The following is a 40,909-nucleotide window of genomic DNA, read 5'->3' as shown; positions in this document are numbered from 1 at the left end:
TCATAATGGGGAATTTCATTTCGTTGAAATTGGGGAAATTTGAATCGTTGTTGACAAACTAATCTTCAATTTTTTAAAACACTGTAAAAAGTTAAAGGTATGTTCATATACAGACGACTATTCTTCAAGTGTTGTAGATAAAAGACAAATAGAAAAAGAAGAAGAGAGAATTTATTCAAAAAAAGAATGGGTAGCAATCTGTACCCAGTTATGTGATATAGATTTTCATTTTGAAAAGGCAATATTAAGCAGAAGATATGCGGAAACATGGCTGTTAATGCTGTTACACCTTTCTTTAGCGTGGAGAAAATCTGATTATAAAAAAATACCTTCGCCTTCTCTTGAAATAATCGAGATTTATGGATTTGAGTGGTTTAATACTAATGAGTTTAGTCTGGAATTAGCACAAAAAGTTATAAATGATGTAAGGATTAAAAGTAAAGAAATTAGAACAGATAAGACAAAAGCAAAAGCGAAGTTCGTAATTGGATTAACTATTCCTACAGCACTTGCATTTGTTGTTTGTGAAATCCACAGAAGAAATTCAAAAGAGAATAGTGACCATCTCTTATCATCTAAATTGCGTTCTCACGATTATAAATTAGTATTGGGCGAAGATTTACCAGCTTTTTCAAGTTTGAAATGTAATCGGACTTTAATGACCTATCAATTTGAAACAGCGGTGAACCAAGAAGGAAAAGCACATATTGCTTATCAACTAAGTTCTTATTCAAGAGCACATAAGGATTACTTGGATAAACCAAATGATATTACGAGTGTCTATTTAGTTACGTCAAATACAGATGTAAGTGCAGACAATATCTCTTTTCACCTATTTGAAAGAGGTTTCTTTGGTTGGCAAATAGGAACGTTATTGAGTGTCATTTCAGATACAGAAAAAATCAGTTTGGGAAACAAAACAAATTTAATTAAACAAGTAAGTGACCAAGTTTCGCCATTGACAGTAGAATCTATCTCAGAGTATGTCAACACACGACATGAAGAAGCGGAGACTTTAATGAAAGAACTTATGGCAATGCCATCGGATAAAATTCGTGAAAAGTTGGAGGAAATAGCTCAATTTCAGTCCCCAGCATTAATTGATTACTCTCAATGTATTAAGGGAGTTAAAAATTGCTCTTATACAACGTCAACAGCTTGTTTAGGATGTAAGTATTTAATTCCGACAAATTATGTATTAGAAGTGGTAAATACTCAGTTATTTGACCTGTTAGAAAGATTAGACACTACTCCTATATCTAATTTGAATAAAAGGATAAAATATACACATATGATAAATCAGTTAATGTTCATTTTAATGGATTTTAGAAGGGCATATAAAAACTTTGATAACAATTATATCAGTAGTTTTATAGATTTAAAGGTGTTGAAGGAGAAGTACCAAAAAATGGAGATGGATAAATTTTTACAGATAACATAGGAGGTGAATTTAGTGGGGCAACTTAGAAATTCAGCAAGAATTGGTTTAAAAGATGAAGGTATTATGGTTCGTGAAATTGTTAAACAAGATAATACCTCAGTTATTTCAAGAAAAAGGTATATTCAATTTGATAAAGAAAATATAGATGAATTTAAAGTGAAGTTTGAAGAATTAAAGTATGAAAAAATTTTAAATGTAACTTGCAATTTTGACCATCATAAATGGCATGGTTTAACAACAGATTGGAATAGTCATTTAGATTTTACTGACTTTGAATACAATCAGACGCTATATAATGCTCTAAAGTGTTATGTTATTACAGAGCTGTATGATAGAAGAATATCACTCCAAGTTATAGGTTTAAGATTATCTGAAATTAAGAAAACAATTAAAATGACAAAATCTTATGATGAAGATTATCTGGATGATTTTGTTCGATATATTGAGAGTAGACCTGAAAAGTCCTTAAATGACTTTAAATATGGAAATACTTCGTTTCTATATTTTTATCCAGTAAATGACTATGAGGAATACTTAGTAGAGTTATCCTATATTCCTGGAAAAAAAGTTATTGGGGAAAATGTAAGAGAATTACCTCCGTATAAAAGCATTGTTTGGTTCGACCACTTGATAAATAATTTTATGTCATCGGCAGATGAAAATTTGAAAAAGAAATACTATCCTATTTATTTATGGTGGAGAATCACAACTGTTATTCCAATGAGACCAAACGAATTTCTAAAATTAAAAAAAGATTGTTGTTATTATAGTCCCAAAGACAATGAATACTTTATAAAAATTCCGAGGACAAAGCAAAGGCCAAATCCATTATCTAAAAGAAGGGTCATACCAGTTATAGATGAATTAAAGACCAACAAAGATATCTACAACTTAATCCATGACTATATTAACTTTACTGATACAGAGGAAGGTGATTATCTTTTTTCTTTAATGAGTTTTGACCATTTGAATAACAAATTTTTTAAAGTAAGAGTCATTAAAGAAAGAGTAACTAAGAAGGACTTTGATAATTTATTGGCAGAGTTCTATAAAGAAATAATTTGCGAAAAATATCAATTTGAGGTATTTGATAATAATGGTGATTTCAATAATCAAGACTTTAATTTTGGTTTAGTTAAGCTAAGACCAGGGGATACAAGACATTTGGCTTTTTGTTCCATGATGTTACAAGGGTTTAATCCTTTAACTATTGCTCAAATTGGGGGCCATGAAACACTATTTTCCCAAAATCATTATTTAGGTCATCTTGCTGAATTTACTGAAGCTCATACCCTTATGCTGTCTAAATATATTAAACAAAATATAAATAGCCAGAATAGTGAAGTGAATAATTTATTCACTTCTGCTGATAAGCGTCAATTAGCATTCAAAAGGTTTACAAATATAAAGCCCCGAAAAATTGATGGAGGTTTATGTTATAGTCAAAACTTTCCTAAAGATTGTGTAGATAAAGACTGCTTATTTTGTAGTCATTTTCAGTTTAATTTTGCTGAGACTAATTATTCCGATATTGAACTATTGAATAATAGTCTTTCGGTAGTAAGAGATGAAATAAAGGTAAAAGTAGGGTTTTTGAAAAGGTATTACGAAGAAATGACAAAAACAAGGAGAAATGAGTTAGACACTCTGCAAATAAATGATATGAATGAAAAGGAACTACAAAGAGAAAGTAAAGCATTAAATATTCTTGTAAATCGGGAAGCTCTATTGTTAGCACATATTGAAAAGTTAAACGAAATAGATTAGGAGGTGCTTTCCAATAAAGAAGAAAGTTGCGTACAAGTGTAATAATTGTGGATTTGAAACTATAAAATGGGCTGGTAAATGTCCAAACTGTGAAAAATGGAATACACTTGAGGAGACTATTGTAGAAGCCAAAAAAAATTCTCTATCAGTTAAAAGCTCACAAATTAATAGAAAGCCAGTGCAAAGATTAGTTGATGTACAGTCGAGTAAAAGCGATAGAATTGTAACTGATATTGGTGAATTTAATAGAGTAATGGGTGGAGGAATTGTAAGAGACTCAATTACAATAGTTACTGCTAAACCAGGGGCAGGAAAATCAACACTTTTGCTTCAGGTAGCTGAAAACGTAGCCTCAAAAGGTCTTAAAGTTCTTTATGCATCAGGTGAAGAGAGTGAGAGCCAAATAAAAAATAGAGCAGATAGAATATTAGGGAAATTGAATTCTAATATTTGGGCAGTTTCAGATACAAGTATGGATAATGTCTTAACTGCTATAAAGGAAGTAGATGCGGATTTAATCATTGTTGACAGTATCCAGACGTTCACATTAGATGAACATTTACCTTCAAGAGCTGGTTCTCCAACTCAAACAATGGAATGTGCTAATGAACTTCTTAGAATTGCCAAAGACAGTGTAAGACCAAGGGCAGTGCTATTAGTCGGGCAAATGAATAAAAATGAAGAAATAGCTGGTCTTAGAGCACTTGAGCACCTTGTTGATGCAGTTTTAATCATTGATGGCGAAAATGGAGAAGAGTTAAGGGGAATAACAGCAAGTAAGAATCGTTTTGGAAGCACAGGAGAGACCTCATTTTTCTCTATGACAGAGGATGGGATGAAACCAATAGAAAACCCTTCTGAATACTTTATGACGCAAAGAGAAGGTAATATGGAGGTTTCAGGCAGTGCCCTGACTGTAGTTCGAGAAGGGACAAGACCAATAATCGTAGAAATCGAAAGTTTAGTAGCTGTGTCCTTTACCCCATATCCTTCAAGAATAAGTGAAAATTTAAAAAGAGAACAATTAAGTACCTTAATTTCTATCCTGGAACAGCGTGGTGGGATAGACTTCTTCAATAAAAATGTTGTTGTAAAATCAACAGGTGGTTTGAAATTAAGGGAACAATCAGCAAATCTTGCAATAATCATGAGTATTGTATCTTCAGCTAAGGATAAAGGAATACCTAACGATACTCTGTTTATTGCAGATATAGGGCTAACAGGCGAGTTGAAAAGAGTACCTTCTCTTGAAGCGAGATTAAAAGAGGCAGATAGAATGGGATTCAAGAGGGCTTTTGTCCCCAAAAAAGCAATTCCAAAACAAATTCATTTTGAAAGTCTTAAGGTTATTCAAATGAATACTTTAAGTGAAGTTATAGATGCAGTTTTTAATAAATAAAACCACAGTAACATCAAAGGATGAAGCCACCCCTATTTTTAAAAAAAGGGGTGGTTTTTGTGAAATAATTGGAAAAACTGTTCCTCGTACCATATTTTCCAAACTAACATATTTTAAATTGCTCTAACTTACAGCATAAATTAAAATAGGTATAAATGCTAAAAATATCCAAGGAGGGGAACTTATGCTTTCAAGTAGATTACTTACCGAAATTTTAACCACTTTTCTTGAACCAAAAACTAACACAAAAATTACTACATACGCATTAAAATATAATTTACAAGATATTGCTATTGGAAATAGCAAATCAGAGAGAATTAATAACATTGTTTATTATTTTCTTAAAAACAAGGAAAATCCAGAAATCTCAGATATATCATTTGAACTAATAAAGGAATTAATAGACAAAGAAGTTTGTTACTTAAAAGAAAGTCAAATGTATGAGGTAGAAATTAAAAGTTTTGAAGATACATACCCTTTAATATTTAAACTTTTGAAACAAGATGGGTTAGCGATTATTGATAATGAGTTAAAATATCATGTGCCTCAAAGTGTTAATATACCTTTATCAAAAGAGGAAATTTTTGTATTATTGGACAAATATAAATTTACTACACCTTTAGGACACCTTCGACAAGCTATGAGTAATCACGAAAATGGAAAATGGGCATCTGCTAATTCACAGCTACGAACTTATGTAGAGAGTTTATTCCATGAAATGGCCGAGAGTATTTATGGGGAAGTACATATAAAGAGTATAAAAAGTGACCATTTAAAAAAAGCTGAATTATCAAAAACCAATCCGCCAATTTTTGATACATCTTTAAATGAATGGGATACAGGTAATAGCACAGGATTTATTAATGGATTTTGGAAGAGACTTCATCCCGAAGGGTCCCATCCAGGTCTATCAGATATTGATGATTCAACCTTTAGACTACATTTGGTTTTGATTGTTACAGCAAATATATTAAAGCGATTTGATGAATACATAAAAACAAAGACCTCGTAACAAGGTCTTTGTTTCTTTGGTATTATGTTGTACTTTTATAAACTAAGCTGTGTCTTTGTATAGAATCTTCTTTTTCTCCCAGGTTATATAAAGTAAAATCTCAAACTTAACCCAACAACACTTTTCCAAAGACATAATAACCTATATTTCTTTTTCCATTCTATGAAAAAGTTCTGAGGTCTTCATTTCTAAGCCTTCAGCTATTCTTACTATATTTATTAAAGAGACGTTCCTTGTACCTCGTTCCACCTCACTAATATAAGTTCTATGAAGGCCTACTATTTCTGCAAATTTCTCCTGAGAAATGTTTTTCAAAAGTCTTTGTTTTTTTACAGCAAGTCCAAATTTGATTTTGATATATTTATCTTCCATAGATACATTTTTAAAAATTGTAGACTATATATCTACAGACTATGAGTGACATTTTGTAAAAAGTTGACTATAATAGACAAGCATTATAAAAATATCTTTTCCTGAAGTAAGAGGTTGATAATATGAATACCTTAATACAGATTATTGTAAATGATATATATTTTAACAAAAAACACTTTATTTCCTTTGGGGAGTGAAGTGTTTTTTGTTATCCTATCTTGCTTGAAGGAATAGGTAAATTATTTTTTACAGGGTGATAAATTTGAAAATAGAAAAATGGGCAATAGGAAAAGAAAATAAAAACACAGCATATTTGTGTATTTCTATGAGTGGAGAAGGAAGAAATTTCAACTCACTTATGAAAAGTATTGAAGCAATGAAAATCCAGAGGAAAATAGGAGAACTTTGTTCTTATTATTCTGATGATGGGAAGTTACAATGGCACAGAAACAGAGTATATATTGATAGGAGACATCAAATCAATATCTTTATGATGAACGGTAATTTGCAGATTGTAATTGGTGAAGTTACCTTAAGTATTCATGGCTTTGAAGCTAAAAGTAAGGTTAAAGAATTTGCAAGATTAACAATAGCAATTACTTTTGAAGCAATAAGTCCTTTGTTGTGTGTTAAACCTTCAGAACTACTTAATTTTATCGTCATTAAAGACATAAGGAAATAACTATGTAACGGATATGAGACTGGATTTCTTATTTTGAACGATGATGTCATTAGAAGAGGGGGAAATCTTTTTGGACAGGATGGATGAATTACTTAATTCATGGCAATTAAATCGTGCCTACAATAAGTTTTGGGAAGACAAAGGTGACTCTATCCAAAGCATATATGAAACAATTGAGAATCAATTTAAAGATATTTTCTTTACTGGTTATGAGACAGGGCACGAAGATGGCTACTTTAGTGGTAAAACAGATGCTAAGGTTAAATTAATGGTTAAATTGGCGGTTCATACAAATTTAGACGATAACACAATACTAAAAGTCCTGGAAAAAGAAAATGAAGCACATTTCATAAATGGACTAAAAGAAATTAGAGAAAAACAGAAGAATGAAGGTTAAGGAGAGTTGAAAATGGAACTTATTCCTCGCAGAGAACCACAAAAAATAACTTATCAACAATACGAAGAAAATACCCCAGAAAAAACAGAAATGTACCAGAACGATATCTTTTTTGACGAAGCAGAAAGAATAAAAATGCTTAATCTCCTTATGACTAATGTTGGAATGGAAACAATGGTTAAAAACTTGTCCAGGGAAACCCAAAGGGAATTGATAGATATTTTGGAAGAGGTAGAAATGGAAAGAAAATGTGTGGAAATGGTTGAACAAGAAGTATTAAAATTTGGTCGTCAAATCAAAACAGACCATGAGTACAAATTTGATAAGCAAAATAACACTTTATATATCTTTTTTCGTGTGTTCGACACTAACTCCATTTGGTCTATTAAATACACTTTTAACAAAGAAAAAGATGAATTTATAGAAGAACAGCGTTTCCAGGCGTTTGCATGTGCGGATACTTTACTTAGATTATTAGAGAGAAAATAAAAAGAACAAATCATGGTATAAAACACCTGTTTTAGCAGTTTAATTGATTACGAAATCATATCGAAATGGGCACGAAAAAAGGTAGTGGATACTAATCTACTACCTTTAGTTTTTTATGACTTCTCTCTCGTATTACTCAACAATTATTATCTATCCCATTCATCTCCGCAATCAGGACATTTCCATTTAACCGTCTGGTCCTTCAAAAGGTCGTATATGCCAATTTTTCTTGTGAAATGAGTCGCTCCATAGGATTCCTGTTGCTCTTTTGGTATTAGTTCCCCTTGTAGATTAGTATTACAGTGTGGGCAATTTTCCATATTATCCTTCATATAAACTACTCCTTAACTGATACGGAATAAGCGACTTTTCTGCAACTATTTTATCCCAAAAACGCTATTCCTTTACTCTTAATAGTCTTAAACTATTTAAGGTAACAATTAATGTTGCACCCATATCTGCAAAGATGGCTAACCATAATGTCAACCAGCCAGGAACAATAAGTACCAAAGCAAGTAACTTAATGCCTAATGAAAACGTAATGTTTTGCTTGATGATTGCCAAGGCTTTTCGACTAAGTTTAATTGTATATGGAAGTTTACTTAAATCATCAGACATTAAAGCAATATCCGCTGTCTCTAATGCAGTATCCGTTCCAGCTCCACCCATTGCTATACCCACTGTTGCAGATGCAAGGGCAGGGGCATCATTTACTCCGTCTCCGACCATTGCTACTTTATCATATTTGTCACGAAGCTGTTTAATATAAGCTAACTTATCTTCTGGTAATAGTTCAGCCTGTATTTCCATAACACCAACTTCTTTACCGATTGCTTTGGCTGTTCCTTCATTATCTCCTGTAAGCATGACAGTCTTTTCAATACCGATTTGATGAAGTTTACGAATTGCCTCTATAGAACTCTCCCTTACTTCATCTGCCACTGCAATAAGAGACATAATTTCTTTAGAAGTTCCTAAGACCATTACTGTTTTTCCTTGTTCTTGCAGATTAGTTATTCGTTGTTTAATATTCTCTTCTACACTATATAATTCCTCGAACAAATTTGGGCTACCGACATAATAAGTTGTTCCATCGACATCTGCTTTTACACCTTTTCCTGTAATCGACTGGAAATTCTCAACATTTACATCTTTGTAAGGTAGATTATCGGCATCGGCTTTTCTGATTATGGCTGAAGCTAACGGATGCTGTGACCCTTTTTCAATTGCAGATGTAATCGTCATTATTTTTTGTTCTTCATCATTGAAAGGGACTATATCTGTAACAGAAGGAAGACCTTTTGTAAGTGTTCCAGTTTTATCAAATGCAATAACTTTTAATGCCCCTGTTTCTTCTAAGTGAATTCCGCCTTTAATCAAAACACCATTTTTTGCTCCATTTCCTATGGCTGTTACAATGGATACTGGTGTTGAAATGACCAACGCACATGGACAACCTACAACAAGAACTGCCAAACCTCTATATATCCACTCTTGCCAATCACCGTTTAAGAGTAGGGGAGGAACTACTGCCAGTAATAGGGCAATAATAATAATTCCTGGTGTATAATACTTTGCAAATTTGTCTACAAACGCCTGGGATGGGGCTTTTTCCGCTTGTGCTTCCTCCACCATATGAATGATTTTAGAAAGAGTGGTATCCTCAACACGTTTCGTGACTTTTACTTCTAATAATCCTTCTTCATTTAACGTACCAGCATATACCTCTTCATTGACTTTTTTTACGACTGGTACAGATTCACCCGTAATGGCCGCTTGATTGATAGTAGATGTTCCTTTAACAACAATCCCATCCATTGCAAGTTTCTGACCTGGTTTTACTATCATTATGTCGTCAATTTGAATGTCATCAACTTGAACCATAATCTCTTTATTTCCTCTGCGAATAAGAGCTTCTTTTGGTGCAATATCCATTAGGGATTGAATAGAATTACGAGCTTTATCCATTGAATATCTTTCTAATGCTTCACTTATTGCAAACAGGATAACTACAGTTGCTCCTTCGCCCCATTCTCCAATAGCTGATGCTCCTAATATGGCTACAGTCATCAAGGTATTCATATCAAACTTTAAACGTATTAGATTTTTAAGTCCTTTGATAAATAGGGAATAGCCACCAATCAAAATAGAAAGTGCATAACCTATAGTCGGAAGAAGGCTTTCCTCACCATATTGTTTTGTCATCAACCAACTAATCAAAAGTAGGAATGCTGAGATATACACTTTTATGTTTTCTTTTTGCTTCCAAAATGGTTTTTGCTTAACGAGTTGTTCTCTTTCATTTCTTATCTTTAAATTTTCAAATGCCCCTGCTTTTTCTAACTCTTCAATAGTTGTATTTCCAATAACTTCAACTTTTGATGCACCAAAATTTACTTTTGCATCTTGAACTCCTTCAAGTGCTTTGACGTTGTTTTCAAATATTGATGCACAATTTGCACAAGTAAAACCTTGTACTCTATACGTTTTCGTTTGTTGTTGTTCAGACATGTGTCTTCACCTCCTGATTATGCTCCAAAGCAATAAGGATTAACTGTTTAATATGGTCATCGTCTAATGAATAAAAAGCCAATTTTCCTTCTTTTCGATGCTTTAATATAGCAAGTTTATGAAGGGTACGAAGATGGTGGGATGCTGTTGCTATAGATGTACCTAAGATATTGGCAATATCACAAACACACAGTTCATCTTCTCGGCAAAGAGCATACGCAATCTTAGTACGATTTTCATCACCAATTACTTTAAATACTTTGGATATATTACTGATATCTGCCTTCTCGATTTCCTCTTGAACTCGATTCACTTTCTCTTCATCGTAACAATAAATTTCACATGTATCCTTTTTACTCACATTCATTTCCCCTTTCTCATTCAAATGTATATTTGAATATATTATAACTCTAACCCTTTTATTATTCAAATGTAAATTTGAATGAAGTGTAAAAAATTAATCTTCTTTTATGAAAATTCCACAAAATAAAGGATTTTATTAGTATCCCAAAGAATACAGATACTCAGTAAAGTTGTTAGGTGAGGAGTCCTAAAATGAATAGCACATGGAATCAAATTATCTATAAGGTATGGTCGCCATTTTATGACCAATTTTTCAATAAAGGAATTTTTTTGAAAGCAAGAAGAGAGGTATTTAAGGATTTAGAATGGGTTCAGGGTGAAAGGGTACTCTTAGTAGGTTGTGGTACAGGTGCAGATTTAGAGTATGTCCCACATAATGATATCGACATAACAGCCATTGATTTTTCCAGTGACATGCTGGATAAAGCAAGAGAAAAGTTTCATCATACAGATATTACATTCATGCAAATGGATGCACAGGATTTAACATTACCCGATGAATCTTTTGACATTGTAATAGCAAGTTTACTTCTTTCTGTTGTCCCAAATCCTCATAAGTGTATGGAAGAGATGATTAGAGTAACGAAACCTAAAGGGAGAATATTGATATTTGATAAATTCGTTCCTGAGAACCAAGAACTATCTCTTTTCAAAAGGGGAATAAGACCGCTTATCTCCTTGTTGGGTACAGATATTGGATTGAGATTTGAACAAGTGGCTAACCCATTTTCTAAGCAATTATCCATACAAACGGATTCACCTATTATGCTAAATGGTATGTACAGAAAGATTATTGGAATTAAGACCCAGTATAATGAAGTTAATTAGGAAGTTCGATTACTTTTCTTTCAAATAAAAAGAAAGAGCAGGATACTCCTGCTCTTCTCATTATCACTAAATCTAATGACGAGGGCCCCAAAGCATGATGGAATCCCCGATTAATAACTTTCTTATCGATGTTTTCAAGGGGGAATTGCCTTATTATGCTGTAGTACATTCACAGGATTGGCAATTAGATTAACTAATGCTCAGAATTAATGATAAATAAACGCAAAGCACCAATAGAACATAATCAATCTTATGTTTCAGACGTTTTTTATCAAAGCCATTATCACACGAGATAGAAAGAATAATAAACACTCCAATAATTTCAGTAATTCCTACAAGAATAAATATAATTATCCTATTATTTATTCAATAATTGACTTATTTACCTACTATAGAGTCAATTATTTCGCCTAAATGACTTATCACTTCATTCATTTTAGAACTAACAAGAACTGAATAATCTAATTGGTTGATAAAGTATCCTATCGGGTCACTTTGATTATTCCAATCATCTATAAGTCTTTTTCTTAATTCCTTGAATTTAACATCTGCACTATAGTATTTATCTAAAATAAGCTCGATAATCTCTTCTGGCTTATCTAAATTAGAGAACATTATTTTAGGCTTATAGTTACTCCTAAAGGTTTTCTTATTTATAATTCCTTTTCCTTGCCTTAGACTACATAATACCTCTTCATATTTTTGAAAATATGTATCATGTAAAAGAGAGGATTCCTTTTCGTTAAACCCAAATACATGTTCCAATAATATAGGAGCTAAAAAATAGGATTCTATTGCATATTCTGATAAGATTTTAAACTGTTCTTCATTTATATTCAGACCATTTGCTTTTCCTTTTTCCATTAAATCCTTTTTTCTGTCTTCGATATACTCTCCATCCGAATCAGTAATTACCCAATAAGGAGCTTTCACAGCATCCTTATGCAATATTTGAGCGTTAGCGTAAAAACTCATTTTATCAAAGCCATCAGTCTGAATCATATCAATGTACTTTTCAGTAAAGTCCGTCTCCAAACCTTTTTGTTTTGCAATTTTATTGATAAGGAGACTAAACAATCGAGCATCATCTTTACCCTCTACAAATATAACAGCCTGTTTGTTTAATATATCGGATATTTGCACACCTAACTCTTGTATGATATTTTCTACTGACGCTTCTACCAATAAAGTGACTCCCTTATCCTTATTAACGCAATGTATGTTTCCTTTATCAATTTTACTTATTATTATTGGCGAATGAGTGGTTAAAATGATTTGATTTTTTTCACTGATTTTTAGCAATGTACCAATCATTTTTCTTTGTAATGAGGGGTGCAAATATACTTCGGGCTCTTCTATCAATAATATAAAGTCGTCATCTTTCTTAAGTTTTATATAAGTCTGTAAAATGGACAATATCATCATACTTTGTAAACCAGTTCCGCAAGAGAGAATATCAATCTCTCTACCTGGTACATCCTTATCCTCTAAAACTGTCTTATATTTAAAATCAAATTTAAAAGAGTTATCAATCTTAACTTTTACAGATAAAGAATCAGTATTTATAGCATTTTGAAAATTCTTCGTTAAATCTTGCGATAGGTATTTACATTTTTCTTCTTCTTTTTTGGATATCAGGGTCTTTATTTCTCCATATGATAGCTTACCATCTATTTTAGGCATTTCTATGTAATCCTCAGAATCATTTTCACTTTGAAGTAAAGATATTAGTTCTTTTAAATTGGATTTTGTACCTGCTGTGGTTTCTTTGTCTGGTGTTCTTATTGCAGAAATGACTTTAATGGGTGGTAAAAATTTGAATAAATCAGTTTTAGCGATGTTAGTATTTTCATTTATCCTATAAGTTGCTTTTCCTTTTTTTGAATATGAAAAAGTGACTGTAATTGTGCATTTATTCGGGTAATCTACATTATACTTTTCATTTACTTCATTGAATTTCTTATCTCTATCACTCTTTAATTTTTCTAATTGTTTCATTGCAAACTCATTATCTTCAATTCGTTCTTTTATTTTTAAATTTGTTTTTGCTACCATTATTTTATATCCAAAGCATCTTTCAATATCGTAATCAGTAATGTCATCAAAGATAATTTTAACTTCAATGTCTTCATCAGTTCCTAAATGGAAGTTATCTGCCTCGACAGCCTTTTCTCCATAAAAGCATTGAATAGCATCTAAAATTGTTGATTTCCCAAAGTTATTTTTTCCAACGATTGCTGTCAATGAGTCTATATGAATCCTTAAATAATCAACTGATTTATAATTCTTTATTTCTAAATAGCTCAGCTTCATTTAAAACACTCCTTCAAAACTCAAATTCTTAGTAATATTGTAACATATTTCCTATTAGTTCAACTTTTCTCTCAAACTCCTTATTACCATAAAAAGAAACGAGACCTCCAAGCTCATTTCTATTATTAAATTTCATTTTATAAATTATTAGGAGTTACCATTTACAGACCATCAGCAGAAGATTGTCTCATTTACTTTTGGGATTTTAAGGTAATCGTAAGTTCTTTTAACTGCATGTTTTTTCTATGTTAAAATAAGATGTTAGATTATGAATCACTTTGAGGTGCAGTTATGTTAGTTAATCAAATTTATGATAAAACCATCGACTATGGAAAAAGAGTAGGAAAGAATATCCGAAAGAAAATCGGACAGTTCTTCACTCCACCTTCCATTGCAAACTTTATGGGAAGTTTGATGGAATACAATCAATCAAGTATCCGAATTTTAGATACAGGAGCAGGAACGGGAATACTTGCTGGTGGATTATGCCAAATAATTTTGGAGCATAACACTATTACACATATACACATTGACTTATACGAAAATGATGAAAATGTTCTCCCTCTCCTAAGGGAGAACATGGAACTTATTCGCACAGTTTTAGAGCAGAATGGAAAGACGATTACTTATACCATTTTTGACCAGAATTTCATTTTGAGTAATGACGACTTCTGGAATGGACGAGAAGAGAAATCAGAAGAAGAATTATACAATGTCATAATCAGTAATCCTCCATATAAAAAGATTGCTAAAGCCGAACCTGAATCTGTTGTTATGAGTTCAGTTGTACATGGTCAACCAAACATATATTTCTTGTTTATGGCAATGGCCGCTAAATTACTAAAACCAAATGGAGAGATGATTTTTATTACTCCACGTAGTTTTACCTCTGGTCTTTATTTTCGGAAGTTTCGTGAGTATTTCTTAAATACCGTTCGGATAACCAATATTCACCTTTTCCATTCCAGATTAGATGTATTTGATGGAGATAAGGTACTTCAGGAAGCGATTGTATTAAGAGCTATTAAAACTACAGAAATAACTGATACTATTACTATTTCTGCCTCTGAAAATATGTTTATGGGAGAAAGTTTTATCCAACAAGTGCCTTATGGCACTGTCGTTGATATGGATTCGGAAAACTTGTTTATGCTTATTCCATCAACTATAGAAGAGATTGAATTACTAACTATTGTTAATTCTTGGGAATATAATTTGATATCATTAGGCTTTCGTTTAAAGACTGGACCTGTTGTTGATTTTCGAGCATTAGATTTAATCAAAGAAGTACCAGGAGAAAATACAGTTCCCCTTTTATGGGCGAATCACTTTATTAATAATAGAATTTCTTTTCCTGTTCCAGTATCAAAGAATCCACAATATATAGTGGATACAGAAGAAAGTCAAAGCGTATTATTGGATAGCAAAAACTATTTATTGGTTAAACGATTTACAAGTAAAGAAGAACGAAGAAGGGTACAGTGTTCCCTCTATTTTGCTGATGATTTTATATATGCAAAAGTTGGAATTGAGAACCATTTAAACTATATTACGAAATTAGAAGGTGAAATGACTAAAGAAGAAATGTATGGATTATTTGTTCTTTTTAATAGTTCATATATTGATACGTATTATCGAATATTAAATGGCAGTACCCAAGTAAATGCTACAGAAGTAAATGCTATCCCACTTCCTTCCTTAAAAGATATTAAAAGAATGGGTAAAAGAATATTGGAAACAAACTCCATTACAACAGAAACTTGTGATACGATTATAGAAGAATTGTTTTTAGTCAACCCAAGACAGGGAACAAACGCAGGATAAAAAGGGAGTTTTTACAATGGGTAAGCTACAAGAAGCTAAAGACATATTGAAACAATTAGGTATGCCACCAAAACAATACAACGATAGAAGTGGATATGTATTGTTGGCATTGGCTGGAGTAAAAGAAGAGGACAGTTGGGCTAATGCCTCAATTAATTCCTTGCGGATTGTAGATATGATGGAGTTTATGGCAAAGCATTACGGAAAAATATACAAACCGAATAGCCGAGAAACGATTAGAAAAGAGAGCATCCATCAATTTGTAGACGGTGCGATTGCAGTTTCAAATGATGACGATGACGAAAGGGCTACTAATAGTCCGAAGTATTCTTATCGTTTAGCCGATGAAACTTTGGAAGTCATTCAAGCATATGGAACGGTTGAATGGGAAGAAAAGTTGAGAGAATGGTTAGAAAACCATGAAACCTTAGTGGAACAATATACACAAGTTAGGGAAATGGCGATGATTCCAGTTGTTGCGAATGGACAAAAACTGCATTTCAGCCCTGGAGCACATAATCAGCTTCAAAAGGCTATTATCGAAGAGTTTGCTCCAAGGTTTGCCCCTGGTGCAGAAGTCCTTTATGTAGGAGATACTAAAAAGAAAGATTTAATTAAGAACAGAGAAAAGTTGGAAGAATTGGGGGTAGTAATCACTGACCATGATAAACTACCTGATGTGGTTCTGTACGTGAAAGAAAAGAACTGGCTCTATTTTATAGAAGCGGTCACTTCTGTAGGCCCAATTTCGATGAAACGAATTAATGAAATCCAAGCTATGCTCGAAGATTGTAATTGTGGAATTGTTTATGTTACAACATTCTTGGATATGTCTGCAAAAAATGGATTCAAAAAGTTCATTGACCAAATTGCATGGGAGACAGAAATTTGGGTAGCTGATAATCCAGACCATATGATTCACTTAAATGGAGATAGATTTTTTGGTCCTCGTAACTAAACAAGTCTCATAGGAGGCTTGTTTCTTATCCATATTATCTAACAGCTTTAATACGATTTTCTTTTCTTTAAAACTTTCTTTATTACCAGTTATTAGTTATTCTTGTCCTCTTAGGACAAAATGTGAAAGAGTAGGTAGCCTTAAAAGCCTACTCCTTTTTATTTTTTAATGGTTTCCATTTTGGGTCTCTTTTATCTTGTTCATTTGGTTTGCGTACAACTTTTAAAAATGCTTTCTCACATGCACCGAATTCAGCAAAATTTGATTGGGCTTGGCGAAGTGTTACATTACCATTAACCCCACCTTCAAAGTCAGGTTCAGTTCTGGATACTGGCTCGTCTTGCCAATTGCAGATATCGCAGATATCGTGAATTTCACTATCAAGGGAAATATAACCGCAACAAGGACAAGTATATTTCATAACACACCATCATATTGATTTCTAAGTAGGAAATGAAGGTAAAAAAGTTGGTCGGTTTTTTTATGTACTTATTTGGAAATAAACCTCTTAATCTCTTCTTTTGTTAATTCCTGTGGAGTAATGTTTCTTGCTTTGCAATACTCATTCAGTGCTCTAACTTTTACCCTTACTGACTTAGGGTAGCAGAATAGTCCATTTGGAAAAGCGTCATCAAACCGTTTCATTTCTTCAATCATTTTTTCACTCAGCATTTTCTCACACACCTTTCTTATATAATAACACCAAATTATTACATTTTTAACCAGAAAAGGTTTAGGTTGAAAGAGGAGAGTTTACCTTCTTGCCGAATACTTTTTATTGTAGGTATGGATTGTAAAGAAAGGAAGAAATGTATGGAAGAGGCCTCGTTTGAAGATTTTATTAAAGAACTAAAGAAGGAATACGAATATCAAAGGAATGGTGGGGCAAGTTACAGATTATCTTCATCTTCTCTTGCATTGGTCACAGCAATTGAAACCAATAGTGTAAAAGAGTTTTTAGATAAGGATGTTGCTAAACAAACCGTATCCTATTTATTGCTGACCATTTCTAATGAAAAAGTAGAGGATGTAGCAAAACTTTTGAATAAGATTGCAAATGACATCCAATACAAAAAGAGTCTTCCAAATGAAGTGCAAGAATATGTACAACAAATGCGTGAAAAACAAAAGCCTCTATCCTTTAAAAAGAATGAAAAAAATAAAAGTAATTAATCCCTTAAAAAGGAACATTATGGATAATATACTGGAAACCTAATTCTTTTTATTGTAATCTTAAAGAGACAACGATACTGGACATTTATTGTTGTCCATATAACCGAGCTTTAATGGTTTGGTTCATCGAAAAATTGGATTATTTACGAGAACGACCAGAAAGACCATCCTTTTTGCCTTTGCGGAGCTTTGGGGTGGTTTTTCCCTTTCTTAATCCCAATCTTTATACTCATGTAATTGGGATACAAGTTAAGTAAGGTGTATGAACTATCCAAGAGTCGTGAATTAAATATCAAATACGAGGAGAAAAAGATGATTCCACATTTTAATAGCAAATTAGAATTTCTAACATTCTTATCCACTGAATGTATTCGTAATATGAAAAAAATTGAACTTAATCATCCACAAGCAATAGAGATACATAATGCATATGAATCCACTTTAAATTATTTAGCGAAAACAGAAGAAGCATCGGGGGGATGTCATCTGATTTCTGCAATGTTACATATTCTATTAACGGAGCAGGGAATTGAAAATGAACTCGTGATAGGGGAAGTAGAAGACTATGAAGCCAATACCCAATTTAGTCATTCTTGGGTTGAAATAGATGGAGAAATCTTTGACCCAGCCATTATGCACACTTTGGATGGCAATGTACATCCACCAGTTTATAACGGGGTAAAATTAACACTCGAACCATTAACTATGGAGTATGGTGTATCCAAGGATAAAGATGCACTGGATAGAGATGCTAAACATCTGTTAGATAAGAGTGTAACTGCATATCTTGATGCGATTAAAGATTACGGATATCCTAAGAATTTTTTATGGGATGAAATTTTAAAAGCAGGAATCGGCATCATGGGTTTTACCAATTTATCGAGGCTTCGCAAAAAATACGATACCCATTATAGAGTATTAAAAACGAAAGGCATAGAAAGCAAAGGTGATTTGTGATGACACTAAAATGTAAGAAAGCGACTAATCCAACCAAAAGACCGATGATTGTTCCAGAAGAATTGTTTTTATCTGATAAAGTAAGAAAAATGAATCAAAAGGCTCTACGGATTCTTGCAAAAAGGGGTATTTAGATAATGGAAGAAAAGAGATTTATAGTTAAATCAAGAGTGTATTGTCCTCTTCCCACCCTTTCTCCAATGACCATAAGACGAGAAAAGGATACAAGAGAGTTACTTGAATTTTTAGAAGGGTTAAAAAGGAAAAGGATTTTCTTTTGGAGAAGATAATGCTCTTTTTAACTGAAATAGTAATAAAATTGTTTTATATAATATGTCCCCCACCAAATAAATAACTGGTTTCAAAAACGGTCGTTATCGGCACTTTTGAAACCAGTTATTTTTTTATTGAAATTAAGCTGAATTCCAGAACCAAAAACAGTTCCAAAATCAAATTCCCAAAATTGATGTATTTATACGTTTATGGTACTTTAGGGATAGGTAAATGTATATCTAAGGAGGGGAACAGATGATATTTGGATACGCCAGAGTAAGTTCAAAATCACAGAATTTTGATAATCAGGTTGACCAATTGAAGAGAGCTGGGTGCGAGAAGATTTATAAAGAAAAGGTAACAGGAACAAAGTTGGAAAGAGTAGAATTGGAAAAACTTATGGAACAATTGCGAGAAAATGATGTAATTATTGTAACTGAACTTACAAGACTGAGCAGAAGCACGAAAGATTTGTTTAAGGTCGTAGAGGCAATTGAGCAAAAAGGTGCTCATATCAAGTCTCTAAAAGAAAGCTGGTTAGATACTACAACACCCCAAGGTAAACTCATGTTTACCATTTTTGCAGGAATTTCTCAATTTGAGAGGGACTTAATTTCACAAAGAACAAAAGAAGGACTTGAGAATTCAAGAATGAGGGGAAGGAAGGGAGGAAGACCTCCGAAGTCGAATAATAATATAGAATTAGCATTAAAAATGTATAATAGTAAGGACTATTCAATAAAAGAAATTACTAATGCAACAAGTGTTAGCAAAACGACTCTGTATCGTTATATAAATAAATGAAGAAAGAAGGTGAATTCTAATGCCAGTAGAAGATAAAAATCAAAAAAATAAGGGTGGTAGACCGAAGAAGTATGACACAGAGCATTTAAAAGACTTACTTTATAAATATGTAAGAAATAAAAATCCTAATAAGGTTAAAATTGCTGATTTGGTCAAATATACCGATATTCCAATTCAAGCATGGAGATTTAATGAGGAAATTAAAAAAGAGATTGAACTACTAAACAAGAAAATAGAAGATATAACCGCTATTGCTCCTATAAAGGATGTCAAAGAATTGTGGAATATTCCTTCCGCAGAGGATATAGTCATCAAGAATTATAAGAATAAAAATAAGTTAGTTGAGGTAATTGATACTTTATTAGAGGCTTATCAATTCAGCTTAGAGAAATCACTTCACGCAGAAGAGTTGGAACGAGAGAATGTTCAATTAAAAAATCAAATATCTTCATTAAAAGAGGATATAGAATTTTACAAAGAAGAAATGAAAAAGATGGCAGTTCAAAGTACCTCAATAGTTGAACGTAATGAGAATAAACTAAGAGATAACATCATAGACATAAAAAGTTATAGCGAAACAAAAACTACTTTTAAAGACCTGTTTGATGATTAAAGCATTTAAGTTTAAAGTGGAAATAAAGTTTTATCATTAGTTGGGTTTTATCATCCGTAAATCTCTTTCGTATCAATGGTTTAAAGGTTTTATCAGTTTTTTAGACAAATATAAGTAGCCCATGTGACGAAAGAAGGAGCAATTGCAGGCCCTCGATTGTTAGAACATATGGTAGATACAGTGTTATACTTTGAAGGTGAGAGACATCATACATATCGTATTTTACGAGCTGTAAAAAATCGCTTTGGTTCTACAAATGAAATGGGTATATTTGAAATGAAAGAAAGTGGACTAGAAGAAGTATTAAATCCATCAGAGATCTTTCTAGAAGAAAGATCTCAAGGTGCAGCAGGATCAGTGGTCGTTGCATCAATGGAAGGAACTAGACCTGTTTTAGTAGAATTACAAGCATTAATTAGCCCAACTAGTTTTGGGAACCCAAGACGGATGGCTACAGGTGTTGATCACAATCGTGTATCACTTATTATGGCTGTTTTAGAGAAGCGAGTAGGTTTGTTGCTTCAAAATCAGGACGCCTATCTAAAAGTGGCGGGTGGTGTGAAGTTAGATGAACCTGCAATTGACTTAGCAGTGGCGGTTAGCATCGCATCAAGCTTTCGGGATGTCCCGTCTAATCCAACGGACGTAGTGGTTGGAGAAGTTGGATTAACAGGTGAAGTAAGAAGGGTTTCACGAATTGAACAAAGGGTTCAAGAAGCGGTAAAGTTAGGATTTAAGCGAGCAATCATCCCAGAAAAAAACTTGGGAGGATGGACAGTTCCAAAAGGAATTGAAGTTGTAGGAGTTTCAACGGTTTCTGAAGCTCTTCAGTATACGCTAGGAGGGTAGGAGATGGAAGGAGAAAAAGTAACAAATCAACAGCAAATTTCAGAGATTCTACAATTTGTGGCACCAGGTACACCCATTCGCGAAGGAATTGATAATGTACTACGAGCGAAGACAGGGGGACTTATTCTAATAGGATACAATGATCATGTCAAGAAGTTAGTTGATGGGGGATTCTCTATTAATTGCCATTTTACACCTGCTCACTTGTATGAGTTAGCTAAGATGGATGGAGCAATTATTTTAAATGATACAGGAAATAAAATTTTATTCGCTAATGCACAATTAATCCCTGATTCCTCTACACCTTCGTCACAAACGGGCATGAGGCATCGTACAGCAGAGCGAGTAGCAAAGCAAACAGGTTCTCTTGTTGTAGCTATTTCTCAACGTCGAAATGTAATTACGCTTTATAAAGGTCAATTGCAATATGTTTTAAAAGATATTAGTGTAATTCTAGCAAAAGCGAACCAAGCATTAGAGACGTTAGAAAAGTACAAATCCGTGTTGGATGATTCAATTAATAGTTTAAGTGCACTTGAATTTGAAGAACAAGTGACACATACAGATGTGCTTCAATCTCTTCATCGTGTGGAAATGGTTATGCGGATTAAAAATGAAATCCTAAGCTATATTAGTGAGTTAGGAATTGAAGGTAGACTAATACGACTACAGATGAATGAGTTATTGTCACATTTAGAAGAAGAAGCTGTGTTACTAATCAAAGACTATATGTATGACCTCGATCAAGATCCATATAAAATTGTAGCGAAAATGCAAGAGCCTTCGCACACTACTTTATTAGATGATCAAGTACTACTGAAACTACTAGGTTATCCATTATATACAAGCTTTGAGGACACTGTTTTTCCGCGTGGATATCGAATGCTCCATAAAATACCAAGACTTCCATCAATTATTATTGAAAACTTAATTGATGAATTAGGTGATTTAAAGCACATTTCAACCGCTTCCGTAGAGGAGTTAGATGAAGTAGAGGGAATTGGTGAAATTCGTGCTCGTAAAATCAAAGAAGGGCTAAAAAGACTCCGTCAACAATACCTATTAAGTCGACACTTGTAGGTTTTTAGTTGACATTCGTTATTCATTTCTATTAAGATGTTTTGAAAATAATCATAAATCATGACAGTTTCGTTACAAAACGTCTTTTCAATTAGATTACAGGTTTCAATCATTGTAAACTGTTTATAATGATAAAAGGGAGGTGAAGGCGTGTTAAAGCGTATTGTCCAATTATTTTTTATTATTACAGGTGGAGCTTTAGGGATTTTGTTTATTCCAGAAATTGTAGACTTATTGCGTCTTCAGGATATCGCACTACTAGATAAATCGTATATACGAGCATTGCTAGGTGCACTCATATTTTTCATTCTTACATTTTGGCTCGTAGACTATATTGTCGATTTTATTCACTGGATAGAGGAATCATTAGTAAAAGCACCTGTTACCGATGTATTGTTTGGGAGTTTTGGTCTCATTTTAGGATTAATTGTTGCCTATTTAGTGGTTATTCCTTTAAATAAAATCCAAATCCAAATTGTAAATACGGTATTACCCATTTTTCTAACCATTTTATTAGGTTATTTAGGTTTCCAAGTAGGATTTAAAAAGCGAGACGAGCTCGTTAATCTGTTTTCAATGCCAGCAAGAATAGCAAAGAAAAAGGGCCAAGAAGATGAACAAGAAGTGTCTACTACTACATTCAAGATATTAGATACAAGTGTCATCATTGATGGTCGAATTGCTGATATCTGTCAAACAGGCTTTTTAGAAGGAACGATGGTCATTCCTCAATTCGTGTTAGAAGAGCTACAACATATCGCGGATTCATCCGATGTATTAAAGAGAAACCGTGGAAGAAGAGGCTTAGATATTTTAAATCGTATCCAAAAAGAGTTAGCCATTAAGGTGGAAATTTACGAAGGTGACTTCGAAGAGATTCAGGAAGTTGATAGCAAGCTTGTTAAACTGGCTAAATTAACATCAGGTATCGTTGTAACAAACGACTTCAATTTAAACAAAGTATGTGAATTGCAAGGTGTAGGGGTCTTAAATATAAATGACTTAGCGAATGCTGTTAAACCAATTGTGTTACCTGGTGAAGAAATGAATGTACTTGTCATTAAAGATGGAAAAGAGCATAATCAAGGCATTGCCTATCTTGATGATGGAACGATGATCGTTGTTGAAGAAGGAAGAAATTATATTGGCAAAAATATTGATGTGGTGGTAACGAGTGTACTGCAAACATCAGCAGGTCGAATGATTTTTGCCAAGCCTAAATTATTAGAAAAAGCACTGTAATAGAGAGAATAAGGAGCTAGTGTAATGAGATACGAAGTTGTGATTCCAGCAGCTGGTCAAGGAAAGAGAATGGGAGCGGGGAAGAATAAACAATTTATTCACTTACAAGGTACACCCCTTATCATTCATACGCTTGCCATCTTTGAAAAGGATTCGGCATGCCAAGGTGTTGTACTCGTTGTTAACAAAAATGAAGTAGCGCTATTTGAACACCTTTTATCTCAATACAATATCCGTAAAGTGCGCTCAATTGTCATTGGAGGTCAAGAGCGTCAGCATAGTGTGTACAATGGCTTACAAGCGGTGAGTGAAGTCGATGTCGTGCTCGTTCATGATGGAGCACGACCATTTGTAAAGAAGGAGCTCATTCATCAGCTTGTCCAACGTACAAAAGCAGAAGGTGCTGCTGTTTTGGCTGTGAGAGTGAAGGATACAATAAAGCGTATTGAGAACCAATATGTGATTGAAACAGTAGAACGCTCCAGCTTGTGGGCTATTCAGACTCCACAAGCTTTTCTTTTGCCTTTAATTAAAAAAGCGCATGAACAAGCACTAGAAGAGAACTACTTAGGCACAGATGATGCCAGTTTAGTGGAACGCATAGGAGAAACTGTTTCAATTGTAGAAGGAACGTACGATAATATAAAGTTAACAACAAAAGAAGATATTCTGTATGCAGAAGCTATTTTAACAACAAATCAATTATGATAGAAAAGGTGGAAATAAGATGAACATCCGAGTTGGACAAGGGTTTGACGTACATCAATTCGCTGAAAATCGTCCTCTAATTTTAGGAGGAATTACGATTCCATACGAAAAAGGTCTGTTAGGTCATTCAGATGCAGATGTCCTCCTTCATACAATTGCCGATGCACTATTAGGCGCAGCAGCAAAAGGAGATATTGGTAAACATTTTCCTGATACTGATGAAGCGTATAAAGATGCGGATTCTGCGGAGTTATTAACGCATGTATGGAAGCTACTAAAAGAGGAAAACTATGAATTGAGTAACGTAGATTGCACGATTATTGCTCAAAAACCTAAGATGGCTCCACATATCGATGCAATGAGAAAAAGGATTGCTGAATTACTTGAAATAGAGATTTCACAAATTAATGTGAAAGCCACAACGACAGAGAAGTTAGGGTTTACTGGTCGTGAAGAAGGCATTGCTGCACAAGCAGCAGTTTTAATCTATCAAAAATAAAGGTGGTCACCTTTAATATAGAGTCATTTGGTGATAAAATGAAGCATGAAATTTAAGTTTATTATACATACTTATCGATAAAAATTGGAGGTACCATCATTATGGCAAACGAAGTACGTGTGCGTTATGCACCAAGTCCAACAGGACATCTTCATATTGGAAACGCAAGAACGGCATTGTTTAATTATCTATTCGCACGCAATCAAAATGGAAAATTTATCATTCGCATAGAAGATACTGATCAAAAACGAAACATTGAAGGTGGAGAAGAAAGCCAACTTAAGTATTTAAAATGGCTTGGTATTGACTGGGATGAGAGTATTGATGAGGGTGGAGACTATGGCCCATACCGTCAATCTGAACGTACAGATATCTATAAAAAGCACACAGATGAGCTTTTAGAAAAAGGATTAGCTTATTATTGTTATTGTACAGAAGAAGAACTAGAAAAAGAGCGTGAAGAACAATCTGACAATGGTCAAATGCCTCGTTACTCTGGGAAGTGTCGAAACCTAACGGCTGAGCAACGTGCCGAACTAGAAGCTGAAGGTCGTCAACCAAGTATTCGTTTCCGTGTGCCAAGCGGAAAAGTATATAAGTTTGATGATATGGTAAAAGGTGAGGTATCATTTGAATCAGATGGTATTGGTGACTTTGTTATTGTAAAAAAAGATGGGACACCAACTTACAACTATGCAGTAGCTGTTGACGACCACCTTATGAAAATGACACACGTTTTACGTGGAGATGATCATATCTCTAATACACCAAAGCAATTAATGATTTACGAAGCACTTGGTTGGGAAGCACCTGCTTTTGGTCACATGACATTAATTGTAAATGAAAATCGTAAGAAGTTAAGTAAGCGTGATGAGTCAATTATTCAGTTCATCGAACAGTATGAAGCGTTAGGGTATTTACCTGGTGCGTTATTTAACTTTATTGCTCTTCTTGGTTGGTCTCCGGTTGGAGAAGAAGAAATCTTCTCAAAAGAGCAGTTTATTGAAATGTTTGATACAGCAAGACTTTCGAAGTCACCAGCTGTATTTGATACAAGTAAACTACGTTGGATGAATAACCAATACATGAAAGAATTAGATCTAGATAAAGTAGTAGACCTATCACTTCCACACTTAGTAAAGGCTGGACGAGTAGAAGCGGATATGGATACTGAAAAAGCTCAATGGACGCGCGATGTGATTGCTCTTTATCAAGAACAAATGAGTTATGGTGCTGAAATTGTGGAGCTAACAGAAATGTTCTTTAAAACAGAAATCGAATATAACCGCGAAGCTCGTTCTGTTTTAGAGGAAGAACAAGTACCAGAAGTATTAAAAGCATTTGCAGACCAAGTGCAAGAATTAGAGACATTCTCTGCTGCCGATGTAAAAGCAGCCGTTAAAGCGGTTCAAAAAGCAACGGGTCAAAAAGGAAAGAAATTATTTATGCCAATTCGTGTGGCAACAACTGGTCAAACGCATGGTCCAGAGTTACCACAAGCTATTTCTTTACTCGGTAAGGAAACTGTTTTAGCTCGTATCGAAAGTATTATTAGTTAACAATTCATCAATTGTGTCATAATATTAAATATCATAAGAAGTAAAACGTTGAGAAGGAGAAGTAAACAACTCATTACATTCTAGAGAAGAGCTATCGTTGGCTGGAAGTAGCTCATGATAATGGTTGTTGAAATGCACCTTTGAGTCTTTTGTTGAAAGTCAAGGATAGATGCTTTATGAGTAAACAAAAGCGGTTCCTCTACCGTTATAAGAGTTGAGTTGAGGTATGTAGTTAGTACCTAAGCAGAGTGGAACCGCGTATGTAAACGTCTCTGTGTCATTTGACACGGAGACGTTTTTTTATGGTAAAGGGGTTAGCGAAGAAAAGTGGGGGTGAGAGTATGGTAAAGGTGTTAAAAGAAGACATTGAAGTCATTTTTGAACAAGACCCAGCAGCACGAAGTTATCTTGAAGTGATTTTAACTTATTCAGGATTACACGCTATTTGGGCACATCGATTGGCGCATGTTTTGTTTCAACGAAAATGGTTCTTCTTAGCTCGAGTTGTTTCACAAATTAGTCGCTTTTTTACAGGCATCGAGATTCATCCCGGAGCAAAAATTGGCCGTCGGTTCTTTATTGACCATGGGATGGGAGTCGTTATTGGGGAAACATGTGAAATAGGGAATAATGTTACCGTTTATCAAGGTGTAACACTTGGGGGAACAGGAAAAGAAAAAGGAAAGCGTCATCCAACTATCGAGGATAATGTACTCATTGCGACAGGAGCAAAAGTATTAGGCTCTATTACGATTGGGCAAAATTCAAAGGTAGGAGCAGGGTCGGTGGTCTTACATGATGTACCTCATAATTCAACTGTTGTAGGTATACCCGGGAAAATTGTTATTAAAAATGGCGTGCGTATAAACAAAGATTTAAATCATCGTGATTTACCCGATCCAGTTGCAGATCGCCTAAGAGAATTAGAAAAAGAAATTGAACAACTAAAAGGAATGCTTGAAGAAAGAAAAGAAGGGACGATTAAACATGACTATTAAGTTATACAACACACTTACACGTCAAAAAGAAGAGTTTGTACCTTTAGAAGAAAATAAAGTGAAGATGTACGTGTGTGGACCAACTGTTTATAACTATATCCATATTGGAAATGCACGACCTGCAATCGTATTTGATACAGTGCGTCGTTACTTAGAGTTTAGAGGGTATGAAGTAAATTATGTTTCAAATTTTACAGATGTTGATGACAAACTGATTAAAGCAGCAAATGAGCTAGGAGAAGATGTGCCAACGATTGCAGAGCGCTTTATTGATGCTTATTTTGAAGATGTCACCGCATTAGGGTGCAAAAAGGCAACGGTCCATCCTCGTGTAACAGAAAATATGGACATTATCATCGACTTTATTGCGACCCTCATTGAAAAAGGGTATGCCTACGAATCAAATGGAGACGTTTATTACCGTACCCGTAAGTTTGAAGGCTATGGCAAGCTGTCTCACCAGCCAATTGATGAGCTACGTTCAGGCGCTCGAATTGAAGTGGGTGAAAAGAAAGATGATCCGTTAGATTTCGTCCTTTGGAAAGCAGCAAAAGAAAAAGAGATTACATGGGATAGCCCTTGGGGTAAAGGAAGACCAGGTTGGCATATTGAGTGTTCAGCTATGGCTAAAAAATACTTAGGTGAAACCATTGACATTCATGCAGGTGGTCAGGATTTAGCTTTTCCACACCATGAAAATGAAATTGCACAATCCGAAGCATTAACAGGAAAAACGTTTGCAAAATATTGGCTTCACAACGGATATATAAACATTGATAACGAAAAAATGTCAAAATCTCTTGGTAATTTTGTTCTTGTGCATGACATTATTAAAAAACATGATCCAAACTTATTGCGCTTTTTCATCTTATCTGTCCATTATCGACATCCAATCAACTATAATGAAGAGCTTTTAGAGAATACAAGAAAAGGATTCGAGCGATTGCAAACAGCTTATATCAACTTAAAGCATCGCTTAGAAAGCTCAACAAACTTAACAGAAAACGATCAAGAATGGACAGAGCGAATTCATGACTTACGTGAGACATTCATTCGTGAAATGGATGATGATTTCAATACAGCTAATGGGATTTCAGTTTTGTTTGATCTTGCGAAACAAGCCAATGTGTATTTACTAGAGAAGAATACGTCAGAAGTAGTGATTAAAGCCTTTTTAGAAGAGTTAAATAGCTTAAGTAGTGTGTTAGGTCTAGTTTTAGAAAAGCAAGAATTATTAGATGAAGAAATTGATGCTTTAATTCAAAAGCGTATTGAAGCGAGAAAAAATCGTGACTTCCAATTAGCTGATCAAATTCGTGATGAACTAAAGAATCGAAATATTATCCTTGAAGATACAGCACAAGGTACAAGATGGAAAAGAGGGTAAGTTTTCATGAGTTTAAAAGCTAGTGACGTGAAACAACTAAACAGCTTGGCTTTAGCATACGTAGGTGATGCGGTATTTGACTTGCACGTACGTAATTATTTATTAACCCTTGGAACCGTTCGTCCAAATCAATTGCATAATAAAGCAAAACGCTATGTATCAGCAAAAGCACAAGCAAAGATTGTTCATTTTTTTAAAGAACAAGGGTATTTTTCAGAAGAAGAATTAGGGGTATTGAGAAGGGGTCGTAACGCTAAGTCTGGCACGATCCCTAAAAATACTGACGTTCAAACATATCGTTATAGTACGGCCTTTGAAGCAGTTATTGGTTACCATTATTTACTTAAAAATGAAGATCGGTTAATGGAAATGATTGGAAAGGCCATCTCTTTTATTAAAGAGATAGAGGGAGGAAATCTACATGGAACAACATGAATATATTATTGGGAAAAACCCAGTATTAGAAGCACTAAGAGCGGAAAGAGATATTAACAAAATCTGGATTTCGGAAGGTTCTCAGCGAGGTCAAATGAATTCCATTACACAGCTAGCTAAAGAGAGCGGCGTGTTAGTTCAATTCGTACCGAAGAAAAAAATTGAACAAATGGTAGAAGGCAATCATCAAGGTGTTGTGGCGCAAGTGGCTGCTTATCAATATGCAGAGTTAGATGACTTATTTACTAAAGCAGAACAAAAAAGTGAACAACCGTTTTTTCTTATTTTGGATGAAATTGAAGACCCACACAATTTAGGCTCTATTATGAGAACGGCAGATGCAGTAGGTGCACATGGTATTATTATTCCTAAGCGAAGAGCTGTTGGTTTGACAGCTACCGTTGCAAAGTCATCCACAGGTGCAATTGAGCATATTCCGGTTGTGCGTGTAACAAATTTATCTCGTACGATTGAAGAGTTAAAAGAACGTGGCTTGTGGATTATGGGAACAGATGCAAAGGGCAAAGATGATTATCGTCACTTAGATGGAAAAATGGCTCTTGGGTTAGTTATTGGAAGTGAAGGTAAAGGTATGAGTCGTTTAATCCGTGATAAATGCGACTTCTTAGTTCGCCTGCCGATGGTCGGAAATGTAACATCTTTAAATGCTTCTGTAGCAGCAAGTCTACTTATGTATGAGGTATACCGAAAACGACATCCGTTAGGTGAGTGAGATGGACATCTTACTGGTTGACGGGTACAACATCATCGGAGCATGGCCAGAGCTAAGGGAGTGGAAAGATAAAGACTTATCAACTGCTAGAAACCTACTCATTGAGAATATGGCTGAGTATCAGGCATATACAGGGTATCGAACAATTATCGTGTTTGATGCTCATTTTGTAAAAGGGATTGAAAAGAAAGCAAAAAGCCACAATGTAGAAGTGGTTTTTACGAAAGAAAATGAGACAGCGGATGAACACATTGAAAAGTTAGCTAAGAAATTAAATAATATTAAAACACAAATTCATGTAGCTACTTCAGACTTTACGGAGCAATGGGCTATTTTTGGACAAGGTGCTTTGCGTAAATCTGCCCGTGAATTACGGAACGAAATGCTAGAAATAAAAAGAGATATTAACCGAGATGTAAAGGAAATTCAGGAGAGAAGGCCGAACTCACGCATCAAATTATCTGAAGGAGTTGCCGAAATTTTTGAAAAATGGCGACGAGGAGAGCGTTGAAGTAGTTGACGCTACCAAAATAGCTACTGTATAATATTTCTATCTACTGTGCGGTCAGGGGGATCGATATGGGCGATAACTATGGGAGAAAAGATAAGGCTCATTTCGAACAACAAGAAGATGAGGAAATTGTAGAGCTTGTGCACAAAGGCGATATAGATGCGCTGGAATATTTAATTCATAAGTACAAAAATTTTGTACGTGCCAAGGCAAGATCATACTTCTTAATAGGGGCAGATCGAGAAGATATTGTACAGGAGGGTATGATAGGCTTGTACAAGGCTATACGTGATTTCAAAGAGGACAAACTTACTTCTTTTAAGGCATTCGCTGAGCTTTGTATTACAAGACAAATCATTACTGCTATTAAAACAGCTACAAGGCAAAAGCACATTCCTTTAAATTCTTATGTGTCGTTGGACAAGCCGATTTATGATGAAGAATCTGATCGAACATTAATGGATGTTATATCAGGTGCAAAAGTAATGGATCCTGAAGAACTTATTATTAATCAAGAAAAATTCGATGACATTGAATTAAAGATGGCTGAGTTATTAAGTGATCTTGAACGTAAAGTACTTGTGCTTTATCTTGATGGTCGATCGTATCAAGAAATCTCTGAAGATTTAAATCGCCATGTGAAGTCGATAGACAATGCATTGCAAAGAGTCAAAAGAAAGTTAGAACGTTATTTAGAGTTACGCGAAATAACCATGTAGCTTTTCCGACCTTATGTTGACATTGAAAGAAACTGTGTGATACTTTTTTATAGACATTATAGCGATCTATAGGTGGTTTATATTATGCGTAAAAAAGTTGTACTTGCATGTGTTGGGTGTGGAAGCCGTAACTACTCCACAATGAAAAATGCTCAGCAAAATGATGAACGATTAGAAATGAAAAAGTTTTGTAAAACATGCAACGCACACACAATTCATCGTGAAACGAAATAAAGTGAGTCATGGTATCTGCATAGAATGAGCACCCATTGTATATTGGAGGTTACGTAAAGATGAACCGTATCGTAAAGTTTCTGCGTGATGTTGGGCGCGAAATGAAGAAGGTAAGTTGGCCAAAACGCAAAGAATTAACGCGTTATACAGTAACTGTTGTTACAACAGTTGCATTTATGACACTTTTCTTTGCTGCTGTCGATCAAGGAATCTCTGCATTAATTCGATTAATTCCTTGAATAAATGTGTCTCAAACGTGGTATAATAACATTTGAATTATGCCTATCAAAAAGCCCGGAGACGGGTTTTTTAATTTGTCTTCATAATGGTAACCTATGAATCAACTGAGAATCTTACATCACATCTGTGAGATTTTGTTTGATCATAAATAATGTTAGTTATAAATGAAAATGAGCGGGGAGGGAAGGACAAATCGTCCTCTTGAATGGAGAAAAATTGGTATGTAGTTCATACTTACTCTGGATATGAAAATAAAGTAAAAACAAATTTAGAAAAGCGTGTTGAGTCAATGGGCATGCAAGACAAAATCTTCCGTGTGGTTGTTCCGGAAGAAGAAGAAAGAGAAATTAAAAACAACAAAGAAAAAATTACAAAGAAAAAAGTATTCCCGGGTTATGTACTTGTAGAAATCGTGATGACAGATGATTCTTGGTATGTAGTACGTAATACACCGGGAGTAACAGGATTTGTTGGTTCTGCTGGGTCAGGATCAAAACCTACGCCTTTATTACCGGAAGAAATTGACATGATTCTAAAAAATATGGGCATGGACGAAAAGTTTGCGGACTTTGATTTTGAAGTGACTGAAACGGTGATGGTAAAAGAAGGACCATTTGCAAACTTTGAAGGTAAAATTGAAGAGATCGATACAGATAAACAGAAAATTAAAGTACTTGTAAACATGTTCGGTCGTGAAACACCAGTAGAATTAGATTTTACACAAATTGAAAAAATATAATTCCGAAAAACTTGCATTTTGTCAAGTTTGGTGGTAATATTTCATAAGTCAGTACGTCTCAAAATAAGAGACTAAAAAGACCATTTCTTTATTTATCATATAAAGAACATCGAGTGGGAGGGCAAAGCCCTATTACCACATCACGGACTTAAGGAGGTGTGTCTCGTGGCTAAAAAAGTAATTAAACTTGTAAAATTACAAATTCCTGCAGGTAAAGCAAACCCAGCACCACCAGTAGGTCCTGCATTAGGTCAAGCAGGTGTTAACATCATGGGTTTCTGTAAGGAGTTTAACGCTCGTACAGCTGATCAAGCTGGTCTAATTATTCCTGTTGAAATCACGGTATTTGAAGACCGTTCATTTACATTTATTACGAAAACTCCACCTGCTGCTGTTTTACTTAAAAAAGCGGCTGGAATTGAGTCTGGTTCTGGTGAACCAAATCGTAATAAAGTTGCAACAGTCAAGCGTGACAAAGTACGTGAGATTGCTGAAACTAAGATGCCTGATTTAAATGCTGCTAGCGTGGAAGCTGCTATGCGCATGGTAGAAGGTACAGCACGTAGCATGGGAATTGTCATCGAAGACTAATTCACATCAACGGGTTCTAGAAGGTTGCGAGTGTGGAAAACATCCAATTCGCAACCTTTATTAGTGGGAGGTTATTCCGTTAAAACCACATAAGGAGGAAATTAAAATGGCTAAAAAAGGTAAAAAGTACATCGAAGCTGCAAAGCTTGTAGATCGTACAACTGCTTATTCAGTAGAAGAAGCGATTGCATTAGTAAAGAAAACAAACACTGCGAAATTTGACGCAACAGTTGAGGTTGCTTTCCGTTTAGGTGTAGACCCTAAGAAAGCTGACCAACAAATTCGTGGTGCGGTAGTATTACCAAACGGTACTGGTAAAACTCAACGCGTATTAGTATTTGCTAAAGGTGAGAAAGCGAAAGAAGCAGAAGCTGCTGGAGCTGATTACGTTGGTGATTCTGATTACATCAACAAAATCCAACAAGGTTGGTTTGAGTTTGACGTAATCGTAGCTACTCCAGATATGATGGGTGAAGTTGGTAAATTAGGTCGCGTATTAGGTCCTAAAGGTTTAATGCCAAACCCTAAAACTGGTACAGTTACATTTGATGTTGAGAAAGCTGTAAATGAAATCAAGGCTGGTAAAGTTGAATACCGCGTTGATAAAGCTGGTAACATCCACGTACCAATCGGTAAAATCTCTTTCGAAGACAACAAGTTAGTTGAAAACTTCGGTACAATCTTCGAAACTATGCTAAAAGCTAAACCTGCTGCTGCTAAGGGTACTTACATGAAGAACGTTGCTATTACTTCTACAATGGGCCCTGGTATCAAAGTTGATGCTGCAACAGCTGTAGTTAAAAACTAATTTTTGACAGTAAATCAGTATTGACTTCTTTGAAGCGACTGATTATAATAGATATTGTTGTTAAAAAGAATATGATATTTGTACCGTAGACAGTAGGTGCCGCTAGGCTTAATTCCCTACCGAGGTGTATGCGATAAATTAGTTGAACATTTAGTTCGCTTACGATACCTCCATGTCTGCATATGCACACATGGAGGTTTTTTATGGCACCTTGTATGAGTGTACGGAAGGAAATCTACAGGAGGTGTAAAGATGAGCAGCGCAATTGAACAAAAGAAACAAATCGTAGAAGAGATTGCTGATAAGTTCAAAGCTAGCAACTCTACTATCGTCGTTGATTACCGTGGATTAAATGTTTCAGAAGTAACTGAACTTCGTAAACAATTACGTGAAGCGGGTATTGAGTTCAAAGTTTACAAAAACACTTTAACTCGCCGTGCTGTAGAACAAGCTGAGTTAACAGGTCTTAACGACGCGTTAACTGGTCCAAATGCAATCGCGTTTGGTGGCGAAGATGTGGTTGCTCCTGCGAAAATCTTAAATGATTTCGCTAAGAAGCACGAAGCATTAGAAATCAAAGCTGGTGTGATCGAAGGTAACGTTACAACTGTTGAAGAAATTAAAGCTCTTGCGGAACTACCGTCTCGCGAAGGTTTACTTTCTATGTTGCTTAGCGTTCTTCAAGCTCCAATTCGCAACCTTGCTCTTGCTACAAAAGCTGTGGCAGATCAAAAAGAAGAACAAGGCGCATAATCTAGTCTGTTATCTATAAACTTTAAAAGGATATAAGGAGGAAATTTACAATGACTAAAGAACAAATCATTGAAGCAGTTAAAAATATGACTGTTTTAGAACTTAACGATTTAGTAAAAGCTATCGAAGAAGAATTTGGTGTAACTGCTGCTGCTCCTGTAGCTGTTATGGGTGGCGCTGCTGGTGAAGCTGCTGCTGAGAAAACTGAGTTTGACGTAGTACTTGAAAGTGCTGGCGGACAAAAAATCAAGGTTATCAAAGTAGTACGTGAAATCACTGGTCTTGGCTTAAAAGAAGCTAAAGAATTAGTTGACAACACTCCAAAAGCTCTTAAAGAAGGCGTTTCTAAAGAAGAAGCTGAAGAAATGAAAGCTAAACTTGAAGAAGTTGGCGCTTCTGTAGAAGTTAAGTAATTAACGTTTTTTATTTAAAAAGCTCGCTTGCTTAAGCGAGCTTTTTTGCTTGTTCAAGATTTTTATTATATAGTAAATGAAGAATCCATACATGTAGATGGGAGGTTACAGATTGACAGAGCATTATTATTCGAATACACCTTCTGTAAATAGTGATCGCCAAACGTTTTCTTTTACATTACGAAACCAAACGTTTTCTTTCACTAGCGATCAAGGTGTTTTTTCAAAGAAAGAAGTAGACTTTGGTTCTCGTGTATTAATAGAAGCTTTTCAATTTCCTCAAGTTGAGGGACCTATACTAGATGTTGGTTGTGGATATGGACCAATTGGTTTATCTATTGCTAAGAGTGATCAGTCGCGAAGAGTGCATATGGTGGATGTGAACGAGCGAGCTCTTGAGTTAGCAAAACTCAATGCGACTCAAAATAAAGTAGACAACGTCGAAATCTATAAAAGTTTCTGTTTTGACAATGTAGAGGAAAAGCAGTTTGCATCCATTTTAACAAATCCACCTATTCGAGCTGGAAAAAAGGTCGTTCATGAAATTTTAGAAGGAGCAGCCCGTCACCTTGTGGAAAATGGAGAGTTGTGGGTTGTCATTCAGAAGAAACAAGGGGCGCCGTCTGCAATTGATAAGCTTGAGACATTATTTGGTGAAGTTGAAGTAGTAGAAAAGAAAAAAGGATATTATATCATATTTGCCAAAAATGTTGACTAACTTTTTTGAGTATGTTAGCATTATAAAATGCCAATATATCATTATTCCATCATGACTTTTTTATACATAAAATAGTACGTATAATTCTAGTCTTTATGGAAAAGCTAATAAAATCAATAGTACGTTTTTTATGAAATTGTGGTTTTCTATTTAAAGAAACCATTTTTCTTTTGTTTAATAATAAACTTTATGTTTATTTATTATTTTTTTGAACAATAACGCTTGATTTGAGGGGTGAATCAGTTGACAGGTCAACTAGTTCAGTATGGACGCCACCGCCAACGCAGAAGTTATGCGCGCATTAGTGAAGTATTAGAATTACCTAATCTGATTGAAATCCAAACATCTTCTTACCAATGGTTTTTAGATGAAGGATTAAGAGAAATGTTCCAAGATATTTCTCCAATTGAGGACTTTACAGGTAATCTATCTTTAGAGTTTATTGACTATAGCCTAGGAGATCCGAAGTATTCTGTTGAGGAATCTAAAGAGCGTGATGTAACCTATGCTGCACCTCTACGTGTTAAGGTGCGTTTAATTAATAAAGAAACTGGTGAAGTAAAAGACCAAGATGTGTTTATGGGTGATTTCCCATTGATGACAGAGACTGGCACGTTTGTTATTAACGGTGCAGAGCGCGTTATCGTATCACAGTTGGTACGCTCACCAAGCGTTTACTATAGTGGTAAAGTAGACAAAAATGGTAAAAGAGGTTACACAGCAACTGTGATTCCAAACCGTGGTGCATGGTTAGAGTATGAGACAGATGCGAAAGATGTTGTGTATGTACGTATTGATCGTACTAGAAAGTTACCAGTCACGGTATTATTACGTGCGTTAGGTTTCGGTTCTGATCAAGAGATTTTAGAATTAGTAGGGGACAATGAGTACATCCGTAATACGCTTGAAAAAGATAACACGGAAAGTACAGAAAAAGCACTATTAGAAATCTATGAGCGCTTACGTCCTGGAGAGCCACCTACAGTTGAGAATGCGAAAACATTACTTGTTTCTCGATTCTTCGACCCGAAACGCTATGATTTAGCGAATGTAGGTCGTTACAAAATCAACAAAAAGCTTCATATTAAACACCGTCTATTCAATCAACGTTTAGCAGAAACGCTAGTTGATCCAGAGACTGGTGAGATTATTGCAGAAAAAGGTACGATGATTGATCGTCGTACACTTGATCGTATTCTACCAATGATTGAGAGTGGTGTAAACTTCAAAACTTACAACCCTGTTGGTGGAGTTGTAGAAGAAGATGTAACGCTTCAATCTATTAAAATTTACGCTCCAAACGATCCAGATGGAGAAAAAGTAATCAATGTATTAGGTAATGCTTACGTAACAGAAGAGGTGAAAAATATCACACCTGCTGATATTTTATCTTCTATTAGCTATTTCTTTAACCTGTTACACAATGTAGGAGACACTGATGATATTGATCACTTAGGAAACCGTCGTCTTCGTTCTGTAGGTGAATTGTTACAAAACCAATTCCGTATTGGGTTATCTCGTATGGAACGTGTAGTTCGTGAAAGAATGTCAATTCAAGACACAAATACGATTACACCACAACAATTGATTAATATTCGTCCTGTTATCGCGGCGATTAAAGAGTTCTTTGGTAGCTCTCAGTTGTCTCAGTTCATGGATCAAACAAATCCATTAGCTGAATTAACACATAAACGCAGACTCTCTGCCTTAGGTCCTGGTGGTTTAACACGTGAGCGCGCCGGTTTTGAAGTGCGTGACGTTCACTACTCTCACTATGGTCGTATGTGTCCAATTGAAACGCCTGAGGGTCCGAATATTGGATTAATTAACTCGTTATCTTCATACGCAAAAGTAAATAAATTTGGCTTCATCGAAACGCCTTATCGTCGTATTGACCCTGAGACTGGTAAAGTAACAGATCGTATTGACTACTTAACGGCGGATGAAGAAGACAATTACGTAGTAGCCCAAGCAAATGCCCGTTTAGGTGATGATGGTTCATTCTTAGATGAAAACATTGTTGCTCGTTTCCGCGGAGAGAATACAGTTGTTAGACGTGATCGACTTGACTACATGGATGTATCTCCTAAACAAGTTGTATCAGCAGCGACTGCATGTATTCCGTTCTTAGAAAACGATGACTCAAACCGTGCGTTAATGGGTGCGAACATGCAACGTCAAGCAGTTCCTCTATTAAACCCGGAAGCACCAATTGTAGGAACAGGTATGGAATATGTATCTGGTAAAGACTCTGGTGCTGCAGTTATTTGTAAACACCCTGGTGTTGTAGAACGTGTTGAAGCGAAACAAGTATGGGTTCGTCGTTATGAAGAAGTTGATGGACAAAAAGTAAAAGGAAACCTAGATAAGTACCGTTTATTGAAGTTTATTCGTTCAAACCAAGGTACTTGCTACAACCAACGTCCTATCGTTTCAGTAGGAGATCAAGTAGTAAAAGGTGAAATTCTAGCTGATGGTCCTTCAATGGAAAAAGGTGAACTTGCTTTAGGTCGTAACGTAATGGTTGGTTTCATGACATGGGACGGTTATAACTATGAGGATGCGATCATCATGAGTGAGCGCCTTGTAAAAGATGATGTATACACTTCTGTTCATATTGAAGAATATGAGTCTGAGTCTCGCGATACGAAACTAGGACCAGAAGAAATTACACGCGACATTCCAAACGTTGGTGAAGATGCTCTTCGTAATTTAGACGAGCGCGGAATCATCCGAATTGGTGCTGAAGTAAAAGATGGAGATCTTCTTGTTGGTAAAGTAACGCCAAAGGGAGTTACAGAGTTAACAGCTGAAGAACGTCTATTACATGCAATCTTCGGTGAAAAAGCACGTGAAGTTCGTGATACATCTCTTCGTGTACCACATGGTGGAGGCGGAATTATCCTTGATGTGAAAGTCTTCAACCGTGAAGATGGTGACGAATTACCACCAGGTGTAAACCAATTAGTTCGTGTATATATCGTTCAGAAACGTAAGATTTCTGAAGGTGATAAAATGGCCGGTCGACATGGTAACAAAGGTGTTATCTCTCGTATTTTACCAGAAGAAGATATGCCTTACTTACCAGATGGTACGCCGATTGATATCATGTTAAACCCATTAGGGGTACCTTCACGTATGAATATCGGTCAGGTACTTGAGTTGCATTTAGGAATGGCTGCTCGTGCATTGGGCATTCATGTTGCATCTCCAGTATTTGATGGAGCTCGTGAAGAAGATGTGTGGGCAACAATTGAAGAAGCAGGCATGTCTCGTGATGCAAAAACAGTCCTATATGACGGAAGAACAGGTGAACCGTTCGATAATCGTGTATCAGTTGGAATCATGTATATGATTAAACTTGCTCACATGGTTGATGACAAACTTCATGCTCGTTCAACTGGACCGTACTCACTTGTTACGCAACAACCTCTTGGTGGTAAAGCGCAGTTTGGTGGTCAGCGCTTTGGTGAGATGGAAGTATGGGCACTTGAAGCTTATGGTGCTGCTTACACATTACAAGAAATCTTAACTGTGAAATCAGATGATGTTGTTGGACGTGTGAAAACGTACGAGGCAATCGTGAAGGGTGAAAACATTCCAGAACCAGGTATCCCTGAGTCATTCAAGGTATTAATTAAAGAGCTACAAAGTTTAGGTATGGATGTTAAGATGCTCTCAGCTGATGAACAAGAAATTGATATTGTAGATTCAGAAGATGATCACGATCAACCAACTGAATCAATTATTTCAGATAATGATAGTGAACCAGTAGTAGAGGGTGAAAAAGACCCTGTAACGAAAGAATAGATTTAGCTTTAGTAGAAGCGATTAGGTAAAAACCTGTAGATTAAAAGGGAGGTAGGCTCCTTGCTAGATGTTAATAACTTTGAGTATATGAAAATTGGTCTAGCTTCGCCGGATAAAATTCGCTCTTGGTCGTATGGTGAGGTAAAGAAACCTGAAACAATTAACTACCGTACGTTAAAACCTGAAAAAGATGGTTTGTTCTGTGAGCGCATTTTTGGTCCACAAAAAGACTGGGAATGTCATTGTGGAAAATATAAACGTGTTCGTTATAAAGGCGTGGTATGTGATCGTTGTGGTGTTGAAGTTACGCGTGCGAAAGTTCGTCGTGAGCGCATGGGACATATTGAATTAGCCGCACCGGTTTCACACATCTGGTACTTTAAAGGTATTCCTAGCCGCATGGGACTTGTCTTAGACATGTCCCCTCGTGCGCTAGAGGAGATTATTTATTTTGCGTCTTATGTTGTAACTGACACTGGTGATACACCACTAGAAAAGAAACAACTTTTATCTGAGAAAGAATATCGTGCATACCGTGAAAAGTATGGTCAGACTTTCCAAGCAGCAATGGGTGCAGAAGCTGTAAAGAAAATCTTACAAGATATTGATCTTGATAAAGAAGTAGACTCATTAAAAGAAGAGTTAAAGACTGCACAAGGACAAAGACGTACAAGAGCAATCAAACGTCTAGAAGTACTTGAAGCGTTTAGAAACTCTGGTAATGAACCATTCTGGATGATTCTAGATGTATTACCAGTTATCCCACCTGAGTTACGTCCAATGGTACAACTTGATGGTGGTCGTTTCGCTACTTCTGACTTAAATGACTTGTATCGTCGTGTTATTAACCGTAATAACCGTTTAAAACGTCTTTTAGACCTTGGAGCACCTAGCATTATCGTTCAAAACGAAAAGCGTATGCTTCAAGAAGCAGTTGATGCGTTAATTGACAACGGTCGTCGTGGTCGTCCTGTAACAGGACCTGGTAACCGTCCGTTAAAATCACTATCACATATGTTAAAAGGTAAACAAGGTCGTTTCCGTCAAAACTTACTAGGTAAACGTGTAGATTATTCTGGTCGTTCTGTTATCGTTGTAGGTCCGAACTTAAAGATGTATCAATGTGGTTTACCAAAAGAAATGGCGTTAGAGTTATTCAAGCCTTTCGTTATGAAGGAGCTTGTTGAGCGCGGCTTAGCTCATAACATTAAGAGTGCGAAGCGTAAAATTGAACGCGTGCAACCAGAGGTATGGGACGTATTGGAATCTGTTATTAAAGAACATCCAGTACTACTTAACCGTGCACCAACGCTACATAGACTTGGAATTCAAGCATTTGAGCCAACTCTTGTAGAAGGTCGTGCAATTCGTCTACATCCACTTGTATGTACAGCATACAACGCGGACTTTGACGGTGACCAAATGGCTGTCCACGTACCGCTTTCTGCTGAAGCACAAGCTGAAGCGCGTATTTTAATGCTTGCAGCACAAAACATCTTAAACCCGAAAGATGGAAAACCTGTTGTTACTCCTTCACAGGATATGGTATTAGGTAACTATTACCTAACATTAGAGCGTGAAGGTGCTGTTGGGGAAGGTATGGTATTTAAAGATACGAACGAAGCATTGTTAGCATATCAAAATGGGTATGTTCATCTTCACACGCGTGTAGCTGTATACGCTGGCTCTTTAAATAACGAAACATTC

At 35.3% G+C, this 40,909-nt stretch carries 42 protein-coding genes, 1 pseudogene and 2 other annotated features (1 of these 45 cut by a window edge); of the genes and pseudogenes, 37 read left to right on the top strand and 6 right to left on the bottom strand.

The window, feature by feature from the left end; genetic code table 11:
- The first annotated feature begins 277 nt into the window (after nucleotides 1-277).
- From DIS06_RS14770 to DIS06_RS14755, 4 genes are all read left to right on the top strand, one after another.
- Nucleotides 278-1,441, top strand: a complete 1,164-nt coding sequence (locus tag DIS06_RS14770; RefSeq protein WP_110114003.1) for a hypothetical protein — start codon at nucleotides 278-280, stop codon at nucleotides 1,439-1,441.
- Between the two features lie 12 nt (nucleotides 1,442-1,453).
- Nucleotides 1,454-3,208 carry a hypothetical protein gene (locus DIS06_RS14765; RefSeq protein ID WP_110114002.1) on the top strand — a complete coding sequence of 585 codons (1,755 nt, stop codon included), beginning with the start codon at nucleotides 1,454-1,456 and terminating at the stop codon, nucleotides 3,206-3,208.
- Nucleotides 3,204-4,607 carry a DNA repair protein RadA gene (gene radA, locus DIS06_RS14760; RefSeq protein WP_343287505.1) on the top strand — a complete coding sequence of 468 codons (1,404 nt, stop codon included), beginning with the start codon at nucleotides 3,204-3,206 and terminating at the stop codon, nucleotides 4,605-4,607. Before DIS06_RS14765 ends, radA begins: the two co-directional genes overlap by 5 nt.
- A gap of 184 nt (nucleotides 4,608-4,791) precedes the next feature.
- Complete coding sequence (locus DIS06_RS14755; RefSeq protein WP_110114000.1) at nucleotides 4,792-5,619, top strand: hypothetical protein; 828 nt, start codon at nucleotides 4,792-4,794, stop codon at nucleotides 5,617-5,619.
- Nucleotides 5,620-5,760: 141 nt separating this feature from the next.
- On the opposite strand, the gene DIS06_RS14750 is transcribed toward DIS06_RS14755, so the two are convergent.
- The gene (locus tag DIS06_RS14750) at nucleotides 5,761-5,991 is read right to left on the bottom strand and encodes a helix-turn-helix domain-containing protein (RefSeq protein WP_110113999.1); all 231 of its coding nucleotides are present in this window, start codon (nucleotides 5,989-5,991) and stop codon (nucleotides 5,761-5,763) included.
- A 262-nt stretch (nucleotides 5,992-6,253) separates the two neighbouring features.
- On the opposite strand from DIS06_RS14750, the gene DIS06_RS14745 reads away from it, so the two are divergent.
- The 3 genes from DIS06_RS14745 to DIS06_RS14735 all read left to right on the top strand — a co-directional run bounded on the left by DIS06_RS14745 (nucleotide 6,254) and on the right by DIS06_RS14735 (nucleotide 7,559).
- Nucleotides 6,254-6,673: a hypothetical protein gene (locus DIS06_RS14745; RefSeq protein ID WP_110113998.1), complete on the top strand. Its 420-nt coding sequence runs from the start codon at nucleotides 6,254-6,256 to the stop codon at nucleotides 6,671-6,673.
- Nucleotides 6,674-6,743: 70 nt separating this feature from the next.
- Nucleotides 6,744-7,070 carry a hypothetical protein gene (locus tag DIS06_RS14740; protein WP_110113997.1) on the top strand — a complete coding sequence of 109 codons (327 nt, stop codon included), beginning with the start codon at nucleotides 6,744-6,746 and terminating at the stop codon, nucleotides 7,068-7,070.
- 12 nt (nucleotides 7,071-7,082) lie between these two features.
- The gene (locus DIS06_RS14735; RefSeq protein WP_110113996.1) at nucleotides 7,083-7,559 is read left to right on the top strand and encodes a hypothetical protein; all 477 of its coding nucleotides are present in this window, start codon (nucleotides 7,083-7,085) and stop codon (nucleotides 7,557-7,559) included.
- A gap of 396 nt (nucleotides 7,560-7,955) precedes the next feature.
- Here the strand turns inward: DIS06_RS14735 and DIS06_RS14725 are convergent, their stop codons facing one another.
- Nucleotides 7,956-10,070, bottom strand: coding sequence for a heavy metal translocating P-type ATPase (locus tag DIS06_RS14725; RefSeq protein WP_110113994.1), 2,115 nt, complete (start codon nucleotides 10,068-10,070; stop codon nucleotides 7,956-7,958).
- On the bottom strand, nucleotides 10,063-10,431 hold the full coding sequence (locus tag DIS06_RS14720) for an ArsR/SmtB family transcription factor (RefSeq protein WP_110113993.1): 369 nt from the start codon (nucleotides 10,429-10,431) through the stop codon (nucleotides 10,063-10,065). The genes DIS06_RS14725 and DIS06_RS14720 overlap by 8 nt, the downstream gene beginning before the upstream one ends.
- Nucleotides 10,432-10,625: 194 nt before the next feature.
- Between DIS06_RS14720 and DIS06_RS14715 the strand changes: the two genes are divergently transcribed.
- Nucleotides 10,626-11,261: a class I SAM-dependent methyltransferase gene (locus DIS06_RS14715; RefSeq protein WP_110113992.1), complete on the top strand. Its 636-nt coding sequence runs from the start codon at nucleotides 10,626-10,628 to the stop codon at nucleotides 11,259-11,261.
- A 378-nt stretch (nucleotides 11,262-11,639) separates the two neighbouring features.
- Here DIS06_RS14715 and DIS06_RS14710 read toward each other — a convergent pair whose 3' ends face one another.
- Entirely contained in the window at nucleotides 11,640-13,574 is a 1,935-nt protein-coding gene (locus DIS06_RS14710; RefSeq protein ID WP_110113991.1) for an AAA family ATPase, read from the bottom strand.
- A gap of 291 nt (nucleotides 13,575-13,865) precedes the next feature.
- Between DIS06_RS14710 and DIS06_RS14705 the strand changes: the two genes are divergently transcribed.
- The gene (locus DIS06_RS14705; RefSeq protein ID WP_110113990.1) at nucleotides 13,866-15,398 is read left to right on the top strand and encodes an Eco57I restriction-modification methylase domain-containing protein; all 1,533 of its coding nucleotides are present in this window, start codon (nucleotides 13,866-13,868) and stop codon (nucleotides 15,396-15,398) included.
- A gap of 16 nt (nucleotides 15,399-15,414) precedes the next feature.
- Complete coding sequence (locus tag DIS06_RS14700; protein ID WP_110113989.1) at nucleotides 15,415-16,356, top strand: BsuBI/PstI family type II restriction endonuclease; 942 nt, start codon at nucleotides 15,415-15,417, stop codon at nucleotides 16,354-16,356.
- A 148-nt stretch (nucleotides 16,357-16,504) separates the two neighbouring features.
- Here the strand turns inward: DIS06_RS14700 and DIS06_RS14695 are convergent, their stop codons facing one another.
- Nucleotides 16,505-16,777, bottom strand: a complete 273-nt coding sequence (locus DIS06_RS14695) for a CPCC family cysteine-rich protein (RefSeq protein WP_110113988.1) — start codon at nucleotides 16,775-16,777, stop codon at nucleotides 16,505-16,507.
- 68 nt (nucleotides 16,778-16,845) lie between these two features.
- A complete protein-coding gene (locus tag DIS06_RS14690; protein ID WP_110113987.1) occupies nucleotides 16,846-17,028 on the bottom strand; it encodes a hypothetical protein in 183 nt (60 codons plus the stop codon).
- A 66-nt stretch (nucleotides 17,029-17,094) separates the two neighbouring features.
- On the opposite strand from DIS06_RS14690, the gene DIS06_RS14685 reads away from it, so the two are divergent.
- The 27 genes and pseudogenes from DIS06_RS14685 to rpoC form a co-directional block, all read left to right on the top strand.
- Complete coding sequence (locus tag DIS06_RS14685) at nucleotides 17,095-17,529, top strand: hypothetical protein (RefSeq protein ID WP_162595982.1); 435 nt, start codon at nucleotides 17,095-17,097, stop codon at nucleotides 17,527-17,529.
- Nucleotides 17,530-17,841: 312 nt separating this feature from the next.
- A complete protein-coding gene (locus DIS06_RS14680; RefSeq protein ID WP_110113985.1) occupies nucleotides 17,842-18,486 on the top strand; it encodes a lasso peptide biosynthesis protein in 645 nt (214 codons plus the stop codon).
- The gene (locus tag DIS06_RS20765; RefSeq protein WP_275425432.1) at nucleotides 18,486-18,620 is read left to right on the top strand and encodes a hypothetical protein; all 135 of its coding nucleotides are present in this window, start codon (nucleotides 18,486-18,488) and stop codon (nucleotides 18,618-18,620) included. The genes DIS06_RS14680 and DIS06_RS20765 overlap by 1 nt, the downstream gene beginning before the upstream one ends.
- 394 nt (nucleotides 18,621-19,014) lie before the next feature.
- A complete protein-coding gene (locus DIS06_RS14675; RefSeq protein ID WP_110113984.1) occupies nucleotides 19,015-19,563 on the top strand; it encodes a recombinase family protein in 549 nt (182 codons plus the stop codon).
- 19 nt (nucleotides 19,564-19,582) lie between these two features.
- Nucleotides 19,583-20,176: a hypothetical protein gene (locus DIS06_RS14670; RefSeq protein ID WP_110113983.1), complete on the top strand. Its 594-nt coding sequence runs from the start codon at nucleotides 19,583-19,585 to the stop codon at nucleotides 20,174-20,176.
- Between the two features lie 114 nt (nucleotides 20,177-20,290).
- A pseudogene (locus DIS06_RS14665) lies at nucleotides 20,291-21,025 on the top strand (magnesium chelatase domain-containing protein); the annotation flags it as partial.
- Between the two features lie 3 nt (nucleotides 21,026-21,028).
- On the top strand, nucleotides 21,029-22,105 hold the full coding sequence (gene disA, locus DIS06_RS14660) for a DNA integrity scanning diadenylate cyclase DisA (protein WP_110113982.1): 1,077 nt from the start codon (nucleotides 21,029-21,031) through the stop codon (nucleotides 22,103-22,105).
- A 150-nt stretch (nucleotides 22,106-22,255) separates the two neighbouring features.
- Nucleotides 22,256-23,347, top strand: a complete 1,092-nt coding sequence (locus tag DIS06_RS14655; protein ID WP_110113981.1) for a PIN/TRAM domain-containing protein — start codon at nucleotides 22,256-22,258, stop codon at nucleotides 23,345-23,347.
- Between the two features lie 24 nt (nucleotides 23,348-23,371).
- Nucleotides 23,372-24,055 (top strand): 2-C-methyl-D-erythritol 4-phosphate cytidylyltransferase, encoded by a 684-nt coding sequence (ispD, locus tag DIS06_RS14650; protein WP_110113980.1) that lies wholly within the window; start codon nucleotides 23,372-23,374, stop codon nucleotides 24,053-24,055.
- 19 nt (nucleotides 24,056-24,074) lie between these two features.
- Nucleotides 24,075-24,554 (top strand): 2-C-methyl-D-erythritol 2,4-cyclodiphosphate synthase, encoded by a 480-nt coding sequence (gene ispF, locus DIS06_RS14645; protein WP_110113979.1) that lies wholly within the window; start codon nucleotides 24,075-24,077, stop codon nucleotides 24,552-24,554.
- A 101-nt stretch (nucleotides 24,555-24,655) separates the two neighbouring features.
- Nucleotides 24,656-26,113 carry a glutamate--tRNA ligase gene (gene gltX / locus DIS06_RS14640; RefSeq protein WP_110113978.1) on the top strand — a complete coding sequence of 486 codons (1,458 nt, stop codon included), beginning with the start codon at nucleotides 24,656-24,658 and terminating at the stop codon, nucleotides 26,111-26,113.
- Nucleotides 26,114-26,152: 39 nt separating this feature from the next.
- Nucleotides 26,153-26,390: a binding site (T-box leader), on the top strand.
- Nucleotides 26,391-26,454: 64 nt separating this feature from the next.
- Nucleotides 26,455-27,111, top strand: a complete 657-nt coding sequence (cysE, locus tag DIS06_RS14635; RefSeq protein ID WP_110114006.1) for a serine O-acetyltransferase — start codon at nucleotides 26,455-26,457, stop codon at nucleotides 27,109-27,111.
- Nucleotides 27,101-28,498 carry a cysteine--tRNA ligase gene (gene cysS / locus DIS06_RS14630; RefSeq protein ID WP_110113977.1) on the top strand — a complete coding sequence of 466 codons (1,398 nt, stop codon included), beginning with the start codon at nucleotides 27,101-27,103 and terminating at the stop codon, nucleotides 28,496-28,498. The genes cysE and cysS overlap by 11 nt, the downstream gene beginning before the upstream one ends.
- Nucleotides 28,499-28,504: 6 nt before the next feature.
- Nucleotides 28,505-28,933, top strand: coding sequence for a Mini-ribonuclease 3 (locus DIS06_RS14625; RefSeq protein ID WP_110113976.1), 429 nt, complete (start codon nucleotides 28,505-28,507; stop codon nucleotides 28,931-28,933).
- Nucleotides 28,920-29,666: a 23S rRNA (guanosine(2251)-2'-O)-methyltransferase RlmB gene (gene rlmB, locus DIS06_RS14620; RefSeq protein ID WP_110113975.1), complete on the top strand. Its 747-nt coding sequence runs from the start codon at nucleotides 28,920-28,922 to the stop codon at nucleotides 29,664-29,666. The genes DIS06_RS14625 and rlmB overlap by 14 nt, the downstream gene beginning before the upstream one ends.
- A gap of 1 nt (nucleotide 29,667) precedes the next feature.
- The gene (locus tag DIS06_RS14615; RefSeq protein ID WP_110113974.1) at nucleotides 29,668-30,177 is read left to right on the top strand and encodes an NYN domain-containing protein; all 510 of its coding nucleotides are present in this window, start codon (nucleotides 29,668-29,670) and stop codon (nucleotides 30,175-30,177) included.
- Between the two features lie 68 nt (nucleotides 30,178-30,245).
- On the top strand, nucleotides 30,246-30,896 hold the full coding sequence (sigH, locus tag DIS06_RS14610; protein ID WP_110113973.1) for an RNA polymerase sporulation sigma factor SigH: 651 nt from the start codon (nucleotides 30,246-30,248) through the stop codon (nucleotides 30,894-30,896).
- Between the two features lie 84 nt (nucleotides 30,897-30,980).
- Nucleotides 30,981-31,130: a 50S ribosomal protein L33 gene (rpmG, locus tag DIS06_RS14605; RefSeq protein ID WP_110113972.1), complete on the top strand. Its 150-nt coding sequence runs from the start codon at nucleotides 30,981-30,983 to the stop codon at nucleotides 31,128-31,130.
- Nucleotides 31,131-31,189: 59 nt separating this feature from the next.
- Nucleotides 31,190-31,369, top strand: coding sequence for a preprotein translocase subunit SecE (gene secE, locus DIS06_RS14600; RefSeq protein ID WP_110113971.1), 180 nt, complete (start codon nucleotides 31,190-31,192; stop codon nucleotides 31,367-31,369).
- Nucleotides 31,370-31,575: 206 nt separating this feature from the next.
- A complete protein-coding gene (gene nusG, locus DIS06_RS14595; protein ID WP_110113970.1) occupies nucleotides 31,576-32,109 on the top strand; it encodes a transcription termination/antitermination protein NusG in 534 nt (177 codons plus the stop codon).
- Nucleotides 32,110-32,274: 165 nt separating this feature from the next.
- A complete protein-coding gene (rplK, locus tag DIS06_RS14590) occupies nucleotides 32,275-32,700 on the top strand; it encodes a 50S ribosomal protein L11 (RefSeq protein WP_162595981.1) in 426 nt (141 codons plus the stop codon).
- Nucleotides 32,701-32,806: 106 nt separating this feature from the next.
- The gene (gene rplA, locus DIS06_RS14585) at nucleotides 32,807-33,508 is read left to right on the top strand and encodes a 50S ribosomal protein L1 (RefSeq protein WP_110113968.1); all 702 of its coding nucleotides are present in this window, start codon (nucleotides 32,807-32,809) and stop codon (nucleotides 33,506-33,508) included.
- Between the two features lie 65 nt (nucleotides 33,509-33,573).
- Nucleotides 33,574-33,720, top strand: a sequence feature (ribosomal protein L10 leader region).
- A gap of 40 nt (nucleotides 33,721-33,760) precedes the next feature.
- Nucleotides 33,761-34,261, top strand: a complete 501-nt coding sequence (rplJ, locus tag DIS06_RS14580) for a 50S ribosomal protein L10 (RefSeq protein WP_110113967.1) — start codon at nucleotides 33,761-33,763, stop codon at nucleotides 34,259-34,261.
- Nucleotides 34,262-34,311: 50 nt separating this feature from the next.
- Complete coding sequence (rplL, locus tag DIS06_RS14575; RefSeq protein WP_110113966.1) at nucleotides 34,312-34,674, top strand: 50S ribosomal protein L7/L12; 363 nt, start codon at nucleotides 34,312-34,314, stop codon at nucleotides 34,672-34,674.
- Between the two features lie 112 nt (nucleotides 34,675-34,786).
- Nucleotides 34,787-35,392: a class I SAM-dependent methyltransferase gene (locus tag DIS06_RS14570; protein ID WP_110113965.1), complete on the top strand. Its 606-nt coding sequence runs from the start codon at nucleotides 34,787-34,789 to the stop codon at nucleotides 35,390-35,392.
- Nucleotides 35,393-35,635: 243 nt separating this feature from the next.
- Nucleotides 35,636-39,202 (top strand): DNA-directed RNA polymerase subunit beta, encoded by a 3,567-nt coding sequence (rpoB, locus tag DIS06_RS14565; RefSeq protein WP_110113964.1) that lies wholly within the window; start codon nucleotides 35,636-35,638, stop codon nucleotides 39,200-39,202.
- Between the two features lie 60 nt (nucleotides 39,203-39,262).
- A protein-coding gene (gene rpoC, locus DIS06_RS14560; protein WP_110113963.1) for a DNA-directed RNA polymerase subunit beta' crosses the window boundary here: on the top strand, nucleotides 39,263-40,909 show its start. It continues 1,947 nt past the right edge of the window; the window shows 1,647 of its 3,594 coding nt (coding positions 1-1,647); its start codon is at nucleotides 39,263-39,265; the stop codon falls past the right edge of the window.

The organism is Bacillus sp. CGMCC 1.16541, from assembly GCF_003184905.1.
In the GTDB taxonomy this organism is placed as follows: domain Bacteria; phylum Bacillota; class Bacilli; order Bacillales; family Bacillaceae_H; genus Priestia.
This window is presented reverse-complemented; position numbering and strand designations above follow the sequence as displayed.

Excerpts from the sequence above, each read along its gene's own strand:
- DIS06_RS14770 (WP_110114003.1), top strand. The coding sequence starts at position 278 with ATGCTGTTACACCTTTCTTTAGCGTGGAGAAAATCTGATTATAAAAAA.
- DIS06_RS14755 (WP_110114000.1), top strand. The coding sequence starts at position 4,792 with ATGCTTTCAAGTAGATTACTTACCGAAATTTTAACCACTTTTCTTGAA.
- DIS06_RS14750 (WP_110113999.1), bottom strand. The coding sequence starts at position 5,991 with ATGGAAGATAAATATATCAAAATCAAATTTGGACTTGCTGTAAAAAAA.
- DIS06_RS14735 (WP_110113996.1), top strand. The coding sequence starts at position 7,083 with ATGGAACTTATTCCTCGCAGAGAACCACAAAAAATAACTTATCAACAA.
- DIS06_RS14725 (WP_110113994.1), bottom strand. The coding sequence starts at position 10,070 with ATGTCTGAACAACAACAAACGAAAACGTATAGAGTACAAGGTTTTACT.
- DIS06_RS14715 (WP_110113992.1), top strand. The coding sequence starts at position 10,626 with ATGAATAGCACATGGAATCAAATTATCTATAAGGTATGGTCGCCATTT.
- DIS06_RS14710 (WP_110113991.1), bottom strand. The coding sequence starts at position 13,574 with ATGAAGCTGAGCTATTTAGAAATAAAGAATTATAAATCAGTTGATTAT.
- DIS06_RS14705 (WP_110113990.1), top strand. The coding sequence starts at position 13,866 with ATGTTAGTTAATCAAATTTATGATAAAACCATCGACTATGGAAAAAGA.
- DIS06_RS14700 (WP_110113989.1), top strand. The coding sequence starts at position 15,415 with ATGGGTAAGCTACAAGAAGCTAAAGACATATTGAAACAATTAGGTATG.
- DIS06_RS14695 (WP_110113988.1), bottom strand. The coding sequence starts at position 16,777 with ATGAAATATACTTGTCCTTGTTGCGGTTATATTTCCCTTGATAGTGAA.
- DIS06_RS14690 (WP_110113987.1), bottom strand. The coding sequence starts at position 17,028 with ATGCTGAGTGAAAAAATGATTGAAGAAATGAAACGGTTTGATGACGCT.
- DIS06_RS14680 (WP_110113985.1), top strand. The coding sequence starts at position 17,842 with ATGATTCCACATTTTAATAGCAAATTAGAATTTCTAACATTCTTATCC.
- DIS06_RS20765 (WP_275425432.1), top strand. The coding sequence starts at position 18,486 with ATGACACTAAAATGTAAGAAAGCGACTAATCCAACCAAAAGACCGATG.
- DIS06_RS14675 (WP_110113984.1), top strand. The coding sequence starts at position 19,015 with ATGATATTTGGATACGCCAGAGTAAGTTCAAAATCACAGAATTTTGAT.
- DIS06_RS14670 (WP_110113983.1), top strand. The coding sequence starts at position 19,583 with ATGCCAGTAGAAGATAAAAATCAAAAAAATAAGGGTGGTAGACCGAAG.
- disA (WP_110113982.1), top strand. The coding sequence starts at position 21,029 with ATGGAAGGAGAAAAAGTAACAAATCAACAGCAAATTTCAGAGATTCTA.
- ispD (WP_110113980.1), top strand. The coding sequence starts at position 23,372 with ATGAGATACGAAGTTGTGATTCCAGCAGCTGGTCAAGGAAAGAGAATG.
- ispF (WP_110113979.1), top strand. The coding sequence starts at position 24,075 with ATGAACATCCGAGTTGGACAAGGGTTTGACGTACATCAATTCGCTGAA.
- gltX (WP_110113978.1), top strand. The coding sequence starts at position 24,656 with ATGGCAAACGAAGTACGTGTGCGTTATGCACCAAGTCCAACAGGACAT.
- cysE (WP_110114006.1), top strand. The coding sequence starts at position 26,455 with ATGGTAAAGGTGTTAAAAGAAGACATTGAAGTCATTTTTGAACAAGAC.
- cysS (WP_110113977.1), top strand. The coding sequence starts at position 27,101 with ATGACTATTAAGTTATACAACACACTTACACGTCAAAAAGAAGAGTTT.
- DIS06_RS14625 (WP_110113976.1), top strand. The coding sequence starts at position 28,505 with ATGAGTTTAAAAGCTAGTGACGTGAAACAACTAAACAGCTTGGCTTTA.
- rlmB (WP_110113975.1), top strand. The coding sequence starts at position 28,920 with ATGGAACAACATGAATATATTATTGGGAAAAACCCAGTATTAGAAGCA.
- DIS06_RS14615 (WP_110113974.1), top strand. The coding sequence starts at position 29,668 with ATGGACATCTTACTGGTTGACGGGTACAACATCATCGGAGCATGGCCA.
- sigH (WP_110113973.1), top strand. The coding sequence starts at position 30,246 with ATGGGCGATAACTATGGGAGAAAAGATAAGGCTCATTTCGAACAACAA.
- rpmG (WP_110113972.1), top strand. The coding sequence starts at position 30,981 with ATGCGTAAAAAAGTTGTACTTGCATGTGTTGGGTGTGGAAGCCGTAAC.
- secE (WP_110113971.1), top strand. The coding sequence starts at position 31,190 with ATGAACCGTATCGTAAAGTTTCTGCGTGATGTTGGGCGCGAAATGAAG.
- nusG (WP_110113970.1), top strand. The coding sequence starts at position 31,576 with ATGGAGAAAAATTGGTATGTAGTTCATACTTACTCTGGATATGAAAAT.
- rplA (WP_110113968.1), top strand. The coding sequence starts at position 32,807 with ATGGCTAAAAAAGGTAAAAAGTACATCGAAGCTGCAAAGCTTGTAGAT.
- rplJ (WP_110113967.1), top strand. The coding sequence starts at position 33,761 with ATGAGCAGCGCAATTGAACAAAAGAAACAAATCGTAGAAGAGATTGCT.
- rplL (WP_110113966.1), top strand. The coding sequence starts at position 34,312 with ATGACTAAAGAACAAATCATTGAAGCAGTTAAAAATATGACTGTTTTA.